Raw genomic sequence first — 41,291 nt, 5'->3', positions numbered from 1 at the left:
GCCCGGTTCCAGCTCGAACCTGGCCGCACGAACGGCGCAGGTGCAGGCCGGTTCGAGGGCCAGCTCACGGCCCCGGCTGGAAACACCCTTCCGGAGCACAAAAAAGCGGGGACCGGCTGGTCCCCGCTTTTCCGTCATGGCTTGTACTACGAATCCGCCTCGTCGCGGTGGATTACCGGGATGGTGCCCTCAGCTGAGGCGTCCCGGATACTGGCTGCCAGAGTCTCGCAGCCGGCAAACCGTTCTGCGGGGTCTCCGCCCGCGCAGAAGCCCGGGCGTTCCCTGCACGCGGCCAGGGATTCGGCGTCCCACTGAATGCTGGTCTGCTGCCAGCTGGACTTGCGGACCTTGACCACTGCAATGCATTCCCGGCAGGCAAGGGGCTGCATGGGGAGGTCGAGGAGCCTGTTGTCTACTGTTGGTTCCATCAGACCAGCTGCTCCGCTGCGGCCTTGCGGGCTGCCAGCTGCCGTGCCACTTCCTTATGCCAGCTTTCCATGGGCCGTTCGGTGTCCAGCTCGTACTCGAAGCGGTCGGTCATTTCCGGCTTGACGTCCGCGACGTCCACGAAGAACTGCTCGTACCAGCGGCGGAGCTGGTAGACAGGCCCGTCCTCCTCGCAGAGCAGCGGGTTGTCGATCCGGGTCTTGCTCTTCCAGATTTCAACGTCCTGCGCAAAACCGCGGAGCACCCAGGTGGCCTGTTCTGATGCGATGACCTCGGCGTCACCGGGCAGGTCCGGGCTCTTTTCCACAATGATGCCGGACATCAGCACAAGCTTGTTTTCATCGATCGGATAGTGCGCATTGATGAAGATGGTGTCCATCTCGAACTTGTCATACACGTAGGTGAGTTCATCGATCATAAAAGACGGGCCGAAGTAGGAGGCCTCGGAAATCGTCTTCATCATTTTCGGAGCACTCGGATCGGAGGATTCAGGTGCCATGTCCTCGCGGATGTCGCCGTCGAAGTACTGGGTGGCCACATGGCCTTCAAACACGTTCTTGAAGTACGTGGGGAAGTTTCCGTGCACGTAGAAGAAGTGCGCCATGTCAACCACGTTGTCCACGACTTCGCGGGTGCTGGTGTCCACCACGATTTCGTTCCAGAACCACTTCGTCCAGGTATCGGACATGGCGCCCTTGATCCGCGGAATCTTCTGGTTCTCCGGGGGAGGGTTGCCCTCGGGATCGTTCCAGACGAACAGCAGTCCGTCCTGGTCCATGGTTTCCCAGGTGCTGGTGCGGGCCCGCAGCGGAACGCGGCGGGCGTAGGGGATGTCCTTGCAGCGTCCGTCGCCGCCCCAGCGCCAGTCGTGGAACGGGCACGCGATTTCGTTGCCCTTGACGGTGCCGGTGGAAAGATCGGCGCCCATGTGGCGGCAGTAGGCGTCCAGGACGTTGATGATTCCATCAGACCCGGTGAACACAACGAGTTTCTGGCCAAAAGCCATAACGGTGTGCGGCTTGCCGTCCTTGTACTTCTCGGAAAGACCCAGGCAATGCCAGCCCCGGGCAAACCGGGCCGGCAGTCCGTTGTTCTCGATTTGCCTGATTTCGTCCTGCTCCGGCTCAACGATTCCCATGTATTCCGTCCTTTCAGATGCCTATCCGGACCGTGCTCTACCGCCTGAAATCTAGCCAGCGGGGTCTGCGCGTGCCGGGCCAGTCCCGATGTTCGGGACAGCGCCCTGTTTAGCGCACGCATGCCCGCACCCTGCGCACGGATCCTGCTGGGTGGGACGGCGGTTGGCCGGGAGAGTCTCCGCTGGTTGTGTAGGCCACCCAGCACGCTGGAAAAGCCCGGCACAACAACCGGAGGAAGCAGTCCGGTGCCCGGCACCGGCCGGATCAACTCAGTCAGGGGAAAGTCTTGAACGCACAGGTATGGGACAGCCAGTACGACGTCGTTGTGGTGGGCTCGGGGGCAGGAGCCATGGCCGGCGCATTCGCTGCGGCAGCGCGCGGGCTGAGGACCGTGGTGGTGGAGAAAACGGATCTGCTCGGCGGGGCCTCAGCCTACGCCGGAGCGTCCTGCTGGCTGCCCGGAACCCAGGTCCAGGAACGCGCCGGGATGGCCGATTCGATCGTTGAGGCGCGGACGTATCTGGCCTCGGTCCTGGGCGAGGGAGAAAGCGGGCGCCGGGAAGCTTTCCTTGCAGCAGCCGGGGAACTGGTGGATTTCCTGGAAGCGGATCCGGCCATCGAGTTCTACTGGACCGCTTTCCCGGACTATTTCCCCGGCCCCGGCCGGCAGGACACCGGACGGTCCATGATGCCGGTGGATCTGCCCAGGGAGGAGATCGGCGAACTGGCAGCCCTGGTGCGGCCCCGGGTTGAATCCGACCGCTATGGGCAGCCGCATCCTGAGGGTCCACTCACCGCGGGCCAGGCCCTGATTGGGCGGCTGCTGCTGGCTATGCACCGGACCGGAAATGCAACCATCCTCACGGGCACGGCCATGACCGGGCTTATCACCGAGAACGGAAAGGTAACCGGCGTCGAAGTTGAATCCCCATCAGGCACCTTTACGCTGGGTGCGTCCTCGGGAGTGCTAATGGGTGCAGGAGGTTTCGAAGCAAATCCGGCGATGCGCCAGGAGTCCGGGACGCCCGGAGCGGCGCAGTGGTCCATGGCCCCGAGCGGCGCCAACACCGGAACTGCCATCCGGGCCGCGGTGCAGACCGGAGCAGCAGTGGACCTGATGGACGAGGCTTGGTGGTGCCCCGGCGCGCTTCAGCCGTCCGGCGGCGCAGCCTTCACCCTCGGTTTCCGCGGCGGAATCATGGTGGACGCTCGCGGAAAGCGGTTCGCCAACGAATCCCTGCCCTATGACCAGATGGGCCGGATCATGGCCCAGGCTCCCGAGGCCAGGATTCCGTCCTGGATCATTTTCGATTCACGGTTTGGCGGTGAACTCCCGGCCATCATGCGTCCGGACAACACCTCCCCTGCAGAGCACCTGGCTGCCGGCACCTGGGTCCAGGCGGACACTCTGGAGGAACTGGCAGCCCGTACGGACCTCGATCCGCACGCCCTGGCCGCCACCGTGGCACGTTTCAACGGTTTCACCCGGACCGGGGTGGACGAAGACTTCCACCGCGGCGAGGATCCCTATGACCTCTTCTTCGCCGTTCCCGGCAACGGACCCAACCCCGCCCTGGTTCCGCTTTCGGAACCGCCGTACTTCGCGGCACGGGTGGTGCTCAGTGACCTGGGTACCAAAGGCGGGGTCCGCACGGACAACAACGCCCGGGTCCTGACCGGGGCAGGGGAGCCGATTCCAGGGCTCTACGCGGTGGGAAACACCAGCGCATCCTTCTCCGGGCGTGCGTATCCCGGTCCCGGCATTCCGCTCGGCTCGGCCATGGTCTTTGCGTTCCGGGCCGTGGCAGAGATGGCCGGCACGCCGCTGCCGGACAGCCTTGAAAGCAGCGTGCATTCGGGCTAGCGGCCGGAGGCGCCCGGTGGTCCCGGCCCGTGCCGGGACCACCGGGCGCCGGCCGGGGGAGGGACCCGTTTAACCTTTGGCGCGGATTTTGGGGAGAATCTAGATATGACTCTCAGCGCCTCTCATCCGCTCATGGATGGCCGCACGGCCGATTCCCCGCTTATTGCTGCCTACCGCGGCAAGACCCCGTCCCGGCGTCCCGTTTGGTTCATGCGCCAGGCCGGCCGGTCGCTGCCGGAGTACCGCAAGGTCCGGGAAGGAATCGGCATGCTCGAGTCCTGCCTGCTGCCCGAACTCGCCTCCGAGATCACGCTGCAGCCGGTCCGCAGGCACGACGTCGATGCAGGCATTTTCTTCTCCGACATTGTGATTCCGCTGAAGCTGGCCGGTGTCGACGTGGACATCGTTCCCGGCGTGGGTCCGGTCCTGGGAGCTCCGGTGCGCACCGCGGCCGACGTCGCCGCGCTGCCCGAGCTCACGGACGAGGCGCTGGAACCCATCCGCGAAGCCGTTGCCCTGACGGTTGCCCAGCTCGGCTCCACCCCGCTGATCGGATTCGCCGGAGCCCCGTTCACCCTGGCCGCCTACATGGTGGAGGGCAAGCCCTCGCGGGACCACCTGGGTCCGCGGACCATGATGCACGCCGATCCGGATACCTGGCAGGCCCTCACGGACTGGGCCGCTGACGCCTCCGGCAAGTTCCTTCGCGCCCAGCTCGAAGCCGGTGCCAGTGCCGGTCAGCTCTTCGATTCCTGGGCCGGCTCGCTGGGACTGGCGGACTACGTCTCCAAGGTGGCTCCGGCTTCCGCCCGGGCACTGGACCACGTCCGCGGCCTCGGCGCTCCGCTGATCCACTTCGGCACCGGCACCTCCGAGCTGCTGGGTGCCATGCGGGACGTGGGCGTCGACGTCGTCGGCGTCGACTACCGGCTCCCGCTTGATGAAGCCAACCGCCGGCTCGGCGGCAGCGTCGCGCTGCAGGGCAACATCGATCCGGCGCTGCTGGAAGCGCCCTGGCCGGTGCTCGAAGCGCACGTCCGCCAGGTCCTGGAAGCCGGCGCCGGCGCACCGGGCCACGTGGTGAACCTCGGACACGGCGTTCCCCCCGAAACGAACCCCGAAGTCCTGACCAGGGTGGTGGAACTCATCCACTCAGTGGAGCCGTAGCCATGCCGGGATCCCGCAAACCCCAGACCGCTCAGGAACAGTCCGCCGCTGCACCGCGGGCTGTGGTGGTTGGCGGCGGCATGTCCGGGCTGATCGCAGCCCGGGACCTTGCCCGCGAAGGCTTTGACGTCAGCGTCCTGGAGGCCTCCGGGGACTTTGGCGGCTGCGTCGGCACCCACCGTGTGGCCGGCCTGGAGCTGGACAGCGGAGCGGAATCGTACGCGACCCGCTCTCCGGCTGTTCCCCAGCTGGTGGAAGAGCTTGGTCTGCAGGGGAACATTGTGGCGCCGAACCCTGCCGGTGCCTGGCTCCAGCTCGGCGGAGCAGACCTGGCGCAGGCCGCGCAGCGGATGCCCCAGACCGGCCTGCTGGGAATCCCCGCCGATCCGCGGGCAGAGGAGATTTCGCGCGCCATCGGACGCACCGGCGTCGCCCGTGCCTCCCTGGACCGTGTGCTTCCGGTTGCGCCGCTGCTGCGCCGCGACAAAGTCAGCCTCGGTGAAGTGGTGCGCTCCCGGATGGGCGAGGCGGTCCTCAAGCGCCTGGTTACTCCGGTGGTGGGCGGGGTCTACTCCGCGGACCCGGACGTGCTCGACGCCGATTCAGTAGCCCCCGGACTGCGCAAGGCGATGGCCGAACACGGGTCGCTCGGCGCTGCCGTCGGCGCCATGCGGCGCGCGGCCCCGGCAGGATCCACCGTGGCGTCCCTGAAGGGCGGAATGGGGACCCTCGCCAAGGCCCTCACTGATGACCTGGCAGCCCGCGGCGCCCGCCTGCTGGTGAACACTCCGGCCACCGGAATCGAACGCACCGGCACCGGTTTCCGAATCCACACGGACGCCGGGGCGCACGACGCCGATGCCCTCGTGGTTGCCGCAGACGGCCCGGCGGCGGTGGACCTGCTGACCCCGGCCGTGCCTGAACTTGCAGCCTTCCGCCCCGGCCCGGGCCCCGGCGTCGCACTGGTCACCCTGGTAGTGGACAAACCGGAGCTGGACGCCGCACCGCGGGGGACCGGCGTGCTGGTTGCCCGTGACGCCGACGCAGTCCAGGCCAAGGCCCTGACGCACGCCACCGCCAAATGGCAGTGGCTGGCCGAATCCACCGGTCCCGGCACCCACGTGCTCCGGCTCTCCTACGGCCGCGGACTGGGACCGGGGCAGGAAGCGGACGTCACTGCTTTGCGTCCGGACGCTGAACTCTTTGCCGCTGCGCTGGCGGACGCCTCGGCCCTGCTGCAGGTGCCGCTGGAGGAAGCAGACGTCATCGACTGGGACGTTGTCCGCTGGGTCGGTGCCCTGCCATCCGCCACGGTTGGCCACGCTGACAGGGTTGCCTCCGTGCGTGCCGCGGTCGCGGAAGTCCACGGACTGGAAATCGTAGGCGCCTGGCTGGCCGGAACCGGCCTGGCGGCAGTCACAGCCGATACCAGGTACCGGACCTCACACCTGGCCGAGGCTGTGAAATGATAAAAATGTTCTACGCTTTGTAGAAGTTCCGTATTCGCCTAAGCCTGCCGGAACCGGCAGACTATAAGTCATGAGTGAGTCCATGGGTCAGAACGCACCAGCCGAAGCCGAAACACAAGAACAGTTCTTCACACTTTGGACCGTTTTCAAGCGGTCCGATCTTCCCCGTGAAACCAGCGACGGCGCCCTGGGCGCCTTCGAGGAGCTGGTGGGCAGCTTCGCTGCCGAGAATGTCACCCTCCGCGGAATCTACGATGTCTCCGGCATGCGCGCCGATGCAGACATCATGATCTGGCTGCACGGCGGCCGGGCAGAGGCGCTGCAGGCAGCGCTGCGGGAGATCCGCCGCTCCGAACTGTTCGCAGGCACGGAGATCGCATGGTCGGCCATGGGCGTCCACCGCGACGCCGAGTTCTCCAAGAACCACTGGCCGTCCTTCGCCCGGGGCATCGACCCCGAGGCATGGATCTGCGTCTACCCGTTCGTCCGCTCCTATGAGTGGTACCTCCTGCCCGCCGAGGAACGCGGCAAGATGCTCCGCGATCACGGCATGCTGGGCCGGGAGTTCCCGCAGGTGCTGGCCAACACTGTCGCCTCCTTCGCGCTGGGCGACTGGGAGTGGATCCTGGGGCTGGAAGCTCCGAACCTGGTGGACCTGGTGGACATGATGCGCCACCTGCGCTCCACCGAAGCACGCAACCACGTGCGTGAGGAAATTCCCTTCTACACCGGACGGCGCATCCCCGCCGCCGAAGTATCCGAGGTGCTTCGATGACTTCCCTTTCGACCCCCGCAGGCTTTGACCCCATGGAAGGTGTCAGCGAGGACGGCGTTATGGCGCCGGCTGAATATGACGCGATCCTGCTCGCTTCCTTCGGCGGCCCCGAAGGCCAGGAAGACGTTATTCCCTTCCTGCGCAACGTCACCCGCGGCCGCGGCATCCCCGACGAGCGGCTTGAGGAAGTAGCCACCCACTACCGGGCCAACGGCGGCATCAGCCCCATCAACGAGCAGAACCGCGCGCTGAAGGCAGCCCTCGAAGCTGAGCTGGAGCGCCGCGGCATTAAGCTGCCGGTTCTCTGGGGCAACCGCAACTGGGCTCCGTACATCAAGGATGTGCTCCAGGAAGCCTACGACGCCGGTTACCGCCGCCTGCTGATGGTCACCACCAGCGTGTACTCCTGTTACTCCTCCTGCCGCCAGTACCGCGAAGACCTGGGCATCAACCTGGTAGAGACCGGCCTGGACAAGAAGCTGCAGGTGGACAAGGTCCGCCAGTACTTCGACCACCCCGGATTTGTGGAGCCCTTCGTCGAAGGCGTGCGGGACTCCCTGGCCAAGGTCCGCGAGCAGCTCGCTGCCGCCGGCAAGGAAAACGGGAAGATCGAAATCCTGTTCTCCACCCACTCCATTCCCACCGCCGACGCCGAGGCCGCAGGCCCGCGCGACGTTGAGTTCGAAGAAGGCAGCGCCTACGTTGCCCAGCACCTGGCCAACGCGCGCGCCATCATGGACCGCATTCCGGAAGCCGCCGGCCTGGACTGGCAGCTGGTGTACCAGTCCCGCTCCGGCTCGCCGCACACTCCATGGCTGGAACCGGACATCAATGACGCGATCGCCGAGCTGCCTGCCAAGGGCGTCGACGGCGTCGTTATTGTGCCGCTGGGCTTCGTCAGCGACCACATGGAAGTCATCTGGGACCTCGACACCGAAGCCATGGAAACCTGCTCCGAGCTGGGCCTGGCCGCACACCGTGCGCCAACCCCCGGCATCCACGAGAAGTTCGTCTCCGGCCTGGTGGACCTGGTGTGCGAACGCACCGTTGAGAACAACATTGCCGTCCGTCCCGCAGTGACGAACCTCGGGCCCTGGTACGACGTCTGCCGTCCCGGCTGCTGCGCGAACCTGCGCGGCGAAAAGCCGACAATCGCCGGCGCCGATTCCACGGTGGGAAGGCAGTAGTGGCGCATTCGCCTGTGCTGATCGGCACCCGCGGCTCCGCCCTTGCCGTCACCCAGACCACCACCGTAGCCAACACGCTGGCCGAACTGGGCGGCTTCGACGTCGACCTGGTCCGGGTGCGGACCGAAGGCGACGTAAACCGTGCCGCTCTCTCGCAGATCGGCGGAACCGGTGTCTTCGTGGCAGCGCTGCGGGAATCCCTGCTTGCCGGGGACTGCGACGTCGCCGTGCACTCGCTGAAGGACCTACCCACGGCCGAGGCTGACGGGCTGACCATCGGGGCCATCCCGGCCCGTGTGGACGTGCGCGACGCACTCTGCGCTCGGGATAACCTGACGCTGGCACAGCTTCCCGCAGGCTCGAAGATTGGTACCGGGTCGCCGCGCCGCGCCGCCCAGCTGCGGGCAGCGCGTCCGGATCTTGAAATCATCGATATCCGGGGCAACGTGGACACCCGCCTGGGCCGTGTGGCCGGACTGGTGGAAGGTGCTCCCGGGGACCTCGACGCCGTGGTGCTGGCAGCAGCCGGGCTGAGCCGGCTGGGCCGCCTGGACATGGTCTCGGAGTTCCTGGATCCCTCTCTCATGCTGCCGGCACCGGGACAGGGTGCGCTGGCTGTTGAATGCCGTACCTCCGACGCCGCTGAAGGCCCGCTGAGCCGTGCCCTGGCAGCCTACGACGACACCGCCAGCCGCATGGCAGTCACCGCTGAACGGGCACTGCTGCAGCGCCTTGAAGCCGGCTGCACCGCCCCGATCGGCGCGCTGGCCCGCGTCACAGACCAGGGCCTGGCCCTGGAAGCAGTGGTTTGCAGCGACGACGGCACCCAGGTGCTGCGCCGGTACTCCTCCACCTCACAGGCGGATGAAGACGGCGCGCGGGCCCTGGGAATCCGCATGGCCGAAGAGCTCCTGGCGGCAGGCGCAGCAGACCTCACCGACCTGGCATCCTAAGCGGCTGCGGCAAAGGACACCACGGATGACCGCAGAGCGCCGCACGCCGTCCGCACCCGGACCCGGAACCCGCCCCGCAGGGATCCTGGCCGGGACGGATGTGGTGCTGCTGCGTACTCCGGACCGGGCCGGACCCATGGCCGCCGAGCTGCGCGCCCGCGGAGCACACGTGCGCCTGCTGCCCCTGATCGATTTCCAGCGCCCTGCGGACCCCGAACCGGTGTCCGCAGGGCTGCACGGACTCGGGCAGGGCGGATTCGACTGGATCATCTTCACCTCCGCAACCACGGTGCAGGCGCTGGGCGCCGTTGCCGAAACCCTCGGCAGCACGCTTGCAGCTCTCTGCAGCGGCACCGGCGTGGCGGCTGTTGGTTCCGGTACCAGCCGGGCGCTTTCCGCCGCCGGTATTGCCGTGGACCTTCTTCCCACCCGGGACCAGTCTGCGCGCGGGCTGGCCGCGCTGTGGCCTGCTCCGGGCCCGGGACGGAACCGGATCTTCCTTCCTCAGGCAGATATCGCCAATCCATTCCTGCGTACGTCGCTGGCCGCCGCGGGCTGGGACATCGTTGCAGTGCCCGCCTATGAAACCGTCGACTATCCGGCTCCGGCAGGCCGGCAGATCATCCATCGGGACAAACACCCCCAGGATGACGTGCTGACTTTGGGGGACTACGGAACCTGGGCCGCTGACCGCCCATCCGGAGCAGGAGCCGGTTCCCACGCCGTCGTTGTCACATCACCGAGCACCGCGAGGCGTTTTATCCGCGGAGCCCACCTGCCCGGAACCGCAGTGCTCGTAGCCATCGGTGACCCCACGGCAGCAGAGCTGCAGGAGCTGGGTCATCCGGCCGCGGCCACGGCACACCATCCCACCCCCGCCGGCGTAGCCGACGCGGTCCAGACGGCACTGGCCGCCCCAAAAGTCCCCAACCCTGACCCGGAAGGCAGAGAACAGCCATGAGCTTCCCCCAGCACCGCCCCCGCCGGCTGCGGACCACACCGGCCATGCGGCGGATGACCGCCGAATACCGCCTGGATCCGGCCGAACTTGTGCTCCCGGCCTTCATCCGCGAGGGCCTCACCGAGCCGAACCCCATCACGTCGATGCCCGGCGTCGTGCAGCACACCACCGAGACGCTCAAGCGCGCCGCGGCGGAAGCCGTTGAACTCGGCGTCGGCGGCATTATGCTCTTCGGCATTCCGGCAGAGCGCGACGCCACGGGCAGTGCCGGCACTGACCCCGACGGCGTGCTGAACAAGGCGATCGCTGACGTCCGTGCCGAGGTTGGAGATGGCCTGGTGATCATGAGCGACGTCTGCCTGGATGAATTCACCGACCACGGACACTGCGGCGTGCTGGACGCAAACGGCGTTGTGGACAATGACACCACCCTTGAGATCTACGGCCGGATGGCTGTGGAGCAGGCCCGCGCCGGAGCCCATGTGCTGGGCCCGTCCGGCATGATGGACGGCCAGGTCGCCGTGATCCGCCAGGCCCTGGATGAAGCAGGGTTCCAGGACGTGTCCGTCATTGCCTACGCAGCGAAGTACGCCTCGGCGTTCTACGGTCCGTTCCGCGAAGCCGTTGACTCGCAGCTCAAGGGCGACCGCCGGACTTACCAGATGGATGCCGCCAACCGGCGCGAAGCAATGCTGGAAGTCGAGCTGGACCTGGAGGAAGGTGCAGACATGGTCATGGTGAAGCCGGCCATGAGCTACCTGGACATCCTTGCCGACGTGGCAGCGATGTCCCCGGTTCCCGTAGCGGCTTACCAGATCTCCGGTGAATACGCGATGATCGAAGCTGCGGCTGCGAACGGCTGGATCGACCGCCGCCGCGCCATCGAAGAATCCGTCCTCGGCATCAAGCGTGCCGGTGCCAACATTATTCTCACGTACTGGGCCGCCGAGCTGGCTGCCTGGCTGAAGGAAAGCAAGTAATGACCTCCACTGTCTCCTCCGAAGAGCTCTTTGACCGCGCCCGTGCCCTGATGCCCGGCGGCGTGAACTCACCCGTGCGCGCGTTCGGCTCGGTGGGCGGCACTCCGCGCTTCCTCGTTTCCGCCAAGGGACCGTACGTGACCGACTCCGAGGGCCGCGAATACGTGGACCTGGTCTGTTCCTGGGGCCCCGCCCTGGTGGGCCACTCCCACCCGGACGTCCTGGCAGCGGTGCACTCCGCCGTCGACCGCGGATTGTCCTTCGGTGCTTCCACCCCGGCAGAAGCCGAGCTCGCAGCCCTGGTGATGGACCGCGTGAAGCCCGTCGAGCGCCTGCGCATGGTTTCCACCGGCACCGAAGCGACCATGACTGCTGTACGGCTGGCCCGCGGTTTCACCGGCCGCAACCTGGTCATCAAGTTTGCCGGCTGCTATCACGGCCACCTGGACGGCCTGCTGGCCTCCGCCGGTTCCGGCGTCGCCACCCTGGCCCTGCCCGGCTCTGCCGGCGTCACCGCAGCCACCGCTGCGGAAACCCTGGTGCTGCCATACAACGACGTCGCTGCCGTGGAGGCAGCCTTCGCCGAGCATGGAGCGGACATCGCCGCGGTCATCACGGAAGCAGCTCCGGCCAACATGGGTGTTGTCACCCCGGCCGAAGGCTTCAACGCCGCACTGTCCCGCATCACCACCGCCCACGGCGCACTGCTGATCCTGGACGAAGTCCTCACCGGTTTCCGCACGTCGCCCGCCGGCTACTGGGGCCTGACCGGAGAGAAGGAAGGCTGGGCTCCGGACCTGTACACCTTCGGCAAGGTCATTGGCGGCGGCATGCCCGTGGCAGCACTGGGCGGCCGTGCAGAGGTCATGGATTACCTGGCGCCGCTCGGACCGGTGTACCAGGCGGGCACGCTGTCCGGAAACCCGATCGCCATGGCCGCCGGCGTGGCCACGCTGACCGCGGCGACGCCCGAGGTCTACGCGAACATTGACGCACGCTCGGCGCAGCTGTCCCAGGCTGTCTCCGAAGCGCTCTCGGCCGAAGGCGTGAACCACAGCGTCCAGCGCGCCGGCAACCTCTTCAGCATCGCCTTTGGCACTGCGGAGCACGGGGTGCACGACTACGCCGATGCGCTGGCCCAGGACGCGTTCCGGTTCAAGCCGTTCTTCCACTCGATGCTGGACTCCGGTGTGTACCTGCCGCCGTCGGTCTTCGAAGCCTGGTTCCTCTCCGGTGCGCACGACGACGCCGCGATGGATCGGATCCTCGCTGCCCTTCCGGCAGCAGCGAAGGCAGCGGCGGCCGCCCAGCCGTAGCGCTCTCCCACATCGCTCAAACGAGATGACAGAAACTGCCCGTATCAGCACTGATACGGGCATTTTCTGCTATCTCGGTGGGGTGGCTAGCCCAGGATGTCCCTGCGGCTCAGCGCCCACACGGATAGGGCCGTGAAGAACACGCACGCTGCGGCGAGGAGTCCCAGGCCAGCAGGGTCGAAGCCCTCGGCCAGCGGATCGTTCCGGTAGGCCCAGGAGTAGGGGGAGAGGTTCCGCAGCCATTCCAGATCCGCGTTCTGGTTCGCCAGGGCATTGAGCACGTAGCCGGCAGCGGCCACGCCCGCAGCCGTCCCCAGCGCCGCGGTCCGGCGGCCGGTCAGCGCCCCTGCGGCCATCGCAATGCTGCCCGCCAGATAACCAAGGCCCAGCCAGGCGGCCTCCGCCGCTGCAACGTTGGCAACCTTCAGCCCAAGTTCCGCCGGAGAGCTGAGGGCCAGCACCAGGACGCCGGTGACCAGCGCGAACCAGGCCAGCCGCACCAGAATCCCCAGGGCAGTTTCCATGGCGTACCGGACCCTGCCCACGCCGTGGGAGAGGACGAGCTCGAGCCGTCCGGATTCCTCGGCACCGGCAATTGCCGCGCTTCCCCAGGACACCGCGGCAGCGGTGATGAGGACAAACCCCAGCAGCCCAAAAAACGTGGCCTGGACATAGCCCGGGCCGGACAGAATGTCATCGTAGCCAAGGGCGTTGACCAGCTCCGGCGGGAGGGAGCTGATCAGGTTCCGCATGTCCGCTCCGTTCATGGAGGGATACAGGGGCAGATAGAGCAGCAGCACTGCAGCCAGGGCCAGGGTCCAGATGAGCGTGGAGCGCCAGGAGTCCACAACCGCGCGGCGGAAAACCGGCAGCACTGCTGGTCTGGGAACGCGCTGCGGGCTCACACCGAATCCCTTCCATGCCCAGGTTCGGCGGCGGCGTCGCCGTAGAGCCGCAGGACGGATTCCTCCAGGTCCGGTTCTTCAACTGCCAGGTCCAGCACACGGTGCCTGGCCAGCACTTTGATGAAGGGATCAATGCCGCCTTCCACCGTGCCCTGAACGTGGGCGGTCCCAGCCTGCCAGGTCACTGTTCCCTGGAGCCCGGCCGCGGCCAGTTCATCCTGCAGCACCGTGTCACCAAGACCCGTAAGGGACGCACGGACATGGCGCAGTCGGTTCAGCCGCAGTGAAGCCACGTCTCCCTGCGCCACCACTTTGCCGAACGAAAGAACGGCAACCTGGTCTGCGCTCTGCTGGATTTCACTCAGTACATGGGAGCTGAGCAGCACCGTGCGCCCGGCGGCCCTCGCCTCGGTCACCAGTTCCAGGAACTCACGCTGCACCAGGGGATCAAGACCGCTGGTGGGTTCATCAAGGACCAGCAGGTCCGGGTCATGCATAAAGGCCTGCACCAGGCCCAGCTTCTGCCGGTTGCCTTTGGACAGGGAGCGGACGGGCCGCGACAGGTCCAAACCGAGCCGCTCTGCGAGTGCATCCATACGGCCGGCGGGAACGGGGCCGCTGATCTGGGCGAAGTGCTCCAGCAGCGTCCGGCCCCGGGCCCGGCCGCTAAGCCGGAAATCGCCGGGCAAATAACCGATCCGGCGGCGCAGTGCGGCACCTCCGGCGCGAGGGGCAACTCCAAGGACGAGGGCCTGCCCGGACGTGGGCCGGATGATGTCCAGCAGCATCCGCAGGGTCGTTGTCTTTCCGGACCCGTTGGGGCCAATCAGCCCGAAAACGGTTCCCGGTTCCACCACGAGGTCCAAAGACACCACAGCCGTGGTTCGGCCGTAGCGCTTGGTTAGTTCCCGGGTCTCGATTGCCGGCGGCATAAAGGGTCCCTTCGGAGGGCCGGTGGCTTGGCCGACGGTTAGACTGCTGTTCCTGCAGGTGCAGCAAAGACGGCGAAGTTCCAGGGGGGATTCGTGCCCCTGAGAATAATGCCGGTCACACAGGAAATCGAGGCTTGCCCCGCTCGAAGGGTGGTTTCTCTCCCGCCCCATCCGTTAGCGGCTTCAGCCGGCCGGTGGATACAAAGGTCAGAACACATGGCGATTTTCAGTCCCCCGCAACCGGGAACGCTGCCCACTACGCTCAAACTCCTCGTGGCAATCCTGATCCCATCCGGGATCGTGAGCGTCCTCTGGGGGCCCTCGGCCAGCATGGGATTCGGGTTGGCCGTGGGCCTTGGCATGGCCGTGACGCCCGTGAGCCGGCCCCGCCAGGCCGCGCTGCTGGTGGTCCTGGGGGCCGCCCTTGGCGGACTGGCCTCGCTGGCGGGTTCAACACCGTGGGCCGTCGCGGTGCTGATCTTCATCTCCGCCATCCTGTCCGCGGTCACCAACCAGCGCTCCGCAGGGCTGCTTTCACTGGCCCCGATTATCGTGATCCTCTTCGGCCCGGGTCCCATCGACCTAAGCTGGTGGTCCGCGGTTCTATGGATTCTGGCCGGCGGGGCAGCCGGCGCCCTGATCACCCGCCTGTTGAAGTTCCGGGCTCCCATCGTCCCGGTGGACAGGCGCACTGCCTGGGAGCATGGCACCGCCGTCGGACTGTTGTGCGCCGCGGTGATGTTCTGGAGCCTGTCCAATGGAATTCCCCACGGCTACTGGATCGCCGTGACCGTGCTGATGGCCCTGCGGCCGCTTCCCAACCAGCGCCGCGAGACCCTGAACGGACGCCTCATCGGCACTTTCCTGGGCGCCGTAGTTGCCCTGCTGGCAGTATTGTTCCTCCCGCTTTGGGGAGCCCTGGTTGTCGCCGTCCTGTGCCTGTTCCTCCTGATCTGGTACTCCATGGGAGGTGCGTACCTGATGCAGATGCTGGCACTGACGCCAATGCTGCTGATCTTCGCCTCACTGGGCGACACTGAACGCGGCTTCGAGCTGACAGTGGAACGGGTCGTCTTCACTGCCATCGGGTTTGCTGCGGCGGTGCTGCTCGCCATCCTGCTCCGGCGCTGGGAAGCCGGACGCGGGGCTGCCGGAAGTACCGGGCCCGGAGCCGGTTAACGAAATATGCCCCGCATCCTTGTGGATGCGGGGCATATTTACAGCCGGTCTTAGAAGGCCGGGGTCACGTCACCGTTCGGCCACTGCTCTTCAATGAAGGCCTTGACCTCAGGGGAGTGCAGGAGCTCTTCGAGCTTGTCGATCCGTGCGTCCTTGCTGCCGGTCTTCCAGGCCAGCAGGTTGGCGTACGGGTTGTTCTCCAGGGACTCCACCAGCAGGGCGTCGTCCGTGTTCAGGCCGGCATCAAGGATGTAGTTGCCGTTGATGATGGCCAGGTCCACGGTGGGATCGGAGAGATCGTTGACCAGCAGTTCGGCCTGGTTTTCCACGAAGTCCAGGTTCATCGGGTTCTGCTCGTCGGTCAGCGAGATCACCGAGGCGTCTTCCGGGACGTCCTTCAGCAGGCCGGCGTCCTCGAGCAGGGCCAGTGCCCGTGCCTGGTTGGACGGGTCGTTGGTGATGGCAACGCGGGCGCCGTCTTCGACGTCGGCGATGTCCTTGTGCTTGTCACTGAACACAGCGTAGGGCTCAATGTGGATGCCTTCGCCGTGCTCGAAGTCGTAGCCCTGGTCTGCGATCTGGGCTTCGAGGTACGCGGTGTGCTGGAAGTAGTTGGCGTCGATCGAGCCGTCGTCCAGCGAAATGTTCGGGGTCACGTAGTCATCGAAGGGAACTACTTCGAGTTCCAGTCCGGCATCGGCGGCCAGGTTGTCCGCCACGTATTCCAGGATGACGGCGTGCGGCTGCGGGCTGGCGCCCACAGTCAGTGTGACCGGGTTGGCGGGATCGAGGCTCTCAACAGCGCTGGAGGAGGATTCAGAACCCCCGCAAGCCGTCAGCGCCAGAGCCGCGGCCACGCCGGTGGCCACGAGTGAAAATGCTTTCCGCATCGGATGCGTTTCCTTTCGAAAGACCTGCCCGGGAGTCCCGGGAAGGCTGTTGTGCAGCTAGCGGCTACTGGCTGCAGGTCCCGTCCGGAGCCAGGGCACCGGACGGAAAACTGGATGGCTCCGGGTTTAGACCCGGGTCCGGGAGTCCCCGGCGGCAGGCTCAGCGTCCGGTGTGCCCGTGGGCGTGGCGGTCGCTGCTGCTTCGGCGCCGGACCGGGCCGGACGGCGACGGCGGCGGGTGGTGCCCGCGGCGGAGCGGTGGTCCACGCGGCGGGCCGCGAAGTCTCCGGCGAGCTGGATGATCTGGACGATCGCCACGATGATCACGATCGTGACCACCATGACCGCTGTGTCGAATCGCTGCACGCCGTAGTTGTACGCCAGCCGGCCCAGGCCGCCGCCGCCGATGATGCCGGCCATGGCCGAGTACCCCACCAGGGTGACCAGGGTGGTGGTCAGGGCAGCAACCAGGCCGGGCAGTGCCTCGGGCATCAGGACCTTGCGGATCACCTGCATGCGCGTGGAACCCATGACGAGCGCGGCGTCGATCTTCCCTCCCGCGACGTCACGCAGGGAGGTTTCCACCAGCCGGGCGAAGAACGGGATGGTGCCGATGCTCAGCGGCACACACGCGGCCAGCGGGCCGATGGATGATCCCGTCACGATCCGCGAGAAGGGAATCAGGATCACCATGAGGATGGCGAACGGAATGGACCGGGTGATGTTGACGATGATGTCCGAGAGGATCCGGTTGGTCACCGGCATGGGCCGCAGGCCGCCCGGAGCGGACGTGTGCAGGAAAATGCCCAGCGGGAGTCCAATCAGGACGGTAAAGAAGCCGGATACGCCCACCATCAGGAGGGTGTCGGCGATCGCCTCGGGAAGAGCCTTGGTGATGCCCGGATTATTTGCGAGCTCTTCGAACAGGTTCATGCTGCCACCTCCACGGAAACGCCCTGGCCTGCCAGATACGCCTGGACTGCATCCATATCGATCCGTTCATCAAGCTGTACGCGCAGTCTGCCGAACCGCTGTCCGGCGAGGGTTTCGACGCTGCCGGCCAGGACGTTCACGTCCGTGTCAAAGCGCCGCGTGAGTCCGGAGAGAACCGGCTCGGTTGCGTGCTCGCCGACCATCAGCAGTTCCACCACCGGTCCGCCGGGCACCGGGGGAGTGGCGGGCAGCGGAATGAGGGCCTTGGCCAGACGGCCGCCAAGATGCGAAGCGACTTCCTGCAGCGCACCGTGTTCCACAACCCGTCCGGCTTCAAGCAGGGAAACCGAGTCGCAGATGCGCTTCACCACGTTCATCTCGTGCGTAATGATCAGGACGGTCAGTTCCAGCCGGTTGGTGAGTTCGGAAATAAGGTCCAGGATCTCATCGGTTGTCCGGGGGTCCAGAGCCGACGTCGGTTCATCGCAGAGCAGGACGTCGGGGTGGGCGGCGAGGGCGCGGGCGATGCCGACACGCTGCTTCTGTCCGCCGGAGAGCTGTGCCGGGTACGCACCGGCGAAGTCCTGCAGGCCCACCAGGGACAGCAGCTCGGTGACCCGCTTCTCGATCTCCCGCTTGGGCGTGCCGACAAGTTCCAGCGGATGGGCGACGTTGGCCGCCGTAGTGCGCGAGTCCATCAGGTTGGCGTGCTGGAACACCATGCCAATGCGCCGGCGGGCCAGGCGGATCTCGGAATCCCTGACGTTGGTCAGTTCCCGGCCGTCAATGGTGACAGTTCCCGACGTCGGGCGGTCAAGCAGCGTCAGGCAGCGGACGAGGGTGGACTTGCCGGCACCGGAATGTCCGATGATGCCGTGGATCGAGCCCTTGGGAACGCTCATGCTGACGCCGTCCAGGGCCACCACATCGCGGGAGCCCTGGCGGTAGACCTTACGCAGGTCGGTAACTGTGATCATTCATCCTCAATGTCTGCTCAACGTCGATGGGGGTGTGCGTGCAGGAAACAGTCCGGGGGAGGGGACGCCAATGGCCCGGCTGTGCGGGAAGTGCCTGCCAATCGCGTGACACGGGGCGCTCAAGGGCGCCCGGGCGCCATCAGCGCCTGACACTGTCGTGAATATGTCAATGTTACGCGGGCGGGCCCGCGTACCTGAAATCCGCCGGGTCTGCTCCGGACGCGCTGCCGGACTACCGCGGTGCGAGTTCGAGCACCAGCTGGCCGTCCGCTTCCTCTGCCAGGACTGGAACGGCTGCGGCCGGCACCGGTTCGAGCTGCACCGCAGCGGGCACATGCGGGACGGGAGCATCCACCGGCGCCGGCTTCAGCGGCCAGGTGCCGTCGATGACTGCCTCGGGATCACGGCGGCGGAGGTAAGTCTGGAAGCTGGCCGCCTGTTCCGCTGCCCACTGCACCTGCAGGGCGTGCAGTGTGCCGGCGTCCTGCGCCATCACCGGGAAGGCACGGGCGACGGCGGCGCCCACGGCCAGAGTGGCCATGACGTCAGCGGCGGACGTGTGGGCATTTTCGAAGGCCACGCAATAGTGTTCGGCCATGGCCGTCAGGGTGCGCTTGCCGCGCCGGAAACGGTCCGCCTGCTTGTCCATGATGTAGGGGTCGATCACCGGGAACGGCACCGGGGACGTACAGCCGTGGCGTTCGGCTTCGCGGGCCAGGACAGTGAAGTCATAGGAGGCATTGAACGCCAGGACCGGGATCCCGGCAGCGAAGGTGTCTGCCAGCACGGCGCTGATCTGCCGGACAGCCTCGGCGGCACTGATCCCCTCACTGCGGGCCTTTTCGGTGCTGACCCCGTGGATTGCCGCTGCTTCGGCCGGGATCTCGACGCCGGGGTCCACCAGCCATTCGTGGTGGGAAAGGACGCTCCCGGATCCGTCAACCAGAATGATCGAGGCGGTGACAATGCGCGCCAGCTGGGGATCCCGCCCCGTGGTTTCCAGGTCGAAGGATGCTCGGGGGAGTTCGTGCCAGCTCAACATGTAATCAAACCTACCGGCGGGCACCGACATTACCCGGAATCAGCGCGCCGGGCCTCGCTAAGCTGGAACCATGCGGGAGGACTATTCGGAGGCGGTGCTCGCCGTCGCCGCGCTCATTCCAGCGGGCCGGGTGCTGGCATATGGAGATATCGCGGAGCTGCTGGGCTCGGGCGGGCCCCGCCAGGTGGGCTCGGTGCTGGCCCGTTCCGGCGGTTCAGTGCCGTGGTGGCGGGTGATCCGCTCATCCGGCCAGCCGCCGGCCTGCCACGGTCACCGCGCCTGGAAACACTATCTTCAGGAAGGCACCCCGTTGAGAGGGCAGGTTGAACCGGACGGATCAGGGTACCGCGTGAGTATCCGCGAGGCCCGCTGGCAGCCGGAGGACCCGGACTGGACCGTTCTGGATGCCCTGCGGCAGCAGCTTGCCGACGCCGGGATGCGGTCGAATCCGGCAATGTCACCGGGGCATGGTGAAGTGGAGGCATGAGCATCAACCTGCGGCTTGTCCCGCCCGCGGCTGCCGGCCTGCCCGCACCGCGCCTGAGCGCCGACCAGCGCGCCGCCGTCGAGCGTCCTGCCGGGAAGGGTCCGTTGCTGGTCCTGGGCGCGCCCGGCACCGGCAAATCAACTGTTCTGGTTGAAACCGCAGTTCAGCGCATCGAGCACGCTGGACTCGATCCGGCTGGTGTCCTGCTGCTGGCGCCCTCCCGTCTGGCAGCGGCGGCGCTGCGCGACGCGCTTTCCGCCCGGCTTGAACGCACCATCAGCGCCGCACCGGCACGGACCTGGGCCTCCTACGCCTTTGACGTGATCCGCCGTGCCAAGGCGGAAGGCCTGCTGCCGCACGTTACCCGTGCGCCCAAGCTGCTCTCCGGCGCCGAGCAGGACGTGATCATCAAGGAACTGCTGGCCGGCCACGGCCAGAACGGGGTGCCGCAGCTGCCCTGGCCCGAATCCCTTTCCCTGGCGCTGGGCACCCGCGGCTTCCGGCAGGAGATCCGCCAGCTGTTCGACCGCGTGATCGAACTGGGCCTGGCACCGGCGGACCTCGAAGACCTCGGACACCGTTACGGCCGGCAGGACTGGGTGGCCGCTGCCGCGCTGTACGGCGAGTACCGGGACATCCTGGATCTGAGAATGCCCGAAGCCTTTGACCCGGCCGGAATCATCACCACGGCCACAGACATCCTCCTTTCCGAACCGGCGTTCCTGGCTGCGGAACATGACCGGCTCCAGCTGGTCCTCGCCGACGACCTGCAGGAAGCCAACGGGGCCATCCACCGGTTGCTGGGAGTGCTGGCCCGGGACCGCGACGCCGTGGTCACCGCCAGCCCTGACACAGTCGTCCAGGGGTTCCGCGGCGCCCGTCCCGAACTCCTCGGGAGTCTCGAGGATGAGCTTGGCGCTGAACTGCAAACCGCAGTGCTCACCACCCAGCACCGGATGGCCGGGCCCGTGGCTGCCGCCTGGCACCGGACCGCTTCCCGCATCTCCGTGGTCCCGGGCCTGGTGCCGGCACGCACGGCCGCCGGCCGTCCGGATACCGGCCCTGCGGACAACGACGCCGGCCCTGCGGACAATGAGGTTCCCGCCTCGGCAACGGCGCATGTGGTGGACTCACCCATGCATGAGATGCGCTACGTGGCCCAGCGGATCCTCGAGGAGCAGCTGCTGCACGGCCGTCGCCTGGAAGACATCGCCGTGATCGTACGCACCGGCGGCCAGCTGGCCCGTATCCAGCGCTACCTCATCAGCCAGGGCATCGAGGTGCGGGTGCCGGTCGCAGAGAAAGCAGTCCGCGACGAAGCGGCCGTGCGGCCGCTGCTGGATGCCTTCTCCGTGGTGCTTGACCCCGATCTCCTGACTCCGGAACTGGCTGTTTCGCTGCTGACCTCACGGATCGGCGGAGCCGGTTCCCTGGACCTGCGCCGGCTGCGGCAGGCCCTGCGCCGCGAAGAACTCCGTGCCGGGGGCGGACGCAGCTCCGACGCCCTCCTGGTGGAAGCCCTGGTGGACCCGCTCTCCGACTCCGGACTGGCGCTGGCTGGACTGGGCTGGGAAGCCGGTGCCGCGAAACGGCTGGCCGCCATGCTGCGTGCCGGACGGCAGGCGGCGGAGCAGCCCGGCGCCAGCGCCGAGACCGTGCTGTGGGCCTTGTGGTCCACCTCCGGATGGTCCAAGAAGTGGGCAGAAGCCGCCCTCTCCGGGGGATCCGCCGGTCTTCGGGCAGACCGGGACCTGGACGCGATCATGGCCCTGTTCCAAACAGCCGAACGCTATGTGGACCAGCTGCCCGGCTCCACTCCGGAGCAGTTCCTGGACTACCTGACCAGCTCCGAGCTGCCGATGGATACCCTGGCGGCACGGGCGCAGCAGCGCGACGCCGTCGAGCTCCTCACCCCGGCCAGTGCCGCCGGCCGCGAATGGCCGGTAGTGATCGTCGCGGGCATTCAGGAAGGCATCTGGCCCAATCTCCGGCTGCGCGGTGAGCTGCTTGGCAGCGGCGACCTGGTGGCAGCTGTCGAATTCCCGGATACCGATTACCGCAGGGCCCGCAGCCCGCAGACACTGATGCAGTCAACCCGCTACGACGAACTGCGCAGCTTCTCCACCGCTCTCTCCCGTGCCCGGGACGTCCTGATCTGCACGGCAGTGTCATCGGAAGACGAGCAGCCGTCCCAGTTCCTGGACCTGGTGGATCCGCTTCCCGACGGCGTGGCTGTGCGGCCACGCACAGAGGTCCTGCGGCCGCTGACGCTGCGCTCCCTGGTGGCGGAACTGCGGGCCCACGCCCAGCAGGCGGAGATCCACCCCGAGGACGCCCGGGAAGCTGCGCAGCACCTGGGCCGTATGCTCCGGCACCCGGTCCCGGTGCCCGGGGCCCATCCGCGCCAGTGGTGGGGCCTGCTGCCGCTCTCAAGCACCGGACCGGTGCTCCCGCCGGATGCTCCCATCCCGGTCTCACCCTCGAAGGTCGACGCCGTAACGAAGTCACCGCTGAGCTGGTTCGTTTCGGCAGTTGGCGGGGAACAGGCCACCGACTTTGCCCGTTCCCTGGGAACGCTGGTGCACGCGATTGCCCAAGAGATGCCCGATGCGACAGGCACGGAGTACACGCAGGAACTGCGGCGCCGCTGGCCGTCACTGGGAATGAAGGATTCCTGGGAAGGCAAAATGGACCTCAAACGGGCCGAGGCCATGGTCGGCAAACTGGCCGAGTACGTGATTGAGATGCGCAGGGGCGGGCGAAGCCTGGTCGCCGTCGAGAAGGACTTTGAAGCCTCGATTCCGGTGGAGGTCCGCGGTGCCGTCCGGACAGCCCTGCTGCGCGGACAGATTGACCGGCTGGAACAGGACGCCGCCGGACGGGCGTACATCGTGGACCTCAAGACTGGAAAATCTGCTCCCAAAAAAGCCGATCTGGAAGGACACCCGCAGCTGGCCGCTTACCAGGAAGCCGTCCGCCAAGGTGCCCTGGAGGATATACCGGCTGTGCCCGGCGGCGCGGCCCTGGTGCAGCTGGGCACTACCTCCAAGGGGGTCTCCGTTCAGGAACAGCCTCCGCTGGGGGAAGAAGACAGGAGCGCCCTGGCCATGATCGAGGAAGCAGCGGCCCTGATGTCCGACGACAAGTTCGATACCGTCCATGATCCTGCGCGCAGCGGCTACGGAGGCCACGGCTGCCGTCTGCCGGAGATCTGCCCGCTGTGCACCGAAGGAAAGCAGGTCACTGAATGACGCTGGATGTAAGCGGCAGCGTGGAGACTGACGCTCATTTCGTGCCGCAGTACTCCGCACGTCAGCTGGCTGAAATGCTGCATGACGGCCCGCCGGAGGAGGTGCAGTATCCCACGGCGGCCCAGCAGGAGATCATCGAGGGGCCGCTGGAGCCGCTGCTGGTGGTGGCCGGTGCCGGGTCCGGCAAGACCAAGACCATGGCGGACCGTGTGGTCTGGCTGGTCGCGAACAAGCTCGTGGCCCCGGAGCAGATCCTGGGCGTCACCTTCACCCGCAAGGCCGCCGGTGAGCTGGCCAGCCGGATCCGCGGCCGGCTGCGCCTGCTGGAACGGAAACTGGGAGAGGAAACCAAAGACGCCCAGCTCGAGGCAGCAGTATCCACCTACCACTCCTACGCCAACGGCATCGTGAACGACTACGGCCTGCGGATCGGCGTCGAGCGGGATTCGGTGATGCTGGGAGGCGCCCAGTCCTGGCAGCTGGCCAATGAGGTGGTGGAGGCTTACACCGGGGACTACGAACACTTCACCGCCGCCAAGTCCACGCTGGTGAACGCCGTCCTGCAGATGGCCTCGGAATGCTCCGAACACCTGCTGACCCCCGCGCGGGTGCGCGCCGAGATCCAGAACCAGCTGGAGCAGGTGCTGGCGCTGCCGTACCAGGCGGGCAAAACAAAGGCAGCAACCAAGGGTGTGCGTGACCTGGTCGCCAAGCTCCAGACACGCATCTCCGTGACGGAACTTGTGGAGGCCTACCAGCGGGCCAAGGCCGAACGCCGGCAGCTGGACTTCGGCGACCTGGTGGCGCTTGCCGCCACCATCGCCGAGGAGATTCCCGAGGCCGGGGAAATGGAGCGGGCCAAGTACAAGGTGGTGCTGCTGGACGAATTCCAGGACACGTCCCATGCCCAGATGGTGCTGTTCTCCACCTTGTTCGGGAACGGTACCCCTGTCACAGCCGTCGGCGATCCGCACCAGTCCATCTACGGATTCCGCGGTGCCTCGGCCGGACAGCTGGGAACCTTCCGCGAGCACTTCCCGCGGCTGTTGCCTGACGGCGGCCGGACACCGGCCGGTGTTGCCAACCTGTCCGTGGCCTGGCGGAACTCCACCTCAATCCTGGCTGCCGCCAACGCCGTCTCCGGGCCGCTGAACAAACCGGCGCCCTGGCCCGGAGCCAGAACGCCCCTGGACGTTCCCGAACTCCAGGCCAAGCCAAAACCTCCGGTGGGGGACGTGTACCTGGGCCGGTACCTCAGCGAGAAAACCGTGACTCTCCCGGACGGAACCGTGAGTGTGGGGGAAGCCGAGGCCCTCGCCGCCCAGATCGCCAATGTCCGTGCGCAATGGTTCAGGCACCCCAGCCATGAGACGGACGGTCGGGGCAACGCCCTGCCGCCGACGGTGGCGGTGCTGTGCCGAGGCAAAAAGCAGTTTGATCCCATCCGCCGGGCGCTGGAAGACCTGGGCATTCCGGTGCAGATCGTCGGTCTGGGCGGACTGCTTTCAACCCCGGAGATTGTCGACCTCCTCGCTGTCCTGCGGGTCCTGAGCGACCCCGGGCGCTCCGATTCGATGCTCCGCATCCTCGCGGGAGCGCGCTGGCGCATTGGTCCGGCGGACCTGATGGCGCTGGCAGACTGGTCCAGGCACCTCGTCCGGGTGCGCGAACGCGCCATGAGCGTCCGGGAGATCGCGGACGTACACGGACCCGACGAAGGCGGTGCCGCCGTTATCGAAACCGACCTTGCGGAGGCTGGCAGCCTGGTCGAGGCAGTGGATTACCTGCCAAAGGAGGGTTGGACCTCCAGTGCCGGCCGCTCGCTCACACCGGAGGGACTCGCACGCCTGTCAGCGCTGCGCGATGAGCTGCGCGAACTTCGCGCCTACGTAGGAGAAGACCTCACGACGCTCATCGGCGAAGTGGAGCGGCGGATCCTGCTGGACATCGAGGTCGCCGCGAAACCGGGCATCAGCATCCACGAATCCCGGCGGAACCTGGACGCGTTTATCGACGCCGCGGCAACCTTCAGCGCCTCGGCGGACCGTGTGGACCTCGCAGCGTTCCTGGCCTGGCTGGAAGTGGCGGACGAGGAAGAGAACGGGCTTCCCGTCACGGCCCTGGAAACCTCACGGGAAGCTGTCCAGCTGCTGACCGTGCACGCCTCCAAGGGCCTGGAATGGGATGTGGTGGCTGTGCCCGGCCTCTCCGAAGGCCAGTTCCCGAATGACAAGGACTCACGCTGGAGCAGCGGCAACGCCGCAGTTCCGTGGAACCTCCGCGGTGACGGTCCGGATCTGCCCCAGTGGGACTGGGAACAGCCGGACCAGAAGTCCTGGCTGGATGCAGAGAAACTCTTTGCGGACGACGCGCGTGCACACGCGGAGCGTGAAGAGCGGCGCCTTGCCTACGTGGCGTTCACCCGTGCGAAGGACATTCTCTTCTGCACCTCCAGCGCCTGGGGCGGAGGCAGGAGCAAACCCACTGAGGCCTCGCGCTACCAGCTTGAGCTCTACGAACTGGGCAAGACCGGCGCTCCCGGCTTCCACCTGCTCTCCTGGCTGGAACCGGAAGACCAGGGGGACGAAAACCCGGCCAACGCCGTCACTGAACGGGCCAGCTGGCCGAAGGATCCGCTGCCGGCCCAGCGGCGGGCAGCCATGGAAGCCGCAGCCTCCGCTGTCCTGGCCGCGGCTGCGGCCCCGGCCCAGACGGAGCTTGGCCGGGATGACACCGCCGCCGGCGGGCAAGCCGGCGCTGGAGATACCGGCGTCTTCGAACCCCGGCGCTGGGGACGGGACGTTGAACTTGTCCTGGCCCGGCACCGTGCTCCGGACGAGGTCATGGAAGTGGAGCTGCCAGCCCACATTTCCGCCTCAATGCTGGTTGACCTCCAGGACGATCCTGAGGCTGTGACCCGGCAGCTGCGCCGTCCGGTTCCGCGCGAACCCGGAATGGCGGCACGGAAGGGAACGGCGTTCCATGCCTGGATCGAGGAGTACTTCGGCCGCAGCGGCATGCTGGACATGGACGAATACCCCGGTGCAGCGGACGCATACGTTGACGAGGCCTATCAGCTCGAAGACATGGTCGCCACGTTTGAGGCCTCGGAGTGGGCGTCCCGGACGCCGGCCTACATCGAAGTGCCCGTTGAAACCCGCGTGGATTCCGTGGTGGTCCGGGGACGGATCGACGCCGTTTTCCAGGACGAGGACGGCGGCTGGGACCTGATCGACTGGAAGACGGGGGCTCCGCCTTCCAGGGACAAACTGGCGGTCCGCTCCGTGCAGCTGGCCGCCTACCGCCTGGCGTGGTCCCGGCTGAAGAACGTGCCGTTGGAGAAAGTGCGGGCAGCGTTCTACTACGTCGCGGCGGATAAGGTCATTCGCCCCCACAACCTGCTGGGGGAAGCCGAACTTGAACGGATCATTATCGACTCGGCAGGACAGGGAAAACCCTAGAACACAGCAGCGCCGCCGTCCGGATGGACAGTGGCGCTGCTGTGTTTTCGGGGATCCTGTGTTTTCGGGAATCCTAGGGGGTGGCCCGCCGCAGCGTCCCGTAGGACCCGGCGGCCAGGACTACACCGCCGAGCAGGAGCCAGCCGGCCAGCGAGAGCGGGGTGAGTCTGAGGAACCAGGCCCAGACGTCCGGCCAGGACTCGGTCCACGTAGCCGCAGCGACTCCGGCAAGAATCACCAGCGCGAAGACGATCAGTGCGGTCACGAGGCCGAGCATCCGCCACCGCTGGTAGACGGTCGCGAACCAGAACCCGAACATAAAGAGCAGGATGGTCAGGGCGAAATAGAGCAGGATCTGCGCGTACCATGCGGCCTCGGCGATCCATGGCAGGGCGAAAATATGTCCGTCCACGCCCCAGCCGTTAGTAGCCTGTTCGACCAGTCCGAGCAGCCAGTACACCACACCGACGCCGAGCGACAGTGCTGAGTACAGGCCCAGCGTTCCCAGATAAAAGGAACGCCGGCTCACGCTCATCGCCTGGGAGAACGGGAAAGTCAGCATCATGGCCTGTACCCCGACCGCCAGGAAGTACCACATGAGCGCTTGGCCGGAGAACGCCAGGCGGGTGGAACCATCGTCGTTGGGGACAAGGGCGAGGATGCCCAGTGCGAGCAGGGTTGAGGCGCCCAGGACGATGCCCGGGACGCCCAGGTAGATCCACTTGTTCACCATCTGCATACGGGCGACTGCCAAGGCGCGGTTCATTACGCCACCTCCACGTTCTGACTGGATTCGGCCGGGGAGCCGTAGTGTTCGTTGGCTTTGAGGGTCCTGCGGATAATCAGCTGCTGCAGCGACACAGGTGCCAGTTCCAGACCCATCCGGACGGCGCGTTCCCTGTCACCGGGCGCCAGCGGTGTATCGACGGTGACTGAGGCCAGGGCGCCGAGGCCTTCCCGGTGCAGCACCGGCCGCCCGGCAACGAATTCCTCCACCGCCGAGGACTTGCCGGCCACGGCGAAGGCGGAACCGGTGATGGCTTCCACCTCGTCATCCATCACGATGCGGCCGCGGTCAATGACGATCACGTGCTCCAGCAGGTTGGCCACCTCATCGATCAGGTGCGAGGACAGGATGATGGTCCGCGGGTGGTCAGCGAAGTCTGTCAGCAGCCGGTCGTAGAAGAGCTGCCGGGCCACAGCGTCCAGGCCGAGGTACGGCTCGTCGAAGAAGGTCAGTTCTGCCCGCGATGCCAGTCCGATGATGACACCCACGGCGGAGAGCTGGCCCCGGGAGAGCTTCTTGATCCGGTGTTTCCGGGGATTGGGCAGCTGGAAATCCTCCAGCAGCCGGTCCGCCAGCACCCGGTCCCAGTTCGGGAAGAACAGGGCCGCTGCGTCCAGGGCATTCCGGACGGTGAACTCGTCAGGGTATTTCTGGGATTCGCGGACGAAGCAGAGACGGGAGAGGATGTGCTCGTTTTCGAACGGGTTTCCGCCGAAGACCCGGACTTCGCCGGAGGTAGCGAACCCCTGGGCGGTCAGGATGGACATCAGAGTGGTTTTCCCGGCGCCGTTGCGTCCAAGAAGCCCGTAGATGCGGTTGGGGGCAATGTCGAGTGTGACGTTGTCCAGTGCGGTCTGGTCCTTATAGCGGCGCGTTAGCCCGCGGGTTTCTATGACGTTCATGGTGCCGGGGTCCCTTCGTGTTCAGCGGCACTGCGTTGGATAAGGGCGGTGAGTTCCTCCAAGCCGATCCCGAGCTTCCGGGCTTCCAGTTGGAGGGGCTGGACAAACTGGCGGTAGAACTGCTCCTGGCGTTTGGCCAGGACGGCTTGCCGGGCGCCGGGCGCGACGAACATTCCGATGCCGCGGCGCTTGTAGAGGAGGCCCTCGTCGACCAGAAGGTTTACTCCCTTGGCAGCCGTGGCTGGGTTGATCCGGTAGAACGCTGCGAACTCATTGGTAGAAGGAACCTGTCCCTCCTCCGGGAGCACCCCGTCCAGGATGTCCCCTTCGATCCGTTCGGCGATCTGCTGGAAGATCGGCTTGCTGTCATCGATCACTGGATCCCGCTTCAGCTTGGCTGGTTCATTACTTGACTAACTAACCATAGAACCGGGCCAGTGGTCAAGGGAAGGAGCGAAACCATCCTGGAAACCGTCCCGGGACGCAAAAGAGCCCGCCTGCATCAGCAGACGGGCTCCGGGGGCCGGAAGGAGATTAGCGGGCCTTGGCGTCTTTCGTAACGGCGGCAGGGTCTGCTGCGGCAGCAGCATCGGTCTGCATGACGGTAACCGGAATAGCCGACGTGGCCGGCTCAGTCTCCGGCGTCCCTTCCGTGGCATGTTCGAGGGGTTCGGCCGGATCCTTGGCTTCTGGCTTGACCTTGCCCTGAATTTCCGCGGGCCTGTCAGCCGTCCCTGCAGGAGCGGCCGGCGCCGCGGCGTCCGGTTTCGGTGAATCCTCCGGTGCTTCGGAATCCGAAGCCTGCGTTGGCGGCACGGCGGCAGGTTCTGCCCCGGACGCCACCGCAGGTGCGGCCGGCACTGCTGCCGGTGCCGCGACGGGTGACGCAGCGGGAATCGGCATCACACTTACCTTGCCTGCGCCGTTTTCCGCGGCGGGTCCGGTCCGCACGGTGCTGGTGCCAACGCCAACGCTGGTGCTGGTGCCCGGCGCGGGCGAAACCGGGGGCGCAGGAGCTGCTGCGGCTTCGGCCTGCGCAGCGGCAGCTTCCTGCTCGAGGATGTCCGCTTCCAGTGTGGCCAGCATTTCCTCGGCTTCCTCGACCATCGACTGGTTCTCAGCAGCCAGTCCGCGCACCAGCCACTGGGCCAGCGCGAACTCCGCGGAGAGGGCGGCGCGGCGGATAAGGTGCGGATCAACGGCGTCGGGCCGGGCGGCCACGTAGGCGCTGTGGACCGTATCCGTGAACTCGGAGTTGTTCGCGGCAATGAGCCAGGCAAAGTCGTCCGCCGGGTCACCAATGCGCAGGTCGGTCCAGCCGTTCACCGCGCTGATCCGTTCGCCCGAAATCAGCAGGTTGTCCTCATGCAGGTCTCCGTGGACCACCGTGGGGCTGAACCGCCAGAGGCCAACGTCCTCCAGTGCATGTTCCCAGCGGCGCAGCAGGGTGGCAGGGATTTTGCCGGTAGTGGCAGCCTGGTCCAGTTCGTTGAGCTTGCGCTGGCGGAATTCATTGGCGGTGTAGCTGGGCAGGTCCGCATTGTTCACCAGTGACTGCGGCAGCGCGTGGATGGCTGCCATGGTGCGGCCGATGTCCGCTGCCAGGTCCTTGCCGCCGTCGGCGAGTTCGTCGATGTCCCGGGTGGAGCCGGGCAGGTGCGAATACACAAAAGTGCACAGCTGCCCCAGCCGGACCGTGCCGGCGACGTAGGGCAGGGCGAAGGGCAGTTCGGCCCTCACCGCGGGCACAAAAGCGCGCAGCACCAGCAGTTCGGTCTCCAGGCGCATGCTGGCTTCCACGTGCTTGGGGGAACGCACCCGCCACTGCTTGCCGGCGTCGTCCACCAGGAGTGCGGAGTCGAAGTCCGCGGCGTCGTCGGGCGAACCGGCCACGCCGGTAAGCGCCAGCGCCGGTACGGCGGCGCTGGCCAGGGCTGCCAATTCCATGGGTGTGCGTTTCACACCTTCAACCGTAGGGGCAGATGTGTCGGGAGTAACCCATAGGCACCGGCGAGTCGGAAGAGCGTGAGGAAAAACTCAGGGTTCGGGGCTCCGGTATCCACCGGCAGCGGACGGCTTTCTGATTGGGGTCCCGAAGTAAGTACGGTAGGGGTATGAGCAGTCCATTACGCACGCCAGACTCCCCGCAGCTTGGACGGCTACCGCTTGCCCGCGGCGCCATTGACCGCGGCAGTGAGCGCAGGAACTCCGAGGATCTCTTCGAGACCGTCGGAGCCCTGGAAACCACCCGCGTTATGTACTTTTCCCGGGGCAAGGCCCTCGTCCGGGACGAAGCGCTGGTGCTGGATCCTGTTGGGCCGGACGGATTCGGCGCGGAGCCGGTATATCTCGGCCGCACGCTGGAGGACGGCTCGGTTCCCTCCGGCGCGGACATCGTCATGGTGACCCTGCCCGAACCGGACCCGGGAATGGAGAACGACGGCGCCCGCTGGGCAGGGCTGCGCGACGTCGCTGTCACGCTTGGATCCCTGGATGCGGGACTGTTCGTTGAGGCGTGCGCGGTCGCGAACTGGCATGCCACGCATACCCACTGTCCGCGCTGTGGTGCGCCCACCCGGATGGAGCAGGGCGGATGGGTCCGCCGCTGCACCGAAGACGGCAGCCAGCATTTCCCCCGCACGGACCCGGCCATCATTGTGGCCATCACGGATCCCGCTGACCGCATCCTGCTGGGCCGCGCGGCTGCCTGGCCGGGCAACCGCTACTCGACCCTCGCCGGTTTCGTTGAGCCGGGGGAGTCCCTGGAAGCAGCGGTGATCCGCGAGGTAGCGGAGGAATCCGCCGTCATAGTCCGGAACCCGCAGTACCTTGGATCCCAGCCCTGGCCGTTCCCCTGCTCGCTGATGCTCGGTTTCTGCGCTGAGGCAGACGGCACCGAGCCGCAGGCCGACGGCGTCGAAATGGCTGACGTGCGCTGGTTTACGCGCAAGGAGCTCACCGATGCAGTGGCAGCCGGGGAAATCGGTATTCCCTCTTCCATCTCCATCGCCCGGAACCTGATCGACCGCTGGTACGGCGGGCCGGTTCCGGAACCGGAGGGCGGACAGTGACCACGGATACCCTTGAAGCGCGTATCCTCGCCGGGCTCGACGACGAGCAGCGGGAGGTAGCCACCACACTGAGCGGCCCGCTCTGCGTCCTGGCCGGGGCCGGGACCGGCAAGACCCGAGCCATCACGCACCGTATGGCCTACGGCGTCCATTCCGGCCTCTACAAACCACAGCAGGTGCTGGCGGTAACCTTCACCGCCCGTGCCGCCGCTGAGATGCGCACCCGGCTGCGGGACCTCGGAGCAGGGGGAGTCCAGGCCAAGACCTTCCACGCCGCAGCCCTGAAGCAGCTGCAGTACTTCTGGCCGCAGACCGTAGGAGGCCCGCTGCCCGGCCTCCTGGACCACAAGGCCCAGCTCATCGCCGAGGCAGCCCGGCGGCTGCGGCTTTCCACGGACCGCGCGGCCATCCGCGACGTGGCAGCCGAAATCGAATGGGCCAAGGTCTCCATGCTGACCCCGGACAGCTACGTACGTGCCGCGGCCGGCCGTGACGCACCAGCCGGCTTCGATCTCACGACCGTGTCCCGCATCTTCCAGTCCTATGAAGACGTGAAAGTGGACCGCAACGTCATCGACTTCGAGGACGTGCTCCTGATCATCGTGGGCATCCTGCAGGAGGACCAGCGGGTGGCCGCAACCGTCCGTGACCAGTACCGCCACTTTGTGGTTGACGAGTACCAGGACGTTTCCCCGCTCCAGCAGCGCCTGCTGGACCTGTGGCTGGGGGAGCGGGACGAGCTCTGTGTGGTGGGCGACGCCAGCCAGACCATCTACTCCTTCACGGGAGCCACCTCACGGCACCTGCTGGAGTTCACACACCGCTTCCCCGGAGCGGAGGTTGTGAAGCTGGTTCGTGACTACCGTTCCACACCGCAGGTGGTGAACCTCGCGAACCGGATCCTGGCGGCGCGCACGGCTGAGGGAGAGCGCTCGCGGAACGCCCCGCCGTGGCCGGAACCGCTTGAACTCATTGCCCAGCGCCCCACGGGCCCGGAGCCTGTCTTTACCGAATGCTCCGACGACGAGGCTGAGGCGGCACATGTTGCCGCACGCATCCGCAAGCTGCTTGACGACGGCGTCGAGGCGAGCCAGATCGCCGTCCTGTTCCGTACCAACGGGCAGTCGGAGGCCTACGAGCAGGCTCTGGCCAGCGCCGGAATCGGCTACCAGCTGCGCGGCGGCGAGCGGTTCTTTGCCCGCCGCGAAGTGCGTGACGCGATGCTGCAGCTGCGCGCAGCCGCCCGTTCTGTAGGCAGCGAGCCGGTGCCGCAGCTGGTGCGGGATATCCTGGCAAACCTCGGTTACACGGCAGACCCGCCTGCCGGCGGAGGAGCCACCCGTGAGAAGTGGGAATCGCTGGCAGCGCTCGTTGCGCTGGCTGACGAACTTCATGCCAACCGCACCCTGGACCCGGACAGCATTTTCACCCTGGCGGATTTCACCGCGGAACTTGAGGAACGGGCCGCCGCCCAGCACGCGCCGAAGGTCCAGGGCGTGACCCTGGCCAGCCTGCACTCGGCCAAGGGCCTGGAATGGGACGCCGTGTTCCTGGTGGGGCTGAGCGAAGGGCTGATGCCGATTTCCTTCGCGGACACGCCCGAGGCCGTCGATGAAGAGCGGCGCCTGCTGTATGTGGGCATCACCCGCGCCCGGGTGCACCTGTCCCTGTCCTGGTCCACGGCCCGTACCCCCGGCGGACGGGCCAACCGAAAACCTTCCAGGTTCCTGGACGGACTGCGGCCGAATACTGCCCGCGACGCCGGCACGCCCCGGCAGGTGCGGCCGGCACGGAAGAAAGTCACGGGACCGGCCAAGTGCCGGGTCTGCGGCAGCCTGCTGACCACCGGGGCAGAGCGGAAAATGGGCCGCTGCGGGGACTGCCCTGCGACGTATGACGAAGCTACGTTTGAGGCGCTGCGTGAGTGGCGGCGTGAAGCAGCCAGCGAAGCCGGGATTCCGGCCTTCGTTGTGTTTACCGACGCGACCCTCGTAGCCATTGCCGAGGACAAGCCGCCGACGCTGAACCGGCTGGCGACAATTCCCGGCGTGGGACCGTCAAAGCTGGAACGCTACGGCGAGGCAGTCCTGCAGGTGCTGGCGCAAAGCCCGCAGCTCTAGGCCGGTTGTCCCGGGACAGCCCGCATTCAGGCAGCCTCGACTTGTGCTGACTGCAGCCGGCATCCGCAGTCGGGGTGGAAACCGAGCGGCTCCAGGCCAACGTGGCCGTCCGCGGCACGCAGCTGCAGGACGGCGGACCACGTGACCGGCTGGGCGACGCCGTCAATAAAGCACAGTGCCTGACCCGCTGCCGCGGCAGCTGCAAGTGCGGCGGATGCGGTTTCCTCACCTCCGGGACCGGGCGGCGGCTCCGGCGGGGGAGTCCCGGCAGCCGGTCCGGCTGCCGGGGCATACCAGCCGGGATCAGAGTCTCCCCGGTGCCGGTCCAGACAGCCCAGGCACGGGGTCGATCCCGGAACGACCAGCGGGCCCACCTGGTAGCCGTACTGCTGCACGGACACGGCCAGATGCGGCTGCTCGAGCTGGTCCCCGGGCAGTGTACGCAGCGGTGCGGGCTTTTCCGAGGCGAGGACCGCCAGATCGACGGCGGCAGTCCGCACCCCGCCGGACGGCCAGGGGACCGGCAGGACACGAACTGTTGGATCAATCCGGTAGAGCTGGCGTTTCACCGCCTGGTAGCGCGGCATCCCGATGTCCGTGAGCGCATACGACGGTCCCACATCGCTTTGAGACACGACGCCGCCGTCACCCAGCAGTACAGTGCCCACACCCGCAGCGGCGAGGATCCGGGCGGTCAGCGCCCCGCACCGGCCCAGGCCCAGTACCTCCACAACGGCGTTGCCGCGCAGGGCGAGGGCGTCCAGCGCATCCCGTCCGTAGACGGCAGAGAGGCGTTCTCCGTCGGGCCGGAGCCGTTCCTGGCGCAGCGGCGGAAGCAGCGGCCGGCTGCCCGGATGGGCCAGCAGAACCGGAGCCAGTACCTGCACCAGCTGCTCCACCCGCCGCGCATCGATGCCCGCAGCGGTGCCTGCGGCGGACTCTTCGCCGTCCGGGACGCCGTTGCGCAGCGAGCTGATGAAGTCAAGGTCGGCGCCCGTGAGCCCGGCCAGGAGCAGGGCGCCCTCGCCGAGCCCGAACTGGCGCCGGTCGGTGCCAAGGTCCAGGACGTAGATGCCCGGGTTGATCCGCATGCCGGTCTCCTCTGGGTGTGGGATGTGCGCGTGCCGGGGCACCATGTAAGCACGTCCGGACCGGCGGGTCCCGGGTTTTCCACAGGTTTCAAAAGCCTGTGCCGGGCAGAATAATGTGGAGATATGCCTTCTGCGTCCGTCCCCGCCACCACCCGAGCCGGGTTGCCCATCGAAGTACGGCGTTCGGCGCGCCGGAAGAGGACCGTGAACGCCGTGTTCCGCGACGGCGTCGCCGTCGTGTCCATTCCTGCACACTTCACCAAAGCCCAAGAAGCCGAATGGGTCCAGCGGATGGTCGACAAACTCGAAACCAGGACCGCAGCAGCCCCTGCCGCTGATCCGGCCGAGGCCGATTCAGGGCTTGCCGAACGCGCTGCGGAGCTGTCCCGGCGCTACCTCAACGGCGCAGCACGGCCCGTGTCAGTGCGCTGGGTAAGCAACCAGAATTCGCGCTGGGGCTCGGCGACGCCCGCGCGGGGAACCATCCGGCTCTCGGACAAGCTGATCGGCATGCCCGCCTGGGTGGTGGACTACGTGGTGCTGCACGAGCTGGCACACCTGCTTGAGCCCTCCCACGGACCGAAGTTCTGGCGGCTGCTCGAGTCCTACCCGCACACTGAAACTGCGAAGGCCTATCTGTCCGGGGCGGCCTATGCCAGCGCCCGCGGACTCAAGGGTGAAATGTCAGAAGGCTAGGCCGAGGGCCCGCCCTTGCCGGGTTCCTGGCCGTCTTCGCCGTCTTCAGCGGACTTGTCCCCGCCGTCTGTGCCTTCTTCCGGGGTGGAGGCCGAATCGCCGTCTTCCTCCGTGTCCGCCACGGGCTCGTTGAAGCCGCCTTCCAGCAGGCGCCGCAGGGCCGCATCGACGTCGGAATCGGAAGCATCGAGCAGTTCACGCCGCTTGCCGAAGCCTGCGGGATCATTCAGGTCCTCGGCGGTAGGCATCAGGTCCGGGTGCTGCCAGATGGCGTCCCGGCCGTCGATGCCGCGCTCGTCGCGAAGCTGGGACCACAGCGCGGAGGCGTCCCGAAGCCGGCGCGGGCGCAGTTCCAGTCCCACCAGGGAAGCGAAGGTGTGCTCAGCCGGTCCGCCGCTTGCCCGGCGCCGGCGGATCATTTCCCGCAGCGCTGCAGCGGAGGGAAGATTCGACGTCGCGGCTGCGGTGACCTCGTCCACCCATCCTTCAACCAGGGCCAGCGCAGTTTCAAGACGCTCCAGCGCTGCTTCCTGGGCGGGGGTGCGCTCCGGCTGGAAGACGCCCCCGGCCAGGGCTTCCTGAATCGACTCCGGATTGGCGGGATCGATGTCCCGGGCTACTTCCTCGATCTTGGACATGTCGATGTGGATGCCGCGGGCGTAGCTCTCAATGATGCCGAACAGATGCGGTGCAAGCCACGGAGCATGGGCGAACAGGCGGGCGTGGGCAGCTTCCCGGACGGCGAGGTAGAGCCGGACCTCGGTGTCGGGGACGTCCAGGCCTTCGCCGAAAGCGGCAACGTTGGCGGGCAGCAGTGCCATGGTGCCCTCCGAGAGAGGCAGGCCAATGTCAGTGGAGCTCAGCACCTCGCGGGAAAGAGCACCGACCGCCTGGCCGAGCTGGATACCGAACATGGCTCCGCCCATATTCGCCAGCATGGAGGAGGCCCCGCCCATCATGGACTTCATCTCTTCGGGCATCTGGGTGGTGATGGCGTTGGACAGTGCCTGGGAGATGCTCACAGCCACGGGTTCGGTGAGCCGGCGCCAGGAATCCATGGTCGCTTCAACCCACTCTGCACGGGACCAGGCCCTGCCGAGCGTGGTGGTCGAGGGAAAGTCAGTCACCGGATCGAGCCACATCTGTGCCACATGGAGGGCCTCATCGACCTCGCGTGCCTGGCCGGGGGTGACGGACGGATCCCCGCCTGCAGCGGCGACGCGCCGGGCATTGTCCTTGGCCAGCTGCCAGTTGACAGGTCCCTCGGACGGAGCGCTGAACATGGCCTGGACCTGCTGGAAAATCATTGCCATTGCATTCGGATCCGACGGCAGGCCCGCTGCCTTGGCCAGCTCCTGCGGATCAAGGCCGCCCGCCTGGCCGCCGCCGAAGAGGCGGGCCAGCATCTCGGACAGCGGATCCTGGGGAGTGTCCCCGTGGTCAGAGGGATTTGAGCTCATGGGTACCACCGGTCCTGTGGAAGTTCTAGTGCATGGGCAGCCAGTGGGTCACCGGCTGCGTGGATTCCAACGTTACCGGCACCGGCAGGGCACTGTCCCGCATTCTCGGGACACGTTCGCTGTTGGCAAAGGAGCACGTGGGAGAATGTCCCAAGACTTCGTGTACGTTTCGGCGCAGCCCTGACGTTCAGCGGGGCACAAGCATCTTCCACCGTCCGGCCGCGGCCGGGCTCCGGCCATGCGCCGCAGGAAAGGACAGCCGATTGCGTTCTCCGAACGACGACCCCTCCGCAGGAACCGGATCCATGGGGGCGGGCACTGGGACCCCGGTTCCCGCGAAGCGGCCTGCGCAGCGCTCTCCCCGCAGGCGCGCGCTGCTGTTCTCAGGCAGCACCGCACTGGTTCTTGGAGCTGCCGGGCTGGTGATCCCGGCGCCCTACGTCCTGGAGTCGCCCGGTCCCACCTTCAACACCATCGGGGAAATCGGTGAAAGCCCCCTCATCACCATTGACGGTGAGCGGACCTACCCCACGGCGGGCGAGCTGGCCCTGACCACCGTGTACGTCTCCGGCGGACCCAACGGTGCAGTGAACATGGGTGAGGTAGTCGCCTCCTGGCTGAACCCGGAAGACGCGGTGCTTCCGGTGGACTTCGTCTACCCGCCCGGGACCACCCGAGGAGAAATCCAGGAAGGCAACGCCGCCGCGATGACCTCCTCCCAGGAGTCAGCGGTTGCTGCTGCCCTGGACCAGCTGGAAATCCCCTTCACGGAGGAACTCTCCGTCGCCGGAATCATGGAGGACGCGCCGGCCGGGGGAATCCTGGAAACCGGGGACATCCTGCTCTCGGTGGACGGCAGGAAGGTGATGGGCGTCGAGTCCCTGCGGCAGTCCCTGAACGAGACCGACGGCGCTGCCGCCCGGATTACCGTCCGCCGGGACGGGGAGGAGCAGACCTTTGAGGTGACGCCGGTGCTCGGGGAGAACGGCACGTACCAGATGGGCGCCTACCTCAGTATTGATTTCACGTTCCCGTTCGAGGTCCAGATTGCCCTCGAAAACGTTGGCGGTGCTTCTGCTGGAATGATGTTCGCTTTGGGGATCATCGACAAGCTGACCCCCGGAGAGCTGACCGAAGGGCGGAACTTCGCGGGAACCGGAACCATCGACGCCGACGGACAGGTGGGTCCCATCGGCGGCATCGAACAGAAAATGGTCGGAGCTGCCGGTTCCGGAGCCGAGTTCTTCCTGGCACCCGCTGCGAACTGCGACGAAGTCAGAGGGAACATCCCGGAGGGGCTCGACGTCGTCAGCGTCCAAACCCTGGACCAGGCGCTCACTGCCGTCGAAACACTCGCAGCGGGAAAGGGGACTGAGGGACTCTCCCGCTGCTGACGGAGGAAAACCGGACGGCGGGCGCGGAAAAACGCCGGATCGAATCACGATCCTAATAAGGTTCGGGCCCCGTTGCCCGATAAGTGGCCGTGCACGGGATTAACAGGGCAGAATAAGGAACCACGGCAAGAAACGGGCAGGCCGTCGGACAGAGGGGTCGTACGTTGCTTCGATACGGAGGCAACAGAGAAACCACAGTCGCCGAGCTGCCGCAGGTGCCGTGAGCCGACGTACCGAACGATGAGGTAACTGTGACTTCCGGACCTAATGGCCCATTCTCCCAACCGAGCCCCAGCACCACCCGTCGGCGGCGCAGCCCGCTGATTGCCACCCTGATCGTCGTAGCAGTACTGGTGATCGGGTTTGTCTACTTTTCCCAGGTGTACGCTGACGTGCTCTGGTACAACCAGCTTGGCTTCCTTGAAGTCTTCGTCAAGGAAAACCTGACCCGGATCGCCCTGTTCGCGGCCGCCTTCCTGGTCATGGCAGTCTGTGTGTACTTCAGCATCCGCGCGGCCTACTCATCCCGGCCGATCTACGCTCCGGACAGCGCGCTGCAGGACAACCTGAACCGGTACCAGGCCCAGCTTGAGCCGGTCCGCAAGCTCCTGATGATCGGCATTCCCGTCGTCGTCGGCGGTTTCGCCGGCACCGCAGCCATGGCCATGTGGGAACAGGCTCTGCTGTTCTTCAACCGCAAGGACTTCGGGCAGACCGACCCCGAGTTCAACATGGACTTCAGCTTCTACCTCAACACGCTGCCGTTCATCGGTTTCATTGTCGGCTTCCTGATCTCCGTCGTCGTGATCAGCGGCATCGCGGGCCTGCTGACGCACTACCTCTACGGCGGCATCCGTCTGGAGGAAAAGGGCGTCTTCGTCAGCCGTCCGGCGCGCATCCACATTGCCGTCATTGCGGCATCCTTCCTGCTGCTGCAGGCCGCCAACTTCTGGCTGGACCGCTACAACACCCTGCTGAGCACCTCCGGAAAGTGGACGGGTGCCCTGTACACCGACGTCAACGCGGTCATTCCCACGAAGTCGATTCTTGCGGTTGCGTCCATCATCGTGGCGCTGCTCTTCATTGTGTCCGCCATTATCGGCCGCTGGCGCCTGCCTATCATCGGCACGGCCATGCTGGTCATCACCGCGATTGTCGCCGGCGGCGTCTACCCCTGGATCGTCCAGCGCTATCAGGTTGTTCCGTCCGAGCAGACGCTTGAGCGCGAGTACGTCCAGCGCAACATCGACCTGACCCGCGAGGCCTATGGGCTCGCGGACACAGAAGTCATGGACTACGACGCGACCGTGGACGCCAACGCCGGCGCCCTCGCTGCAGATGCCGGCACCACCGCCAACATCCGCCTGTTGGACCCGAACGTCGTCTCTGATGCCTTCGGTCAGCTGCAGCAGTTCCGCCAGTACTACCAGTTCCCGGAGACGCTGAACGTTGACCGCTACGACATTGACGGCGACATCCAGGACACGGTCATCGCCGTCCGTGAGCTCAACATCAACGGCGTCCCCGACGGTTGGGTGAACGAACACATCCTCTACACCCACGGTTACGGCGTGGTCGCTGCCCGCGGCTCCACCGTCCAGGCTGACGGCAAGCCCAGCTTCATGGAATCCGGCATCCCCTCCACGGGTGTGCTGGGCGACTACGAGCCGCGGGTCTACTTTGGCGAGTCCTCCCCGGATTACTCCGTGGTCGGCGCTCCCGAAGGCGCCGCACCGGTGGAGATCGACCGGCCGCAGACCGGCAACGCTGAGGACGACACCCAGACCACCTTCTCCGGTGATGGCGGACCCAGCGTCGGCAACCTGTTCAACCAGCTGGTCTACGCCATCAAGTTCCAGTCCACCGAACTGCTGCTCTCGGACTTCGTCAACGAAGAGTCCCAGATCCTCTACGACCGCGATCCCCGCGAACGCGTGGAGAAGGTTGCTCCGTACCTGACGGTGGACGGAAACGCCTACCCCGCCGTTGTTGACGGCCGGGTCAAGTGGATTGTGGACGGCTACACCACCAGCCGTTACTTCCCGTACTCCACCCAGCAGGAACTGGCATCGGCCACTACTGACTCCCTGACCGGCGGCGCCTCGGCTGCCCTGCCGGCGGACCGGGTGAACTACATCCGCAACGCGGTCAAGGCCACCGTGGATGCCTACGACGGTTCTGTCACCCTGTACGCCTGGGACGACGAGGATCCGCTGCTGAAGGCTTGGCAGGACGTCTTCCCGTCCACGCTGAAGCCGTACAGCGACATGTCGGCAGACCTCATGGCTCACGTCCGCTACCCGGAGGACCAGTTCAAGGTCCAGCGTGAGCTGATGGGCCGCTACCACGTCACCGATGCCGAGTCCTTCTACCAGAACGACGACGCGTGGTCGGTTCCGTCCGATCCGACCCGGACGAACTCCGACGTCAAGCAGCCTCCGTACTACCTCTCGCTGCAGATGCCGGGGCAGGACAGCCCGGCATTCTCCCTGACGACGCCGTTCATCCCGTTCGTGGACCAGAGCGGCGAAGCCCGCAACGTGCTTTACGGCTTCCTCGCGGCAGACGCTGACGCCGGGACGGGCAATGACGGCGAGAAGGCGGAGTCCTATGGAACACTCCGGCTGCTCGAACTCCCAACTGATACCGCAGTGCCCGGCCCGGGCCAGGCACAGAACCGGTTCAACTCGGATCCGACAGTTTCAAACGCCTTGAACCTGCTGCGCCAGGGTGCCTCTGAAGTCATCAACGGCAACCTGCTCAGCCTGCCGGTCGGCGGCGGCATGCTCTATGTGCAGCCCGTCTACGTGCAGTCCTCGGGTGCGTCCTCGTACCCGACACTGCAGCGCGTCCTGGTGAACTTCGGTGAACGCGTCGGATTCGCTCCGACCTTGGACGAAGCACTCGACCAGGTGTTCGGCGGCGACTCGGGAGCCGTGACCGGCGATCAGGAAAACGTCGGCAACACGCCGGACGACGGAACCACTCCGGCACCGTCTGAAACCACGGCCCAGGCCGACCTGGAGACTGCACTGTCTGACGCCGGTGCCGCCATCCAGGAAGGACAGGAAGCCCTGGCCAACGGTGACTTCGCAGCCTACGGCGCAGCGCAGGACAAGCTGAACGCAGCAATCCAGCGGGCCATCGGGGCCCAGGACCGCATGGCCGGTGCAGCTGCGGGAGCAGCCGACGGATCCGGCGACGAGGGCACCGATTCGGGCCAGGAGAACTCCGGCGAGTAACACGGTGAGTTGCGGCTCCACCCCGCGGACGGTAGAGTAGATACCGCGCCGCGGGGTGGAGCAGTTCGGTAGCTCGCTGGGCTCATAACCCAGAGGTCGCAAGTTCAAATCTTGCCCCCGCAACCAAGAGATAAGACCCCAGTCCGGGTTTCCGGACTGGGGTCTTCTTTTGTGCATGGACACGAAAATGCAGCAGGCCGGCGCCCCTCGGGG

The 41,291-nt window shown here is 66.6% G+C and carries 31 protein-coding genes, 1 tRNA gene and 1 pseudogene; 19 read left to right on the top strand and 14 right to left on the bottom strand.

What is annotated here, in order from left to right; translation table 11 throughout:
- Window positions 1-146: 146 nt before the first annotated feature.
- Complete coding sequence (locus tag ACWGQ2_RS17910) at window positions 147-428, bottom strand: hypothetical protein (RefSeq protein WP_452019593.1); 282 nt, start codon at window positions 426-428, stop codon at window positions 147-149.
- Window positions 428-1,585 (bottom strand): Rieske 2Fe-2S domain-containing protein, encoded by a 1,158-nt coding sequence (locus ACWGQ2_RS17905; RefSeq protein WP_452019592.1) that lies wholly within the window; start codon window positions 1,583-1,585, stop codon window positions 428-430. Before ACWGQ2_RS17905 ends, ACWGQ2_RS17910 begins: the two co-directional genes overlap by 1 nt.
- A 326-nt stretch (window positions 1,586-1,911) precedes the next feature.
- Here ACWGQ2_RS17905 and ACWGQ2_RS17900 point away from each other — a divergent pair, with 326 nt between their 5' ends.
- The 9 genes from ACWGQ2_RS17900 to hemL all read left to right on the top strand — a co-directional run bounded on the left by ACWGQ2_RS17900 (window position 1,912) and on the right by hemL (window position 12,258).
- Window positions 1,912-3,450, top strand: a complete 1,539-nt coding sequence (locus tag ACWGQ2_RS17900; RefSeq protein WP_452019594.1) for an FAD-binding protein — start codon at window positions 1,912-1,914, stop codon at window positions 3,448-3,450.
- 105 nt (window positions 3,451-3,555) lie between these two features.
- The gene (hemE, locus tag ACWGQ2_RS17895) at window positions 3,556-4,617 is read left to right on the top strand and encodes a uroporphyrinogen decarboxylase (RefSeq protein ID WP_452019591.1); all 1,062 of its coding nucleotides are present in this window, start codon (window positions 3,556-3,558) and stop codon (window positions 4,615-4,617) included.
- Window positions 4,618-4,619: 2 nt separating this feature from the next.
- On the top strand, window positions 4,620-6,086 hold the full coding sequence (gene hemG, locus ACWGQ2_RS17890) for a protoporphyrinogen oxidase (protein ID WP_452019590.1): 1,467 nt from the start codon (window positions 4,620-4,622) through the stop codon (window positions 6,084-6,086).
- Window positions 6,087-6,156: 70 nt separating this feature from the next.
- Window positions 6,157-6,861 carry a hydrogen peroxide-dependent heme synthase gene (hemQ, locus tag ACWGQ2_RS17885; RefSeq protein ID WP_452019589.1) on the top strand — a complete coding sequence of 235 codons (705 nt, stop codon included), beginning with the start codon at window positions 6,157-6,159 and terminating at the stop codon, window positions 6,859-6,861.
- Window positions 6,858-8,048: a ferrochelatase gene (locus ACWGQ2_RS17880; RefSeq protein WP_452019588.1), complete on the top strand. Its 1,191-nt coding sequence runs from the start codon at window positions 6,858-6,860 to the stop codon at window positions 8,046-8,048. The genes hemQ and ACWGQ2_RS17880 overlap by 4 nt, the downstream gene beginning before the upstream one ends.
- Window positions 8,048-9,001: a hydroxymethylbilane synthase gene (gene hemC, locus ACWGQ2_RS17875; protein WP_452019587.1), complete on the top strand. Its 954-nt coding sequence runs from the start codon at window positions 8,048-8,050 to the stop codon at window positions 8,999-9,001. The genes ACWGQ2_RS17880 and hemC overlap by 1 nt, the downstream gene beginning before the upstream one ends.
- Before the next feature lie 25 nt (window positions 9,002-9,026).
- On the top strand, window positions 9,027-9,962 hold the full coding sequence (locus tag ACWGQ2_RS17870; RefSeq protein ID WP_452019586.1) for a uroporphyrinogen-III synthase: 936 nt from the start codon (window positions 9,027-9,029) through the stop codon (window positions 9,960-9,962).
- Window positions 9,959-10,942: a porphobilinogen synthase gene (hemB, locus tag ACWGQ2_RS17865; RefSeq protein ID WP_452019585.1), complete on the top strand. Its 984-nt coding sequence runs from the start codon at window positions 9,959-9,961 to the stop codon at window positions 10,940-10,942. Before ACWGQ2_RS17870 ends, hemB begins: the two co-directional genes overlap by 4 nt.
- Entirely contained in the window at window positions 10,942-12,258 is a 1,317-nt protein-coding gene (hemL, locus tag ACWGQ2_RS17860; RefSeq protein ID WP_452019584.1) for a glutamate-1-semialdehyde 2,1-aminomutase, read from the top strand. Before hemB ends, hemL begins: the two co-directional genes overlap by 1 nt.
- Window positions 12,259-12,344: 86 nt before the next feature.
- On the opposite strand, the gene ACWGQ2_RS17855 is transcribed toward hemL, so the two are convergent.
- Window positions 12,345-13,163, bottom strand: a complete 819-nt coding sequence (locus ACWGQ2_RS17855; protein ID WP_452019583.1) for an ABC transporter permease subunit — start codon at window positions 13,161-13,163, stop codon at window positions 12,345-12,347.
- On the bottom strand, window positions 13,160-14,095 hold the full coding sequence (locus tag ACWGQ2_RS17850; protein WP_452019582.1) for an ABC transporter ATP-binding protein: 936 nt from the start codon (window positions 14,093-14,095) through the stop codon (window positions 13,160-13,162). Before ACWGQ2_RS17850 ends, ACWGQ2_RS17855 begins: the two co-directional genes overlap by 4 nt.
- Window positions 14,096-14,311: 216 nt before the next feature.
- Between ACWGQ2_RS17850 and ACWGQ2_RS17845 the strand changes: the two genes are divergently transcribed.
- Window positions 14,312-15,274 (top strand): FUSC family protein, encoded by a 963-nt coding sequence (locus tag ACWGQ2_RS17845; protein ID WP_452019581.1) that lies wholly within the window; start codon window positions 14,312-14,314, stop codon window positions 15,272-15,274.
- A gap of 50 nt (window positions 15,275-15,324) precedes the next feature.
- Here the strand turns inward: ACWGQ2_RS17845 and ACWGQ2_RS17840 are convergent, their stop codons facing one another.
- The 4 genes and pseudogenes from ACWGQ2_RS17840 to ACWGQ2_RS17825 form a co-directional block, all read right to left on the bottom strand.
- Window positions 15,325-16,164 carry a MetQ/NlpA family ABC transporter substrate-binding protein gene (locus tag ACWGQ2_RS17840; RefSeq protein ID WP_422401561.1) on the bottom strand — a complete coding sequence of 280 codons (840 nt, stop codon included), beginning with the start codon at window positions 16,162-16,164 and terminating at the stop codon, window positions 15,325-15,327.
- A gap of 255 nt (window positions 16,165-16,419) precedes the next feature.
- Window positions 16,420-17,097 (bottom strand): annotated as a pseudogene (locus ACWGQ2_RS17835) (methionine ABC transporter permease); the annotation flags it as partial.
- Window positions 17,094-18,074 (bottom strand): methionine ABC transporter ATP-binding protein, encoded by a 981-nt coding sequence (locus ACWGQ2_RS17830; protein ID WP_452019580.1) that lies wholly within the window; start codon window positions 18,072-18,074, stop codon window positions 17,094-17,096. The pseudogene ACWGQ2_RS17835 and the gene ACWGQ2_RS17830, both read right to left, overlap by 4 nt.
- Before the next feature lie 232 nt (window positions 18,075-18,306).
- Window positions 18,307-19,116 carry an exonuclease domain-containing protein gene (locus ACWGQ2_RS17825; protein ID WP_452019579.1) on the bottom strand — a complete coding sequence of 270 codons (810 nt, stop codon included), beginning with the start codon at window positions 19,114-19,116 and terminating at the stop codon, window positions 18,307-18,309.
- Between the two features lie 70 nt (window positions 19,117-19,186).
- Here ACWGQ2_RS17825 and ACWGQ2_RS17820 point away from each other — a divergent pair, with 70 nt between their 5' ends.
- Genes ACWGQ2_RS17820 through ACWGQ2_RS17810 form a run of 3 tightly spaced genes read left to right on the top strand, consistent with a single transcriptional unit; the run spans window position 19,187 to window position 26,315 of the window.
- Window positions 19,187-19,603, top strand: a complete 417-nt coding sequence (locus ACWGQ2_RS17820; RefSeq protein WP_452019578.1) for an MGMT family protein — start codon at window positions 19,187-19,189, stop codon at window positions 19,601-19,603.
- Window positions 19,600-22,854, top strand: a complete 3,255-nt coding sequence (locus tag ACWGQ2_RS17815) for an ATP-dependent helicase (RefSeq protein WP_452019577.1) — start codon at window positions 19,600-19,602, stop codon at window positions 22,852-22,854. The genes ACWGQ2_RS17820 and ACWGQ2_RS17815 overlap by 4 nt, the downstream gene beginning before the upstream one ends.
- Complete coding sequence (locus tag ACWGQ2_RS17810; RefSeq protein ID WP_452019576.1) at window positions 22,851-26,315, top strand: ATP-dependent helicase; 3,465 nt, start codon at window positions 22,851-22,853, stop codon at window positions 26,313-26,315. Before ACWGQ2_RS17815 ends, ACWGQ2_RS17810 begins: the two co-directional genes overlap by 4 nt.
- A gap of 73 nt (window positions 26,316-26,388) precedes the next feature.
- Here the strand turns inward: ACWGQ2_RS17810 and ACWGQ2_RS17805 are convergent, their stop codons facing one another.
- The 4 genes from ACWGQ2_RS17805 to ACWGQ2_RS17790 all read right to left on the bottom strand — a co-directional run bounded on the left by ACWGQ2_RS17805 (window position 26,389) and on the right by ACWGQ2_RS17790 (window position 29,966).
- The gene (locus ACWGQ2_RS17805) at window positions 26,389-27,081 is read right to left on the bottom strand and encodes a hypothetical protein (protein ID WP_452019575.1); all 693 of its coding nucleotides are present in this window, start codon (window positions 27,079-27,081) and stop codon (window positions 26,389-26,391) included.
- Entirely contained in the window at window positions 27,081-28,004 is a 924-nt protein-coding gene (locus tag ACWGQ2_RS17800; RefSeq protein WP_452019574.1) for an ABC transporter ATP-binding protein, read from the bottom strand. The genes ACWGQ2_RS17805 and ACWGQ2_RS17800 overlap by 1 nt, the downstream gene beginning before the upstream one ends.
- Window positions 28,001-28,381 carry a GntR family transcriptional regulator gene (locus ACWGQ2_RS17795; RefSeq protein WP_452019573.1) on the bottom strand — a complete coding sequence of 127 codons (381 nt, stop codon included), beginning with the start codon at window positions 28,379-28,381 and terminating at the stop codon, window positions 28,001-28,003. Before ACWGQ2_RS17795 ends, ACWGQ2_RS17800 begins: the two co-directional genes overlap by 4 nt.
- A gap of 157 nt (window positions 28,382-28,538) precedes the next feature.
- Window positions 28,539-29,966: a macrolide 2'-phosphotransferase gene (locus tag ACWGQ2_RS17790; RefSeq protein ID WP_452019572.1), complete on the bottom strand. Its 1,428-nt coding sequence runs from the start codon at window positions 29,964-29,966 to the stop codon at window positions 28,539-28,541.
- 152 nt (window positions 29,967-30,118) lie between these two features.
- Here ACWGQ2_RS17790 and nudC point away from each other — a divergent pair, with 152 nt between their 5' ends.
- Together nudC and ACWGQ2_RS17780 are read left to right on the top strand one after the other, a co-directional pair.
- Entirely contained in the window at window positions 30,119-31,075 is a 957-nt protein-coding gene (gene nudC / locus ACWGQ2_RS17785; protein ID WP_452019571.1) for an NAD(+) diphosphatase, read from the top strand.
- On the top strand, window positions 31,072-33,195 hold the full coding sequence (locus tag ACWGQ2_RS17780) for an ATP-dependent DNA helicase UvrD2 (protein WP_452019570.1): 2,124 nt from the start codon (window positions 31,072-31,074) through the stop codon (window positions 33,193-33,195). The genes nudC and ACWGQ2_RS17780 overlap by 4 nt, the downstream gene beginning before the upstream one ends.
- 26 nt (window positions 33,196-33,221) lie before the next feature.
- On the opposite strand, the gene ACWGQ2_RS17775 is transcribed toward ACWGQ2_RS17780, so the two are convergent.
- Entirely contained in the window at window positions 33,222-34,286 is a 1,065-nt protein-coding gene (locus tag ACWGQ2_RS17775) for a ThiF family adenylyltransferase (RefSeq protein WP_452019569.1), read from the bottom strand.
- A gap of 123 nt (window positions 34,287-34,409) precedes the next feature.
- Between ACWGQ2_RS17775 and ACWGQ2_RS17770 the strand changes: the two genes are divergently transcribed.
- On the top strand, window positions 34,410-34,982 hold the full coding sequence (locus ACWGQ2_RS17770) for a M48 metallopeptidase family protein (protein ID WP_452019568.1): 573 nt from the start codon (window positions 34,410-34,412) through the stop codon (window positions 34,980-34,982).
- Here ACWGQ2_RS17770 and ACWGQ2_RS17765 read toward each other — a convergent pair.
- Window positions 34,979-36,442, bottom strand: coding sequence for a zinc-dependent metalloprotease (locus ACWGQ2_RS17765; RefSeq protein WP_452019567.1), 1,464 nt, complete (start codon window positions 36,440-36,442; stop codon window positions 34,979-34,981). The two genes, ACWGQ2_RS17770 and ACWGQ2_RS17765, sit on opposite strands and share 4 nt — an antisense overlap.
- A gap of 263 nt (window positions 36,443-36,705) precedes the next feature.
- Between ACWGQ2_RS17765 and ACWGQ2_RS17760 the strand changes: the two genes are divergently transcribed.
- The 3 genes from ACWGQ2_RS17760 (at window position 36,706) to ACWGQ2_RS17750 (ending at window position 41,204) form a co-directional block, all read left to right on the top strand.
- A complete protein-coding gene (locus ACWGQ2_RS17760) occupies window positions 36,706-37,836 on the top strand; it encodes a YlbL family protein (RefSeq protein ID WP_452019566.1) in 1,131 nt (376 codons plus the stop codon).
- A 251-nt stretch (window positions 37,837-38,087) separates the two neighbouring features.
- Window positions 38,088-41,078 carry a UPF0182 family membrane protein gene (locus ACWGQ2_RS17755; protein WP_452019565.1) on the top strand — a complete coding sequence of 997 codons (2,991 nt, stop codon included), beginning with the start codon at window positions 38,088-38,090 and terminating at the stop codon, window positions 41,076-41,078.
- A 49-nt stretch (window positions 41,079-41,127) separates the two neighbouring features.
- Window positions 41,128-41,204 (top strand) — tRNA-Met (locus ACWGQ2_RS17750).
- The last annotated feature ends 87 nt before the right edge of the window (window positions 41,205-41,291 follow it).

The sequence above is a fragment of the Arthrobacter sp. NPDC055585 genome (assembly GCF_053619115.1).
The sequence above is the reverse complement of the archived record's forward strand: the minus strand, read 5'-3'. Positions and strand labels throughout refer to the sequence as shown.

Excerpts from the sequence above, each read along its gene's own strand:
- ACWGQ2_RS17840 (WP_422401561.1), bottom strand. The coding sequence starts at position 16,164 with ATGCGGAAAGCATTTTCACTCGTGGCCACCGGCGTGGCCGCGGCTCTG.
- ACWGQ2_RS17815 (WP_452019577.1), top strand. The coding sequence starts at position 19,600 with ATGAGCATCAACCTGCGGCTTGTCCCGCCCGCGGCTGCCGGCCTGCCC.
- hemB (WP_452019585.1), top strand. The coding sequence starts at position 9,959 with ATGAGCTTCCCCCAGCACCGCCCCCGCCGGCTGCGGACCACACCGGCC.
- ACWGQ2_RS17905 (WP_452019592.1), bottom strand. The coding sequence starts at position 1,585 with ATGGGAATCGTTGAGCCGGAGCAGGACGAAATCAGGCAAATCGAGAAC.
- hemG (WP_452019590.1), top strand. The coding sequence starts at position 4,620 with ATGCCGGGATCCCGCAAACCCCAGACCGCTCAGGAACAGTCCGCCGCT.
- ACWGQ2_RS17845 (WP_452019581.1), top strand. The coding sequence starts at position 14,312 with ATGGCGATTTTCAGTCCCCCGCAACCGGGAACGCTGCCCACTACGCTC.
- ACWGQ2_RS17850 (WP_452019582.1), bottom strand. The coding sequence starts at position 14,095 with ATGCCGCCGGCAATCGAGACCCGGGAACTAACCAAGCGCTACGGCCGA.
- ACWGQ2_RS17830 (WP_452019580.1), bottom strand. The coding sequence starts at position 18,074 with ATGATCACAGTTACCGACCTGCGTAAGGTCTACCGCCAGGGCTCCCGC.
- ACWGQ2_RS17805 (WP_452019575.1), bottom strand. The coding sequence starts at position 27,081 with ATGAACCGCGCCTTGGCAGTCGCCCGTATGCAGATGGTGAACAAGTGG.
- ACWGQ2_RS17775 (WP_452019569.1), bottom strand. The coding sequence starts at position 34,286 with ATGCGGATCAACCCGGGCATCTACGTCCTGGACCTTGGCACCGACCGG.
- ACWGQ2_RS17825 (WP_452019579.1), bottom strand. The coding sequence starts at position 19,116 with ATGTTGAGCTGGCACGAACTCCCCCGAGCATCCTTCGACCTGGAAACC.
- ACWGQ2_RS17770 (WP_452019568.1), top strand. The coding sequence starts at position 34,410 with ATGCCTTCTGCGTCCGTCCCCGCCACCACCCGAGCCGGGTTGCCCATC.
- nudC (WP_452019571.1), top strand. The coding sequence starts at position 30,119 with ATGAGCAGTCCATTACGCACGCCAGACTCCCCGCAGCTTGGACGGCTA.
- hemQ (WP_452019589.1), top strand. The coding sequence starts at position 6,157 with ATGAGTGAGTCCATGGGTCAGAACGCACCAGCCGAAGCCGAAACACAA.
- ACWGQ2_RS17820 (WP_452019578.1), top strand. The coding sequence starts at position 19,187 with ATGCGGGAGGACTATTCGGAGGCGGTGCTCGCCGTCGCCGCGCTCATT.
- ACWGQ2_RS17765 (WP_452019567.1), bottom strand. The coding sequence starts at position 36,442 with ATGAGCTCAAATCCCTCTGACCACGGGGACACTCCCCAGGATCCGCTG.
- hemE (WP_452019591.1), top strand. The coding sequence starts at position 3,556 with ATGACTCTCAGCGCCTCTCATCCGCTCATGGATGGCCGCACGGCCGAT.
- ACWGQ2_RS17870 (WP_452019586.1), top strand. The coding sequence starts at position 9,027 with ATGACCGCAGAGCGCCGCACGCCGTCCGCACCCGGACCCGGAACCCGC.
- ACWGQ2_RS17800 (WP_452019574.1), bottom strand. The coding sequence starts at position 28,004 with ATGAACGTCATAGAAACCCGCGGGCTAACGCGCCGCTATAAGGACCAG.
- ACWGQ2_RS17880 (WP_452019588.1), top strand. The coding sequence starts at position 6,858 with ATGACTTCCCTTTCGACCCCCGCAGGCTTTGACCCCATGGAAGGTGTC.
- ACWGQ2_RS17910 (WP_452019593.1), bottom strand. The coding sequence starts at position 428 with ATGGAACCAACAGTAGACAACAGGCTCCTCGACCTCCCCATGCAGCCC.
- hemL (WP_452019584.1), top strand. The coding sequence starts at position 10,942 with ATGACCTCCACTGTCTCCTCCGAAGAGCTCTTTGACCGCGCCCGTGCC.
- ACWGQ2_RS17810 (WP_452019576.1), top strand. The coding sequence starts at position 22,851 with ATGACGCTGGATGTAAGCGGCAGCGTGGAGACTGACGCTCATTTCGTG.